The sequence below is a fragment of the Bradyrhizobium sp. RP6 genome, from assembly GCF_003837805.1.
In the GTDB taxonomy this organism is placed as follows: domain Bacteria; phylum Pseudomonadota; class Alphaproteobacteria; order Rhizobiales; family Xanthobacteraceae; genus Bradyrhizobium.
This window is the reverse complement of the sequence record NZ_RQIT01000026.1, coordinates 1-57,671: the sequence shown is the minus strand read 5'-3', so window position 1 is coordinate 57,671 and position 57,671 is coordinate 1. Positions and strand designations below refer to the sequence as shown.

The 57,671-nt window shown below is 60.3% G+C and carries 40 protein-coding genes, 1 tRNA gene and 3 pseudogenes (1 of these 44 running past the window's edge); 21 read left to right on the top strand and 23 right to left on the bottom strand.

Translation table 11 applies throughout. The features are described from left to right. On the top strand, nt 1-881 hold the 3' portion of the coding sequence (locus tag EHH60_RS31600; protein ID WP_124163250.1) for an outer membrane beta-barrel protein. Its footprint begins 862 nt before the window's first position; 881 of the gene's 1,743 nt are visible here — the last part of the coding sequence; the start codon falls outside the window, past its left edge; its stop codon occupies nt 879-881. 34 nt (nt 882-915) lie between these two features. Here the strand turns inward: EHH60_RS31600 and EHH60_RS31595 are convergent, their stop codons facing one another. The 4 genes from EHH60_RS31595 to EHH60_RS37780 form a co-directional block, all read right to left on the bottom strand. Then, on the bottom strand, nt 916-1,959 hold the full coding sequence (locus EHH60_RS31595; protein ID WP_124163249.1) for a HEPN domain-containing protein: 1,044 nt from the start codon (nt 1,957-1,959) through the stop codon (nt 916-918). 196 nt (nt 1,960-2,155) lie between these two features. Further along, nucleotides 2,156-3,607: a glutamate synthase subunit beta gene (locus EHH60_RS31590; protein WP_124163248.1), complete on the bottom strand. Its 1,452-nt coding sequence runs from the start codon at nt 3,605-3,607 to the stop codon at nt 2,156-2,158. 145 nt (nt 3,608-3,752) lie between these two features. Further along, entirely contained in the window at nt 3,753-8,486 is a 4,734-nt protein-coding gene (gltB, locus tag EHH60_RS31585; RefSeq protein ID WP_124163247.1) for a glutamate synthase large subunit, read from the bottom strand. A gap of 315 nt (nt 8,487-8,801) precedes the next feature. Further along, nucleotides 8,802-8,978, bottom strand: coding sequence for a hypothetical protein (locus tag EHH60_RS37780; protein WP_199752282.1), 177 nt, complete (start codon nt 8,976-8,978; stop codon nt 8,802-8,804). Between EHH60_RS37780 and EHH60_RS37775 the strand changes: the two genes are divergently transcribed. Next, nucleotides 8,977-9,732 carry a hypothetical protein gene (locus tag EHH60_RS37775; protein WP_199752281.1) on the top strand — a complete coding sequence of 252 codons (756 nt, stop codon included), beginning with the start codon at nt 8,977-8,979 and terminating at the stop codon, nt 9,730-9,732. The two genes, EHH60_RS37780 and EHH60_RS37775, sit on opposite strands and share 2 nt — an antisense overlap. A 95-nt stretch (nt 9,733-9,827) precedes the next feature. On the opposite strand, the gene EHH60_RS31575 is transcribed toward EHH60_RS37775, so the two are convergent. Both EHH60_RS31575 and EHH60_RS31570 read right to left on the bottom strand, forming a co-directional pair. Then, a complete protein-coding gene (locus EHH60_RS31575) occupies nt 9,828-10,598 on the bottom strand; it encodes an alpha/beta fold hydrolase (protein ID WP_124163245.1) in 771 nt (256 codons plus the stop codon). Between the two features lie 196 nt (nt 10,599-10,794). Beyond that, a complete protein-coding gene (locus EHH60_RS31570; RefSeq protein WP_199752279.1) occupies nt 10,795-11,259 on the bottom strand; it encodes an Hsp20 family protein in 465 nt (154 codons plus the stop codon). 205 nt (nt 11,260-11,464) lie between these two features. Between EHH60_RS31570 and EHH60_RS31565 the strand changes: the two genes are divergently transcribed. After that, nucleotides 11,465-12,412: an alpha/beta fold hydrolase gene (locus EHH60_RS31565; RefSeq protein ID WP_124163243.1), complete on the top strand. Its 948-nt coding sequence runs from the start codon at nt 11,465-11,467 to the stop codon at nt 12,410-12,412. A 60-nt stretch (nt 12,413-12,472) separates the two neighbouring features. Here the strand turns inward: EHH60_RS31565 and EHH60_RS31560 are convergent, their stop codons facing one another. Together EHH60_RS31560 and EHH60_RS31555 are read right to left on the bottom strand one after the other, a co-directional pair. Then, the gene (locus EHH60_RS31560; protein WP_124163242.1) at nt 12,473-15,280 is read right to left on the bottom strand and encodes a di-heme-cytochrome C peroxidase; all 2,808 of its coding nucleotides are present in this window, start codon (nt 15,278-15,280) and stop codon (nt 12,473-12,475) included. A gap of 174 nt (nt 15,281-15,454) precedes the next feature. After that, entirely contained in the window at nt 15,455-17,251 is a 1,797-nt protein-coding gene (locus EHH60_RS31555; protein ID WP_199752275.1) for an adenylate/guanylate cyclase domain-containing protein, read from the bottom strand. A 225-nt stretch (nt 17,252-17,476) separates the two neighbouring features. Here EHH60_RS31555 and EHH60_RS31550 point away from each other — a divergent pair, with 225 nt between their 5' ends. Beyond that, nucleotides 17,477-18,109: a LysE family translocator gene (locus EHH60_RS31550; protein WP_124163240.1), complete on the top strand. Its 633-nt coding sequence runs from the start codon at nt 17,477-17,479 to the stop codon at nt 18,107-18,109. 66 nt (nt 18,110-18,175) lie between these two features. Further along, nucleotides 18,176-18,586 carry a GFA family protein gene (locus EHH60_RS31545; RefSeq protein WP_124163239.1) on the top strand — a complete coding sequence of 137 codons (411 nt, stop codon included), beginning with the start codon at nt 18,176-18,178 and terminating at the stop codon, nt 18,584-18,586. A gap of 5 nt (nt 18,587-18,591) precedes the next feature. On the opposite strand, the gene EHH60_RS31540 is transcribed toward EHH60_RS31545, so the two are convergent. Next, nucleotides 18,592-19,344, bottom strand: a complete 753-nt coding sequence (locus EHH60_RS31540) for a sulfite exporter TauE/SafE family protein (protein WP_124163238.1) — start codon at nt 19,342-19,344, stop codon at nt 18,592-18,594. Between the two features lie 89 nt (nt 19,345-19,433). Here EHH60_RS31540 and EHH60_RS31535 point away from each other — a divergent pair, with 89 nt between their 5' ends. Continuing rightward, nucleotides 19,434-20,324 carry a LysR substrate-binding domain-containing protein gene (locus EHH60_RS31535; protein WP_124163237.1) on the top strand — a complete coding sequence of 297 codons (891 nt, stop codon included), beginning with the start codon at nt 19,434-19,436 and terminating at the stop codon, nt 20,322-20,324. A 292-nt stretch (nt 20,325-20,616) separates the two neighbouring features. On the opposite strand, the gene hisN is transcribed toward EHH60_RS31535, so the two are convergent. Then, complete coding sequence (gene hisN / locus EHH60_RS31530) at nt 20,617-21,399, bottom strand: histidinol-phosphatase (RefSeq protein ID WP_124163236.1); 783 nt, start codon at nt 21,397-21,399, stop codon at nt 20,617-20,619. A gap of 535 nt (nt 21,400-21,934) precedes the next feature. Next, complete coding sequence (locus EHH60_RS31525; RefSeq protein ID WP_124163235.1) at nt 21,935-22,825, bottom strand: N-formylglutamate amidohydrolase; 891 nt, start codon at nt 22,823-22,825, stop codon at nt 21,935-21,937. A gap of 350 nt (nt 22,826-23,175) precedes the next feature. Between EHH60_RS31525 and cpdR the strand changes: the two genes are divergently transcribed. The 4 genes from cpdR (at nt 23,176) to EHH60_RS31505 (ending at nt 26,425) form a co-directional block, all read left to right on the top strand. Continuing rightward, the gene (gene cpdR / locus EHH60_RS31520; protein ID WP_028179810.1) at nt 23,176-23,535 is read left to right on the top strand and encodes a cell cycle two-component system response regulator CpdR; all 360 of its coding nucleotides are present in this window, start codon (nt 23,176-23,178) and stop codon (nt 23,533-23,535) included. 72 nt (nt 23,536-23,607) lie between these two features. After that, nucleotides 23,608-23,682, top strand: a tRNA-Val gene (locus EHH60_RS31515). Between the two features lie 428 nt (nt 23,683-24,110). Beyond that, nucleotides 24,111-24,872 carry a hypothetical protein gene (locus EHH60_RS31510; RefSeq protein ID WP_124163234.1) on the top strand — a complete coding sequence of 254 codons (762 nt, stop codon included), beginning with the start codon at nt 24,111-24,113 and terminating at the stop codon, nt 24,870-24,872. 257 nt (nt 24,873-25,129) lie between these two features. Further along, nucleotides 25,130-26,425: an ABC-three component system protein gene (locus EHH60_RS31505; protein ID WP_124163233.1), complete on the top strand. Its 1,296-nt coding sequence runs from the start codon at nt 25,130-25,132 to the stop codon at nt 26,423-26,425. 17 nt (nt 26,426-26,442) lie between these two features. Here EHH60_RS31505 and EHH60_RS31500 read toward each other — a convergent pair whose 3' ends face one another. From EHH60_RS31500 to EHH60_RS31480, 4 genes are all read right to left on the bottom strand, one after another. After that, complete coding sequence (locus EHH60_RS31500; RefSeq protein WP_158626792.1) at nt 26,443-27,717, bottom strand: DUF2130 domain-containing protein; 1,275 nt, start codon at nt 27,715-27,717, stop codon at nt 26,443-26,445. Nucleotides 27,718-27,857: 140 nt separating this feature from the next. Beyond that, a complete protein-coding gene (locus tag EHH60_RS31490; RefSeq protein ID WP_245333864.1) occupies nt 27,858-29,435 on the bottom strand; it encodes an AAA family ATPase in 1,578 nt (525 codons plus the stop codon). Beyond that, nucleotides 29,432-29,836, bottom strand: a complete 405-nt coding sequence (locus EHH60_RS31485) for a hypothetical protein (RefSeq protein ID WP_124163232.1) — start codon at nt 29,834-29,836, stop codon at nt 29,432-29,434. Before EHH60_RS31485 ends, EHH60_RS31490 begins: the two co-directional genes overlap by 4 nt. A 119-nt stretch (nt 29,837-29,955) precedes the next feature. Next, nucleotides 29,956-30,816, bottom strand: coding sequence for a hypothetical protein (locus tag EHH60_RS31480; protein WP_124163231.1), 861 nt, complete (start codon nt 30,814-30,816; stop codon nt 29,956-29,958). Between the two features lie 92 nt (nt 30,817-30,908). Between EHH60_RS31480 and EHH60_RS31475 the strand changes: the two genes are divergently transcribed. Continuing rightward, nucleotides 30,909-31,142 carry a helix-turn-helix domain-containing protein gene (locus EHH60_RS31475; RefSeq protein ID WP_124163230.1) on the top strand — a complete coding sequence of 78 codons (234 nt, stop codon included), beginning with the start codon at nt 30,909-30,911 and terminating at the stop codon, nt 31,140-31,142. Nucleotides 31,143-31,152: 10 nt separating this feature from the next. Here the strand turns inward: EHH60_RS31475 and EHH60_RS38845 are convergent, their stop codons facing one another. From EHH60_RS38845 to EHH60_RS31460, 3 genes are all read right to left on the bottom strand, one after another. Next, a complete protein-coding gene (locus tag EHH60_RS38845; protein ID WP_158626791.1) occupies nt 31,153-31,593 on the bottom strand; it encodes a LuxR C-terminal-related transcriptional regulator in 441 nt (146 codons plus the stop codon). 172 nt (nt 31,594-31,765) lie between these two features. Continuing rightward, entirely contained in the window at nt 31,766-32,047 is a 282-nt protein-coding gene (locus EHH60_RS38840; protein ID WP_124163228.1) for a response regulator, read from the bottom strand. Between the two features lie 115 nt (nt 32,048-32,162). Then, nucleotides 32,163-32,717, bottom strand: a complete 555-nt coding sequence (locus tag EHH60_RS31460; RefSeq protein WP_124163227.1) for an SDR family oxidoreductase — start codon at nt 32,715-32,717, stop codon at nt 32,163-32,165. A 956-nt stretch (nt 32,718-33,673) separates the two neighbouring features. Between EHH60_RS31460 and EHH60_RS31455 the strand changes: the two genes are divergently transcribed. The 3 genes and pseudogenes from EHH60_RS31455 to EHH60_RS31445 all read left to right on the top strand — a co-directional run bounded on the left by EHH60_RS31455 (nt 33,674) and on the right by EHH60_RS31445 (nt 36,491). Continuing rightward, nucleotides 33,674-34,120, top strand: a complete 447-nt coding sequence (locus tag EHH60_RS31455; protein ID WP_199752273.1) for a DUF8220 family protein — start codon at nt 33,674-33,676, stop codon at nt 34,118-34,120. 18 nt (nt 34,121-34,138) lie between these two features. Further along, nucleotides 34,139-34,828, top strand: coding sequence for a GDSL-type esterase/lipase family protein (locus EHH60_RS31450; protein ID WP_124163226.1), 690 nt, complete (start codon nt 34,139-34,141; stop codon nt 34,826-34,828). Nucleotides 34,829-35,053: 225 nt separating this feature from the next. Further along, a pseudogene (locus EHH60_RS31445) lies at nt 35,054-36,491 on the top strand (IS1182 family transposase). Nucleotides 36,492-36,682: 191 nt separating this feature from the next. On the opposite strand, the gene EHH60_RS31440 reads toward EHH60_RS31445, so the two are convergent. Further along, a complete protein-coding gene (locus tag EHH60_RS31440; RefSeq protein WP_124163225.1) occupies nt 36,683-37,330 on the bottom strand; it encodes a tetratricopeptide repeat protein in 648 nt (215 codons plus the stop codon). Nucleotides 37,331-39,971: 2,641 nt separating this feature from the next. Here EHH60_RS31440 and EHH60_RS31425 point away from each other — a divergent pair. After that, nucleotides 39,972-40,182: pseudogene (locus tag EHH60_RS31425) on the top strand (hypothetical protein). A gap of 18 nt (nt 40,183-40,200) precedes the next feature. Here the strand turns inward: EHH60_RS31425 and EHH60_RS38200 are convergent. Continuing rightward, nucleotides 40,201-40,401 carry a hypothetical protein gene (locus EHH60_RS38200; protein ID WP_124163223.1) on the bottom strand — a complete coding sequence of 67 codons (201 nt, stop codon included), beginning with the start codon at nt 40,399-40,401 and terminating at the stop codon, nt 40,201-40,203. 370 nt (nt 40,402-40,771) lie between these two features. Between EHH60_RS38200 and EHH60_RS31415 the strand changes: the two genes are divergently transcribed. After that, the gene (locus EHH60_RS31415; RefSeq protein WP_370137847.1) at nt 40,772-40,879 is read left to right on the top strand and encodes a CsbD family protein; all 108 of its coding nucleotides are present in this window, start codon (nt 40,772-40,774) and stop codon (nt 40,877-40,879) included. Nucleotides 40,880-41,235: 356 nt separating this feature from the next. After that, complete coding sequence (locus EHH60_RS31410; protein WP_124163222.1) at nt 41,236-41,502, top strand: hypothetical protein; 267 nt, start codon at nt 41,236-41,238, stop codon at nt 41,500-41,502. A gap of 380 nt (nt 41,503-41,882) precedes the next feature. Here the strand turns inward: EHH60_RS31410 and EHH60_RS31405 are convergent, their stop codons facing one another. The 3 genes from EHH60_RS31405 to EHH60_RS31395 form a co-directional block, all read right to left on the bottom strand. Then, nucleotides 41,883-42,896 carry a hypothetical protein gene (locus tag EHH60_RS31405; RefSeq protein WP_124163221.1) on the bottom strand — a complete coding sequence of 338 codons (1,014 nt, stop codon included), beginning with the start codon at nt 42,894-42,896 and terminating at the stop codon, nt 41,883-41,885. Then, nucleotides 42,896-43,867, bottom strand: coding sequence for a DGQHR domain-containing protein (locus EHH60_RS31400; RefSeq protein WP_124163220.1), 972 nt, complete (start codon nt 43,865-43,867; stop codon nt 42,896-42,898). Before EHH60_RS31400 ends, EHH60_RS31405 begins: the two co-directional genes overlap by 1 nt. A gap of 163 nt (nt 43,868-44,030) precedes the next feature. Further along, nucleotides 44,031-45,713, bottom strand: a complete 1,683-nt coding sequence (locus EHH60_RS31395) for a recombinase family protein (protein WP_124163219.1) — start codon at nt 45,711-45,713, stop codon at nt 44,031-44,033. Nucleotides 45,714-47,915: 2,202 nt separating this feature from the next. Here EHH60_RS31395 and EHH60_RS31390 point away from each other — a divergent pair. The 4 genes and pseudogenes from EHH60_RS31390 (at nt 47,916) to EHH60_RS31360 (ending at nt 57,207) form a co-directional block, all read left to right on the top strand. Further along, nucleotides 47,916-48,224, top strand: a complete 309-nt coding sequence (locus tag EHH60_RS31390; RefSeq protein WP_124163218.1) for a hypothetical protein — start codon at nt 47,916-47,918, stop codon at nt 48,222-48,224. Nucleotides 48,225-51,676: 3,452 nt separating this feature from the next. Further along, the gene (panB, locus tag EHH60_RS31375) at nt 51,677-52,549 is read left to right on the top strand and encodes a 3-methyl-2-oxobutanoate hydroxymethyltransferase (protein ID WP_124163216.1); all 873 of its coding nucleotides are present in this window, start codon (nt 51,677-51,679) and stop codon (nt 52,547-52,549) included. Between the two features lie 13 nt (nt 52,550-52,562). Next, nucleotides 52,563-53,413, top strand: a pseudogene (panC, locus tag EHH60_RS31370) (pantoate--beta-alanine ligase). 692 nt (nt 53,414-54,105) lie between these two features. Next, nucleotides 54,106-57,207: an efflux RND transporter permease subunit gene (locus EHH60_RS31360; protein ID WP_124163214.1), complete on the top strand. Its 3,102-nt coding sequence runs from the start codon at nt 54,106-54,108 to the stop codon at nt 57,205-57,207. Nucleotides 57,208-57,671: the final 464 nt, after the last annotated feature.

Here is a 57,671-nt window from a genome sequence, read left to right as displayed (position 1 = left end):
ATGGCCGGCTCGACGTCACCCGCGACTTCAAGCTTCTCTCGCAGCTGCGCCTGCGGCTCGCCACCGACAATCCGGGCAGCCCGAACGTGCAGGCCGGCCTGCAGAAATATCCGGTCTATGCCGCCTATGGCACGACGATCGGCTTCGACCAGACCTTTAATCGCTTCCAGGTCTCCGCCGGCGCCACCATCGATCGCACCGCCTACACGGATTCGAAGCTCACCGACGGCTCGATCTTCCCCAACACCGACCGCGACTTCAACCAGTATGGCGGCGTCGGGCGCTTCTCCTATGATCTGAAGCCCGGCCTGAAGCCGTTCGTCGAAATTGAAGGCGACACCCGCGTCCACGACCAGGCCGCCGACCGCAATGGTTATTTCCGCGACTCGAACGGCGGCTACGCCAAGGTCGGCTCGTCCTTCGAGTTCTCGCGCATCCTCACCGGCGAGATCTCGGTCGGCTATTCCGCGCGCAACTATACCGACCCGCGTCTCAGCCAGCTCTCCGGCTTCCTCACCACGGGCTCCCTGATCTGGAATGCCAGCGGCCTCACCACGGTGAAGCTCTTCACCGACACGCAGATCAACGAGACCACGATCCCCGGCTCCTCCGGCGTCCTGGTGCGCACCTACGCCGCCGAAGTCGACCACGACTTCCGCCGCTGGCTCACCGCGGTCGGCAAGTTCACCTACGGCACGTACGACTACCAGAACCAGGGTCGCAACGACAAAACCTACTCACTCGAAGGCAACCTGATCTACAAGCTCAACCGCAACATCTGGGTCAAGGGCACGCTGCGCCACGACATCCTGGATTCGAACGTGGCGAGCGCGAGTTCGCAAGGCACGGTGGTGCTGCTGGGGGTGAGGCTGCAGAATTGATCCGTGCCACTTAGTTCGTATGGTTGGCTATTTGTTAACCGATCTTGGAGCCGTCCAGTCGTTCGCTAAAGATCGGATATCTCCATCCGCGTGCTATGGTTTCTTGTATGGCTGCTAGCAGCAAAGCTAGCCCAAACTCAGCGGTCTCAGATATTCTAAGCCGATGATCGTCGATCGCCTTGTCCAAAACCTCGTTTTGCATTGGGTGTGCAATCTCAAATCCACCGTGAACAATCGCGCTTCTTGTGTTGTAGAGTTCGCGAAATTCTCGACGAACAATTTTGGCTTGAGTATCGTCTAAATTGAATAGCAAAATTATCCGTTGAACCAGCGATGAGAAATTCTCGCCTGCTCTTGTTTGAAACAGACTCTCAAAAGCGTAAAAGAGCCAGATGACGATCATTGGGTCCGTGTCTATTTTGGATATGTGCAGCAGAGCGAAAAGGGCCCTCTCCATAGGATTTTGGGGGATCTGTCGAATGTCGGAACGAACAGAATCGTACCAGCGGACTGTTTGGGCTAGCGGCAATGTTCTAATTTGTTGCCACTCCTTTTCTAGCGTCCCCACAACGGCGATATCAAAATAAAAACCCGATAGCGGAATGTCTCTCTCGAAGCTGCCTCCAACAAGCTGGCCGCGATAGAAATCACAGCAGCCAGGTGCAGAGACGTTGAGGATCGCGAAGAAATCGTACAGGTAGGATTCTATTACGCTGGTGGCGAGATTTTTCGCAGCCTCTTCGGAGACTTCGTCTCCTTGCATCTCCGTGGTGATTTCGATCTCGGTGCTCCGCTCAGGGAAGCCTTCAAGAATCGAACGCAATTCCGCTTTGCTGGCTGCTCCTTTCTGTAAACGCTTCATTACGTTGTAATGCTTCTCTTGCTTCCGCAGGATTGGCATCCAATTGGCTTCGATCCTGACCGTGCAGTTCTGCACTTTCATTGTTCGCGCACTCAGCAGGCTAAGTGCCGATTGCCACACGCGGATATGTTCTGGTTCTAGCTTTTCCCAACCCTCATCGGTTGTCGAACGTCCGTAGCTTCCAATCCGGAATGTGTGCTTGGATGTGAGCGGCATCGAATGATCGTCGCGGTTAGCAGCTGGCCTGGGTAAATACGGCACAAATGTGCATCGTGAACCGCCTCGCGTCTAGTTGTGCGGCGTGACCATTCCGCCTGGCCGAGCGTACGAAGCACGACGGCCACGGCCTTAAAAAAATCGCCCGCTTTCGCGGGCGATGACATCGTTCGTAAATCTAGCAGCGGAGCGAGAACTACCGCGGCAGATCCGTCTTCCCCATCAGGAACGTGTCGATCGACCTTGCGCATAGCCGGCCCTCGCGGATCGCCCACACCACCAGCGACTGGCCGCGGCGCATGTCGCCGGCGGTGAACACGTTCGGGCGCGAGGTCTGGTAATCCAGCGTGTTGGCCTTGACGTTGCCGCGCGGGTCGAGGTCGACCGCGAGCAGCTTGAGCAGGCCTTCGTGCACGGGATGGACGAAGCCCATCGCGAGCAGGACGAGGTCGGCGTCGAGCTCGAACTCGGTGCCGGGAAGCGGCTTGAACTTGTCGTCGACGCGCACGCAGTGCAGCTTCTTGACCTTGCCGTTCTCGCCGGAGAACTTCTGGGTCAGCACGGCATATTCGCGGATTGCGCCTTCGGCCTGGCTCGAGGATGTCCGCATCTTCAGCGGCCAGTTCGGCCAGGTCAGACCCTTGTTCTCGCGCTCGGGGGGCGCGGGCATGATCTCGAGCTGGGTCACCGACAGCGCGCCCTGGCGCAGCGAGGTGCCGATGCAGTCGCTTCCCGTGTCGCCGCCGCCGATGACGACCACGTGCTTGCCGCCGGCCAGGATCTCCTGGACGCCGCCGAGCGGCTCCTCGGAGACGCGGCGGTTCTGCTGCGGCAGGAAATCCATGGCGTAGTGGATGCCGGCGAGGTCGCGGCCGGGGATCGGCAGGTCGCGCGGGGCTTCCGCGCCGCCGGTCAGCGCCACCGCGTCGTACTGGTTGAGCATCTCGCGCGGATCGACATTGCCCTCGGCGCCGACATGGCTGTTGTAGTGGAACGTGACGCCTTCGGCTTCCATCTGCGCCACACGGCGGTCGATGATGCCCTTCTCCATCTTGAAGTCGGGGATGCCGTAACGCAGCAGTCCGCCGGCCTTGGCGTACTTCTCGTAGACATGGACGTCGTGGCCGGCGCGCGCCAGCTGCTGCGCGCAGGCCATGCCGGCCGGGCCGGAGCCGATCACCGCGACCTTCTTGCCGGTCTTGTGGGCGGCGATCTCCGGCTTCAGCCAGCCATTGTCCCAGGCGCGGTCGACGATCGCGCATTCGATGGTCTTGATGGTGACGGGGTTGTCGTCGATGTTGAGCGTGCAGGACGCCTCACACGGCGCCGGGCAGATGCGGCCCGTGAACTCCGGGAAATTGTTGGTCGAGTGCAGATTGCGCGAGGCCTCTTCCCAATTGTCCTGATAGACGAGGTCGTTCCAGTCCGGGATCTGGTTGTTGACCGGGCAGCCGGGCGTGCCGGGCGCCACCGAGCCGGTGCCGTGGCAATAGGGGATGCCGCAATTCATGCAGCGCGCGGCCTGGTCGCGCAGCTCCTTCTCGGAGAGCGGAACGACGAATTCCTTGTAATGCTTCACGCGCTCGGCGACCGGGGTGTACTTGCGGTCGTGCCGTTCGATTTCCAGAAAACCCGTGATCTTGCCCATTAAACCCGAAGTCCCTGCCGCTTAAGTTCGTCTTGTTGTTTGCTCACCGTCATTGCGAGGAGCGAAGCGACGGAGCAATCCAGTCTTTTTCCGTGGAGAGATTCTGGATTGCTTCGCTTCGCTAGCAATGACGAGGTGTAATGCCTTACGCCCCGATCGCGATTTTCGGCTCGGCGTCCGCGTTGGCGGCCATCTCGCGCAGCGCGCGCCGGTACTCGACCGGCATCACCTTGCGGAATTTGGGCAGCCATTCCTTCCATTTGGCGAGGATGTCGGCGGCGCGCTTGGAGCCGGTCGCCTTGGCATGGCGCGAGATCAGGACGTGCAGGCGCTCGACATCGGAGGCGAGCAGGTTCCTGAACACGTCGACCCGGCCGTGCGCCTCGAGATCACCGGAATGGTGATAGGTGCCGGCGTTGATCAGCTCCTCCGACAGCACCGGCTCGAGCTCGACCATGCTGAGGTTGCACAGCTTGTCGAAGTCGCCAGCCTCGTCCAGCACATAGGCGATGCCGCCGGACATGCCGGCCGCGAAGTTGCGCCCGGTCTTGCCGAGCACGACCACGATGCCGCCGGTCATGTATTCGCAGCAATGATCGCCGGCGCCTTCGACCACCGCGACGGCGCCGGAATTGCGCACGGCAAAACGTTCGCCGGCGATGCCGCGGAAGTAGCATTCGCCCTCGATCGCGCCGTACATCACGGTGTTGCCGACGATGATGCTCTCTTCCGGCACGATCGCGGAGTTCTTCGGCGGCTTGACGATGATCTTGCCGCCCGAGAGGCCCTTGCCGACATAGTCGTTGCCTTCACCCTCGAGCTCGAAGGTGACGCCGTGGGCGAGCCACGCGCCGAAGGCCTGCCCGGCGGTGCCCTTGAGGCTGACATGGATCGTGTCGTGCGGCAGGCCGGCATGGCCGTAGATCTTGGCCACCGCGCCCGACAGCATGGCGCCGGCGGAGCGGTTGGTGCTGTTGATCGCGGCCTCGATCTTCACCGGCGCGCCGCGGTCGAGCGCGGGCTGCGCCCGCTCGATCAGCGTGCGGTCGAGCACCGCCTCCAGATGATGGTTCTGGCGCTCGGAATGATAGATCTTCTGGCCCTTCTCTTCCTTCTGCTTGAGGAAGAGCTTGGAGAAATCGAGGCCCTTGGCCTTCCAGTGCGCGACCAGCTTGGTCTGGTCGAGCAGCTGCACCTGGCCGACCATCTCGTTGAAGGTGCGGAAGCCGAGGCTCGCCATGATCTCGCGGACTTCCTCGGCAACGAAGAAGAAGTAGTTGATCACGTGCTCGGGCTGGCCGGTGAAGCGCTTGCGCAGGACGGGGTCCTGCGTCGCGACGCCGACCGGGCAGGTGTTGAGATGGCACTTGCGCATCATGATGCAGCCGGCCGCGATCAAGGGCGCAGTGGCAAAGCCGAACTCGTCGGCGCCGAGCAGCGCGCCGATCACGACGTCACGGCCGGTACGGAAGCCGCCGTCCACCTGAACCACGATGCGGCTGCGCAGCCGTTCGCGCACCAGCGTCTGATGGGTTTCGGCGAGGCCGATCTCCCACGGCGAGCCAGCGTGCTTGATCGAGGTCAGCGGCGAAGCACCCGTGCCGCCCTCGAAGCCCGCGATGGTGACATGGTCGGCGCGCGCCTTGGCAACGCCCGCGGCCACCGTGCCGACGCCGATCTCGGAGACGAGCTTGACCGAAACGTCGCCCGTCGGGTTGACGTTCTTGAGGTCGTAGATGAGCTGCGCCAGATCCTCGATCGAGTAGATGTCGTGGTGCGGCGGCGGCGAGATCAGGCCGACGCCCGGCGTCGAGTGCCGGACCTTTGCGATGGTCGCGTCGACCTTGTGGCCGGGCAGCTGGCCGCCTTCGCCGGGCTTGGCGCCTTGCGCCATCTTGATCTGCATCATGTCGGAGTTGACGAGATACTCCGTGGTGACGCCGAAGCGGCCCGAGGCGACCTGCTTGATCGCCGAGCGCATGGAATCGCCGTTCGGCATCGGCTTGAAGCGGTCGGCTTCCTCGCCGCCTTCGCCGGTGTTCGACTTGCCGCCGATCCGGTTCATGGCGATCGCGAGCGTGGTGTGAGCCTCGCGCGAGATCGAGCCGAAACTCATCGCGCCCGTGGCGAAGCGCCTGACGATATCCTTGGCCGGCTCGACCTGGTCGAGCGGGATGGGCTTGCGCTTCTCCTCCTCCGCGCTCTTGATCCGGAACAGGCCTCGCAGCGTCAGCAGGCGCTCGGACTGCTCGTTCAGGATCTTGGCGAAGGCGCGGTAGCGCTCCTGCGAATTGCCGCGCGCGGCGTGCTGGAGCAGCGACACAGACTCGGCGGTCCAGGCATGGTCCTCGCCGCGGCTGCGATAGGCATATTCGCCGCCGACGTCGAGCGCGGTCTTGTAGACCTGCGCCTCGCCGAACGCATCGGCATGGCGGCGCACGGCTTCTTCCGCGATCTCGGCCAAGCCGACGCCCTCGACCCGGGTATGCGTGCCCGCGAAGAACTTCGACACGAAGTCGGCCTTGAGGCCGACCGCGTCGAAGATCTGCGCGCCGCAATAGGACTGGTAGGTCGAGATGCCCATCTTGGACATCACCTTGAGCAGGCCCTTGCCGATCGACTTGATGTAGCGCTTGACGATCTCGTAGTCGTCGAGCGAGCCGGGCAGCCGGTCCTTCATCGCGATGATGGTCTCGAACGCCAGATAAGGATTGATCGCTTCGGCGCCGTAGCCGGCGAGGCAGGCGAAGTGATGCACTTCGCGCGGCTCGCCGGATTCGACGACGAGACCGACCGAGGTGCGCAGTCCGACGCGGATCAGATGATGATGCACGGCGGCGCAGGCCAGCAGTGCCGGGATCGGCACCCGGTCGGTGCCGACCATGCGGTCGGACAGGATGATGATGTTGACGCCCTCGCGCACCGCGCTTTCGGCGCGCGCGCAGAGTTCGTCGAGCACTTGGTCCATGCCGGCCGCGCCGAGCCCGGCATGGAAGGTGGTGTCGAGCGTGCGCGACTTGAAATGAGACTCCGCCACGTCCGAGATCGAGCGGATCTTTTCCAGATCCGCATCGGTCAGGATCGGCTGGCGCACCTCGAGGCGCTTGGTCGTGGCCATGCCCTGGAGGTCGAATAGGTTCGGCCGCGGTCCGATGATGGAGACGAGGCTCATCACCAGCTCCTCGCGGATCGGGTCGATCGGCGGGTTGGTGACCTGCGCGAAGTTCTGCTTGAAGTAGGTGAACAGCGGCTTGGCCCTGTCCGACAGCGCCGAGATCGGCGTGTCGTTGCCCATCGATCCCGCGGCTTCCTCGCCCGTGGCCGCCATCGGCGTCATCAGGATGGTGATGTCTTCCTGGCTGTAGCCGAACGCCTGCTGGCGATCGAGCAGCGACAGGTTGGAGCGCACGCCGGTGGTCGCAACCTTCGGCAGCTCCTCCAGCACGATCTGGGTCCGCTCCAGCCACTCCTTGTAGGGATGGCTCTTGGCGAGCTCGGCCTTGATCTCGTCGTCCGGGATCAGGCGTCCCTGTTCGAGGTCGACCAGCAGCATCTTGCCCGGCTGCAGGCGCCACTTGGTGATGATCTGGTCCTCGGGGATGGTCAGCACGCCCATCTCGGACGCCATCACGATGCGGTCGTCCTTGGTGACGAGATAGCGCGCGGGCCTGAGGCCGTTGCGGTCGAGCGTGGCGCCGATCTGGCGGCCGTCGGTGAAGGCGATCGCGGCGGGGCCGTCCCACGGCTCCATCAGCGCGGCATGATATTCGTAGAAGGCGCGGCGCTTCTCATCCATCAAGGGATTGCCGGCCCACGCCTCCGGAATCATCATCATCACGGCGTGTGGCAGCGAGTAGCCGCCCTGCACCAGGAATTCGAGCGCGTTGTCGAAGCAGGCGGTGTCGGACTGGCCCTCATAGGAGATCGGCCAGAGCCGGTTGATGTCCTTGCCGTAGAGCTCGGAGCTGACCGAAGCCTGGCGCGCCGCCATCCAGTTGGTGTTGCCGCGCAGCGTGTTGATCTCGCCGTTATGCGCGATCATGCGGTAGGGATGCGCCAGCGACCAGGCCGGGAAGGTATTGGTCGAGAAGCGCTGGTGGACGAGGGCCAGCGCGCTCTCGAAGTCCTTCTCGTGCAGGTCGGGATAGTACTTGCCGAGCTGGTCGGCGAGGAACATGCCCTTGTAGATCACGGTGCGGCAGGACATCGAGCAAGGATAATAGCCCGCAAGGCCGCGGTCGCGGCGCTGGTAGATCGCCTGCGAGATCGACTTGCGCAGGATGTAGAGCCGGCGCTCGAATTCGTCCTCGGTCTTGGCGGTGCCGTTGCGGCCGATGAACACCTGCATGCAGGCGGGCTCGGTCGGCTTCACGGTGACGCCGAGCGAGGAATTGTCGGTCGGCACGTCGCGCCAGCCGAGCAGGGTCAGGCCCTCTTCCCTGATCTGGTCGGCGATGATGCTCTTGATGACATTGCGCCAGGCGGTGTCGCGCGGCATGAACAGCGCGCCGATGGCGTATTCGCCGGGACCCGGCAGCGCAAAGCCGAGCTCCTTGGCCTTGCGGCTGAAGAAGGCGTGCGGGATCTGCACCAGGATGCCGGCGCCGTCACCGGCGCGCGGGTCGGCACCGACGGCGCCGCGATGCTCGAGATTGCAGAGGATGCTCAGCGCGTCCGAGACGATCTCGTGCGACTTCTTGCCCTTGATGTTGGCGATGAAGCCGACACCGCAGGAATCCTTCTCCAGGCTCGGATCGTAGAGGCCCTCGGCTTTGGGACGCGAATTGTGTTCCTGAATCGGGTCAGTCGTTTTCGAGGCGACCGTCGCCGACAGCTCTTCTGCCACGATGTTTGCGCGCTCGAATTGCGACCCGTTCATTGCTCTGTCCTCTCCATGCGGCAAGCTGCCTCACCGCCACCTTCGGCGCACCTTGGGCGTCCCGCGGCACCCGCTTCTGGGCCACCGCTCGTCCGCTGCGAGCCGCATTTTCTTAAATTCAGGCCTAGGCGCTCTTCGTCCCCGAGAACGGCTTTGCCTGGTACCTTGCCGACGCTCGAGAGCATCGGTTTTCGCTGCAATCCCTGTGCCGGAACCGCAAGCAAAATTGAGACAGTCTTCCTGTCCTAACCATCACCTTGCCAAATTTTTGTCTAGCACACAAGCGTGCGGAAGTCCCGATTCCCGATATGTCAATCAATCGCTTTCCAAAAGTTGCGCGGCCCCGGTTTTGAAGCAAACGCGCCGCGATCCGGCCCCGCGCGCGCCGAAATCCGCAACGAAGCTTCGGATCAACCCTTCGGAAGGCGCGCCACGCCGCGAGAAGCGAAAGAGGGCGGCCATCGGGGGGTCTGACAGGAGCGTCTCGACCATGAAATTTTTCACAGGATGTGTGGCCGCCGCAGCGCTGGTGCTGGCCGCAAGCGCGGGCCATGCCCAGGTTCCCGCCAGCGGTATCGCGAGAGGGGCTGTGATCGCGGTGTCGGATTTCGACGCCCCCTACGCGCCGGAGGCTGTCCCGCCGTCCCCGCGTTACGGTTACGGCTATGGCTACGAGGAACGCAGTCCGGCGCTGGTGTTGTTGCCATCAACCGAGGTCTACGCGGTGCTGCGCGAAAACGGCTTCTTACCGCTCGGCATCCCGCGCCTGCGCGGCAGCGTCTACACCATCGCGGTGATCGACCGCCGCGGCGACGATGGCCGGCTGGTGATCGACGCCCGCGACGGCCGGATCATCCGCTTCATGCCCGCCGCTGACGCCTACGGCATGGCGCCCGCCTATGACGAACGCGCGGTCGCGCCTTACGGTCCGCAAAGCGCGCTGCCGCCGCCGACCGCGATCCGCAGCGGCCCGCCGCGCCCGCCGGCTCCGATCCCGCATGTGGCAAGCCGCGCCGTGCCGCTGCCCAAGGCCGCCCCGCGGCGCGCCGAGACGCCGGTCGCTGCCGCGAAGCCGGCCGCGCCGGTAGCGCAGCAGGCTCAAGCACCGCAGGCCCAGCCTTCGCAGCAAGCGGCCGCCGTGCAGGCCAAGCCCGCCGAGGCCGCTGCGCCCACAATTGGTCAGGCCAACCCCGCGGCGACGATTCTGCCGACGCAGGAGATGCCGGCCGTGCAGGGGCTGGATTAGGGCGACGCGAGTTTGACGCGGTGGCGCGAGCCACGCCAATGGTCTCAAAAAGCGCCCGAAAATCTCGGGCGCTTTGGCAGTACGGCGATCGCCGCTCAGCTTCGCGGATACCCCGCCGCCTCCAGGATCAGATTCGCGACTTCCTTCGGATGCGACACCAGCGAGAGATGGCCGGCATCGAGCTCGATCGTGGTGGCGTTCATGCGCTTGGCGAGGAAGCGCTCGAAATCGGGGTTGATGGTGTAATCGTTCTTCGACACCGCGTACCAGCTCGGCTTGGCGTGCCACGCCGCTTCCGTGGTGCGGCCGGCGAAGATCGAGGCCGCCGTGGGCCATTGCACCGCATAGAGCTCCCTGGCCTGCTCCGGTTTCACGCCATTGGCGAAGTATTTCAGGAAGGCGTCTTCCGAGAGCTTGGTGTAGCCGTCGCGCTCGACGATGCCCGCGCGCGCGGGCCCGGTCGGAAACTGCTTCGACAGCGCCACGAAATCCTCGTTCGCATCGGGCGCGCGGGCGGCGACGTAGACGAGCCCGGTGACCTTCGGGTCGGTGCCGACCTGGCTGATCACGGTGCCACCCCAGGAATGCGCGACCAGCACGGTCGGCCCGTCCTGGTCGGCCAGCGCACGCTTGGTCGCCTCGATGGAGTCCGCAAGCGACGACAGCGGATTCTGTACGGCGGTGACATGCAGGCCTGCAGCCTGCAGGATCGGGATCACCTCCGACCAGCTCGAGCCGTCGGCCCAGGCGCCGTGCACCAGCACGACGTTCTTCGCCTTCACCGTTTGCGGTGTCTGCGCATGAGCAAGGCCGAGGGGAGCCGCCAAAAGGCTCGCGGCAACGAGAAGGCTGCGCCAGAGTGACATGATCTTTTTCTCCGTCTTGTCTTGTCTTGGGTTCGGTTCTTGGGTTCGGTTCTTGGGTTCGGTTCTTGGGGTCGGTGCCCAAAGGACGGAGGGAGAGACGGCGGCGTTACTCCCCTTCACCGCTCTGTGATGCAATGCACAACGAAAAAGCGCCCCGGGGCACCGGGGCGCTTTTGTAACTTGGAGTTCGCTTGGCTTAGGCGGCTTGCGCGGCCGAGCCCTCGATCACCTGCGCCTTGGCGCCGGCGTTGATCGCGATCTGGCGCGGCTTCTTGGCCTCGGGAATCTCGCGTACGAGGTCGACGTGAAGCAGCCCGTTCTCGAGCGAAGCGTCCTTCACCTGCACGAAGTCGGCAAGCTGGAAGGCACGCTCGAAGGCGCGCGCGGCGATGCCGCGGTAGAGCACTTCAGACTTCGAGTTCTCGTTGGCGACTTTCTCGCCCTTGATCGTCAGCGTGTTTTCCTTCGCGACGATGGAGAGCTCATCCTTGGAGAAGCCGGAGACCGCAACGGTGATGCGGTAGGCGTTCTCGCCGGTGCGCTCGATGTTGTAGGGGGGATAACCGGGGCTGCCGTCCGAACCGGCCTGGTCGAGCAGGTTGAAGAGGCGGTCGAAGCCGACGGTGGAACGATAAAACGGGGTGAGATCATAGGTACGCATGGTCAAGTCCTCCATTGAGCGACTGTTAGGTAACCCGCCCGCCAATCGGGCCGGGCTCATCTCTGTGTGCAGCCTGATGTTCCGGTTCCGAAACACTGGTAGCGGCCTGCACGAAAATGATATGGGTGGAACGAGACGGCGTTCAAGAGGGCGGCATTTGCGCCTTTTCGGCGCTTTAGCCCCTTGATTGCAGTACTTCCCGCCTATGACGCTGGTCTCGATCCCGTCCAATCCGGTTCCCGAAAACGTCGTCAGCGGCACCATCAGGACCCCCGATGGCGCCGAGTTGCGCTTTGCGCGGTGGGCGCCGCCGGCAAACCGCAAGGGCACCGTCTGCGTCTTCACCGGACGCGGCGAGCAGATCGAGAAATATTTCGAGACCGTGCGCGACCTGCGCGACCGCGGCTTTGCGGTGGCGATGATCGACTGGCGCGGGCAGGGCCATTCCTCGCGCCGCCTGCGCGATCCGCGCAAGGGCTATGTGCGCGACTTCTCCGATTTCGAAATCGACGTCGAGACCTTCGTGCAGCAGGTGGTGCTGCCGGATTGCCCGCCGCCGTTCTTCGCGCTCGCCCACTCGATGGGCGGTACGGTGATGCTGCGGGTGGCGCATGCCGGCAAGCGCTGGTTCGACCGCATGGTGCTGTCGGCCCCGATGATCGACCTGCCGGGACGCACCACCTCGTTCCCGGTGCGTGCGCTGCTCAAGACGATGCGCCTGCTCGGGCAGGGCGGCCGCTACGTTCCCGGCGGTAGCGACCGCCTCACCGGGCTCGATCCCTTCATCAACAATCCCCTGACCAGCGATCCCGTGCGCTATGCGCGCAATGCCGCGATCCTGGAGGAGGATCCGACGCTCGGACTGGCGTCACCGACGGTCGCCTGGGCCGATACCGCCTTCCGTGCGATGCACACCTTCAAGCGCGTGAACTACCCCTCCCAGATCCGCCAGCCGATCCTGATGCTGGCGGCCTCCAATGACAGCGTGGTCTCGACCGCGGCGATCGAGGAGTTCGCCTATCACCTGCGCGCCGGCTCCCATCTCGTGATCGCCGGCGCCAAGCACGAGATCCTGCAGGAGCAGGACCGCTACCGCTCCCAGTTCTGGGCGGCCTTCGACGCCTTCGTCCCGGGCACGCCGCTGTTCAAGTGAGCGCTTGAGCGAGGGATCGTGCCACAAGCTCGGCCATGACGAGGGCGAACTCCAGTCGCCCTAGAGCGTCTTCAGATACTCGATCAGGTCGTAGCGCTCCTGCTCCTTGAGCACGCGGCCGATGGTGCCGTCCTTGCCGGGGCCTGGCGTACCGTCGAACGAGTGGCCGGCATTGCTGTTGCCGAACAGTTCGGTGCCATCAGACGCCCGCGTCGAGAAGCGCGACTGCCCGGTCTTGCAGCTCTCGCCGTCGGCGACCGCGAAGCCGACCTGCTTCGGATCGTAGTCGCGGCCACCACCCATGCAGAACGATTTGGGGCGCTCGGCCGCGGGGCTCAGCATCCAGTAGAGCGAAGGGACAGATCCGTTGTGCAGGTAAGGCGCGGTGGCCCAGACGCCATCGAGCGGTCGCGCGCGATACCAGGGCCCCGGCTCGGTCTTGTCGGGCGGCTGCGGACCGGGATTGGGGCAGTTCTTGCGCTTGCCCCACCAGGCTTGCTGAACCTTCGGGTCGATCTTGGCATCGTCCATTGCCTTGCGGGCGACGATGTCGACGAGCACCATCAGGCCAAGCGAATATGGCATGTCGGTCGAAGAAATATCCGGCAGATTGCAATTCCACCAGGCATTGAGGTTCTGGGTGGGATCAAGCTTGAGAAAGCCCGGCACCTGAACCGTGCGCGTCGCCAGCACCCCGGCCTGAGCAGGGTCGGTGCCCATGCCTTTGGCGCTCTTCTGGACCTCGTTCAGGAATTTCTCCTCGCCGATGGTTTCCCACCGTGACGAGGACCAGATGCTTTGGGCCGGAAACTCACTGTCGAATACGGGATCGTTGACCGGACCCAGATGGCATTCGACGCAGAGCTCCGAGTAGAGCTTGCGGCCACGTTTGACGCGGTCGCCATCGATCTTCCAGGCATCATCGCCGAAAATGTCCGACGGCCATTTCGGCGACGTCAGTCCGGAGAGCTGCTTTTTCGGATACGGCGCCGATCCCTTCAGCAGATCCTCGATCCAGTTCAGATTCTTGATGTCCATCGAGGAGCGGAACAGCCTGTCCTTGGGCGTATTGTCGGACAGATTGAGCAGCGCGGTCACGCCCAGCGCTTCGCCGGCGTTGCGGATCAGAGGCTGTTCGATCGAAGCGTCATATTGCGCGTATTTGAGCCAGGGTACCGTCCAGATCGGGGGGAAGCTGACCGGCGCGTCCTTGGCGTGCAGATTCTTTTCGAAGCCGCTGAGGCCGCTAAGCGTCATGTCCTGCGAGAAGACCTGGTTGCCGATGCGGTTGAGCGCATCGAGGCGGCCATAACCTTCCTCGGTGTCCTGCTGCTTCTCTTCCCGCTTCGTCTTCTCGTTGAACCTCGTCTTGCCGCCGATGGTCTTCGCGTAGGTCTTCTCCCAGTCGACCAGGAACGTGCCGATCGCACTCAGGTTCTGCTTCAGTGCGTCGCGGTCCGCATCGCTGGCGGAAGGGCCGAGCACGCGGTCGGCGAAGCGCGTGAAGCGCCCCGGCACGTAGAGCGTGTAGGCGATCGACAGGCCGGTCGTGACCTCGAGCTTCCTCAGATCGGTCATCGCGGGACCGCCGTCGAAGCGGATGTCGATGCCCTTGTAGTGGATCTGGCCGGTGTGGCAGGCGGCGCAGGTCAGGCCGATCCGGTCCTCGCCGATCTGGCCGGTCGCAGGATCGGCTACGCCGGTCATGCGTGCGAAGCCGACGGGCAGGCCGTCGACGTTTTCGGCCTGGGGACCCCAGTTCACCGGCGGATTCCAGAGCCGCGCCGGCACCGGGTTCGTCTTGTCGTAAACGTTGGCATAGCCGAACCGGCGGAGCGTGGCGTTGTCGGTGTTGATCGTCTGCGGGCTCGGGATGAAGCCGAAGCGCTGAAGGTGGTCGCCGTCATGCAGCATCCCGGGCTTTGCGAAGAAATGAAGCCGCGGCTGCTCGAGCGCCATGAACCAGCGATAAGGCACCGGGAAAGTCGCGGTGCCCTGGCTGGCGTGATGAAACCAGTGCCGGTCCTCCAGCGCCCAGTTCTGCTCAAGCCAGTATGCAGCCCTGGGTTCGACGAGCTGCGGCAGTGGCGGCGCCACGAGATCGCCGAGGATGCCGGGAAGCATCGGCTGGAATTGATCGGGAAAGCGCAATGCGACGACGCCAAAGACGAGGAGCGCGGCGACGAGGCCGCCAGCGGCGCGCAAGATCAGCGACGGCGGTTTGACCGGCTGGGCGACAATCCTCTGGGTGATCCTGTCCGGGAATCTGCGCTCGTAGAACAATGTCCTCACCTCGGCCACGCTGAGATAGCGGTCGTCGCCCCGACCCTTGCCCATGATCTTGAGCAGGATCGGCCATTCGAACTTCATCAGGATCGGGTAGTACCAGCGCGCTTGCTTGCCGGCGCGCTTGAGATTGTCTTTCATGAAGGTCTGGATTTGAGAGGCGTTGAGGCCGGTCTCGGTGCCGCCGTCGGGGTCGGCATAGGTGCCGCCGAAACTGGCGAGCCGTGCAATCTCGTCCTCGTTGACGCGACCGTCGACCCCGAGGATGCGCGAGCCGGCACCGAGCTTGTCGAGCGGGCCGCCGCGCAGCGTGTTGAGCTGCGCGCCCCAGAAGATGCTTTGCAGGATGTGACAGGCACCGTTGGCGATCAGTGCGACGCCGCGGACCTGGATGCGGGCCGAGGTCTTCTTCAGCCCGGTCTCGCCGCTTGCATTGGCGATAGTCTGCGACAGGGTCCGGAGTGGGACGGTGCCGCCGTCGACAAAACCTTCGCCGACGAGGCCGCGCAGGAAGGGGCAGGGATTGTTCGGCGAGACCTGGATCGAGGGGTCGAAGGGCGGCTTCGAAGCGCGGTCATGCATGGCCCAAATCCTGAAAACGGCGAGTCTAAAAAAGCAGGCGCGCTGTTAGAGCGCGGAAAGTCCTAACAAACCGACAGGAGGGTATATACTACTTCAGCGTGCAACGAAGTGTGGCTGACTTCACTGTCCTGCCAAAAAAAGCCGGTGTCGGACGGCACTGGCACGGGCAGTTTCTCAGGATTCGGCGGCGCGTTTGACGCCGCCCTGAACCAGGGCGAGCTTGCCCAGCGGCACGCCGGCCTTCAGTAGCCCGTCGCGATAATGGGCGATGTCCTCGGGCCGCTTCCAGTGGAAGTTGCGCAAGTGCCTCTCGACGTTCAGCGCTGGATAGTTTGCCATCAGCACGCGGGCGGCTTCGCTCGCCTCGTCGCTTCGCCCCAGTTGCGCCAATGCCGCGGCGCGGATCGCCAGCGCCTGCATGTGATTCGGGTTGATGTAGAGCTGCTCGCGGGCCCATGACAGCGTCGCGTCATATTGGCGCAGAAGATAATGACTGAACGCGTTCAGCGCCGACCATTGATAGCGCGGGTCGCTGTTGTCGCGTTGCGCGGCCATCGAGAACAGCTCGATCGCCTCGCGGTGCTCGCCGATCATGAAATGACAGATGCCGAGCACGCCGCGCGCGCCATTGTCGTAGGGGTTGAGCGCGACCGCGCGCTTGGCGGCGTCCATCGCCGCCTCATGATGTCCCTCCATCGCATGGGCCCAGGACAGGATCGAGAACGCAAAGGAGGAGCGCGGGTCGAGCCGGACGCTGGTTTCGGCGAGGTTCATTGCCTCGGTCCACATGTCGCGCGTGCCCTTGACCCAGCCGAACTGAATGCTCTGGATCTGGATCGTGGCGAGATAGGCGTGTGCGATCGACAGTTTGGGATCGAGCCGGATGGCCTCACGGAACAGGTCGACGGCGGCGGCCAAGTCCTCCTTGGTCTGCCGGTAATAGTGCGACAGCCCCTTAAGGAAACGGTCCCAGGCGGACACGTCAGTCGAGATCCGCGCCGGTGCCGAGGCCTCGGCACGGACGATCTCGGTGGCGACCGCGGCAGACAGGTTGGTCGTGATCTCGTCCTGCATCGCGAAGAGGTCGCCGATGTCGCGGTCGTAGCGGCCGGTCCAGAGCTGCTCGCCGGTCTCCGGCGCAATCAGCTCGGCCGTGACGCGGATCTTGGCGCCGGCGCGGCGCACGGAGCCCTGGATCAAATAGGTGGCGTCGATCTCGCGTGCGATCAGGCGGGTGCTCGTGTTCTTGCCCTTGAAGGCGAAGGTCGAGTTGCGGCTCAGCACGCGATAGAAGGATTGCAGCGACAGCGCGTGGATCAGGTCCTCGGTGAGGCCATCGGAGAAATATTCATCCTGGGCGTCGCTGAGATTGGCAAAGGGCAGCACGCCGACGATCGCGGTGCGGTACTGCTGCGAGAGGGCGGAGGCTTCCCGGAGCTCGGGGGCAAGCGCCGGCGCGCCCTCGGGCGTCCAGGTCCAGACCCCGACCGCATCCTTGATGTTCTTGAAGCGATGGTTGCCGGCATCGGTCAGCGGCACCGAGAGATGCTTGCTCGCCTCTTTGTAGGCCTTGGCCGAGATCGCGAAGCCGCCGGGGCTCGCCACGGATTCCAGACGGACGGCGATGTTGACATCGTCACCGAAGACCTCGTCCTCGTCGGCGATGACATCGCCCATGTGGATGCCGAGCCGGAACTGCATGGCGCGGTCAGCGGGCAGATGCTGGTTGCGCTCCGCCATCACCGTCTGCATCGCGATCGCCGCCTCGGTGGCGCCGACAATCGAGGCGAACTCGAGCAGGAAGCCGTCGCCGGTGTTCTTCACGACGCGGCCGCCATGATTGAGGATGATGGGGTGGATTGCCGCGCGATGGGCCTTGAAGGCGGCATGGGTGCCGGCCTCGTCGCTTCCCATCATGCGCGAATAGCCGGCGACATCGGCGCAGACGATGGCAGCCAGACGTCTTTCCATATCCGCGAAGCTCCAAGGGAGAGGGGACCGGCCACGGCGTGGCAGTCGCCTCGAGTCCCGCATTTCAAGAACCCTGCCTTTATAAAGCAGATGAGGCCAAGCGAAAGCATGATCCGCATTGCAAATTCGAGGTAAATCCTAGGCAATCGCGGCGGTGGACGGGGACGGGCGAACCGACTAAGCGGAACCGGGACCGCCCGGACGGGGCGGCGGGAGGCAGCTTGCATGCTGGGCATTCACGAGATCGGGCTTTTCATCCTGTCGGGTGTGCTGCTCAACATCACGCCGGGGCCGGATTCGGTCTATGTGATCGGCCGCAGCATGCAAATGGGCTGGCGGGGCGGCGCCGCTGCCGCCTTGGGCATCAGTTGCGGCTGTTTTGTCCATGTCGCGGGCGCGGCGATCGGTCTTTCGGCGCTGCTGATGGCCTCGTCCACCGCCTTCTCGATCCTGAAGCTGCTGGGCGCGGCCTATCTCGTCGTAACCGGGCTCCAGATGCTGTTGTCGCGCCCGGTGCCGGCGTCGGCGATCGACGAGCCGGTGCGGAGCTCATTGCGGCGGGTCTTCCTCCAGGGCGTCTTCACCAATGCGCTCAATCCCAAGGTCGCGCTGTTCTTCCTGGCCTTCCTGCCGCAATTCGTCGCAGCCGATGCGCCGTACAAGCCGCTCGCCTTCCTGACGCTCGGCCTGATCTTCATTTTTACGGGGACGCTGTGGTGCCTGGTGCTCGCCGCGTTCGCGGCCAGGGCCGCGCACCGGCTGAGGCAATCCGAGGGTGCCATCGCCTGGGTCAATCGCGCGCTTGGCGGCCTCTTCATCTATCTCGGCATCCGCGTCGCCATGCTGGAGACGCGGTAACTCGCTCGAACGAAGGACTGGTGCAGCGGGCGCTTCGCCCTATGAAAGCTGTGCAGGGAGGTTTCGATGATCCGTGGAAGCTGTCTGTGCGGCGCTGTGCGGTTCGAGATCGATCAGGTGCGTTGGCTGACCCATTGCCATTGTGCCAATTGCCGCAAGCTGACCGGCGCGGCATTCGCCACCTACGCCCATGTCGATGCCGACAAGTTTCGCTTTGTTTCAGGCGAGAACCTGACCGTGGCCTACGAATCCTCGCCGGGAAGTTTCCGCCATCGGTGCAGGACCTGCGGCTGCCCGACGCCCGGCAAGGCGAGCTATCTCCCGACCGTCAGCATTCCCGCTGGCCTGCTCGATGACGATCCGGAAGTTCGGCCTCGCCTCCACGTTTTCACCTCGTCGCGCGTACCGTGGTGGACAATCCAGGACGATCTGCCTCAACACGAAAAATGGGTGCCGGGCTATGGGCCGAAATCGTAAGGCGCTTAACCGAATTCCTTCGCCAGCGCGCTTCCGGCGAGATAGAGGCCGAGCAAAATCATCGCGATCAGGAACCAGCGGCGAAACGCTTCCGCCGGCATCCGCGCCCGCACCGATTGGCCGATGAACATGCCGGCAAAGGCCATGGCGAGGCCCACGGCGCCCGGTACGGCATTGGCGGGCGTCAGCAAGCCGACCGCGGTCAGGTTGAAGGCGAGCGCGAGCGTCGCCGTCGTGAAGAACACGCCGAGCGCCTGCACCAGCTCGTCCTTTTCCATGCCGATCGCCTGCATGAACGGCATCGAGGGGATCACCTGCACGCCGGTCGAGGCCGAGATCACGCCGGTGACGATTCCGACCATGCCGCCGACCCATTTCTCGTTCTCGGGTGCGACGCGAAACTGGAACTTGTTCAGGCCGATCACGGCGTAGGTGACGAGCAGGGCGCCGAGCACGATCGTGCCGTACCGCGCATGCGGGCCGGTCAGCGCGCCGGCATTGAGCCAGCATCCGATCACGGTGCCGATCATCAGCGGCCACAGCCGCCTCAGGATGTCGCGCAGATAAGGGCCGACGAAGGTCTGCCAGATGTTGGTGATGATGGCGGGCACGATGACGATGGCGATGGCGCGGCTCGGCGCCATGCTCACGGCGAGCAGGCCCATGGACACCGTCGGCAGGCCAAGCCCGACCACGCCCTTGACGAATCCGGCAAGCAGGAAGACGGCGGCGACGAGAATGAGAAGCGGGTCGATCATCCCCGCACATTGACCGATGCCGCGATCGGGCACAATCTGGAGGTTACGGAGAGAGCCTTCGTCTGGGGCGAAGGCTGAGGAGACACGGCATGCGCTTCGACCTCGTCGACCTCCAGCTCTTCATCGCGGTCGCCGACCAGCGCAGCATCACACGCGGTGCCGAGCGGTCACACCTGGCGCTGGCCTCCGCCAGCGCACGCATCAAGGGGCTCGAGGATGCGCTCGGCGTCGCGCTGCTCAAGCGCGGCCGCCGCGGCATCGAATTGACCGCGGCCGGCGAGCGCCTGCTCGATCATGCGCGGCTCGTCATCCACCAGATCGACGCCATGCGCGGCGATCTTGCCGGCTTTGCCAGCGGTTTGCGCGCCAGCGTGCATTTCCTCGCCAACACCTCGGGGCTCTCGGAGCATCTGCCGAAGGCGCTCGCCGGCTTCCTGCGCGCGCATCACGACGTCGCCGTCGACATCGAGGAGCGCGAGAGCACCGACATTGCGGCGGCGATCACGACGGGCGCCGCCGATCTCGGTTTTGCCGCCGAGCACGCGCTGCCTGACCATATCGAGCGCTTCGTGTTCAGCGAGGATCGCCTGACGCTGGTGACCTCCCGCCGCGGCCCGTTCGCCGGCCGGCGCCAGATCGATTTTCAGGAGGCCGCGGCCTGCGACTTCGTCGGCCTGACCAGCGCCACAGCGCTCCAGATGCACATCTCGAAGCACGCGGCGCGACTCGGCATGCGCCCGCATTTCCGCGCGCGCCTGCGCGATTTCGATGCGATCTGCCAGATGGTTGCCGCCGATGTCGGCGTTGCCCTGGTGCCGGAAGCCGCCGCCCGCCGCTGCGCCAAGCTGATGCCGCTCGCCATGGTCCGCCTGCGCGACGCCTGGGCCAACCGCCGCCTCGTGATCTGCGCGCGAAGCTTCAAGGCGCTACCAAAGCCGGCCAAGATGCTGGTGGAGCATCTCAGGGCAGAGGCGGTGTGAGGAGGGCCGCGCTCTGGTGTGAGCCCACGCTGCAGCAGCGAGCCCAACTGCGCTCCCTCCCCCCTTGCGGGGGAGGGCGGGGGAGAGGGGTACCCAGCAAAAGGTCTCTCTGTCGCTAAGAAGGTGATCGATGGAGTCCCCGTGTGAACCCCTCTCCCTAGCCCTCCCCCGCAAGGAGGGGAGGGAACGCACCTGTCGCGTTGTGAGAGAACGGCTCTTGACCTCCAGGGTAAGTGGCCTACTTCGCTGTCTCCGCCCCCGCGTCGGTGATGCAAGCCCTCCGCTCGCGTTGTTACTGGTTCAAGAGCCTCAAGGCCTCTTCGTGAACCCGCGCGTCGCCGGCCGCGATGATGCGGCCGCCGCCCTGGGCCGGCTTGCCTTCCCACGTGGTGACCACGCCGCCGGCGCCGGTCACGATCGGGATCAGCGCCGCGATGTCGTAGGGCTTCAGCTCGGTCTCGACCACGAGATCGACGTGGCCGGCCGCCAGCATGCAATAGGAGTAACAATCGCCGCCATAGCGCGACAGCCGCGCGCCCTGCTCGATGCGGCCGAAGATGGCGCGGTCGCTCTCGTTCATCAGCAGGGGACTGGTGGTGTAGGTCGTGGCTTCCGACAGCGAGGCGCAGCGGCGGACCTGGAGCCGGCGCTCGCCGGAGGGGCCCCTGTAATTGGCCGAGCCGTTGTCGCCGGAAAAGCGCTCGCCGATGAAGGGCTGGTGCATCATGCCGTAGACCGGCGCGCCCTTGTGGAGCAGCGCAATCAGCGTGCCCCAGATCGGAAAGCCGCCGATGAAGGATTTGGTGCCGTCAATGGGGTCGAGCACCCAGACATACTCGGCATCGTCCTGCTCATTGCCGAATTCCTCGCCGACGATGCCGTGCTGAGGGAAATTTGCCCTGATCAGGCGCCGCATCACCGCCTCCGCGGCGCGGTCGGCCTCCGTCACGGGGTCGAAATCCTTGGTCTTGCTCTTGTCGTCGACCGACAGCGAGGTGCGGAAGAACGGCAGGATGGTTTCGCCGGAGGCGGTGGCGAGCCGACCGATGAAGGCGGAGAAGTCGATCACCGTCACGGGAATCCTCGAAGCGAAGGTTGGCTGAAGCTCGCCTCCTGCCTAGCCCAATTCGTCCCCCGGGTGCAGCGCTGTCTTGATTTGCTCCCTGGTATTTTGGATGCCGAGGCGTGCTGCCTCATCCCAGTCATCTGCTGGCCAAATATCGATCATGGAGTTGAAAACTACGTTCCGGAGTTGCCTCGTTCGTATGCAAATGACTATCAACCCATTGAATTTCCTTATCAAAGAAACTGAATCTGGGTTTCTCTGGAAGCAACCGAGCCATGTGCGAATTGCATGGGAAATGGCTCAAAAGGCCTTGCGCTTTGTGCGGCGCGGTCGCATATTGTTGCGGTGCGGTAGCGCTTGGCGTTACCGCTGCCCTCCTTGGGCGTTTCCTCCCTAGACTTGGGCCGCTTCTTCATCAGAAGCGGCCCTTTTTTCTTTGCGCCTCTTTTTTCTTCGCCCCTCTTTTTGTTTCGGGTGCGCAGCGAAGCGAAGACGCGTTCGCGCCAATCGCAGACAACATGATTGTAAGTCGAAGAGCCGGCGCCTATTCCGCCGCAGCCTGGAACGGGCCGAGATCGGCGAACGGAATCGTGGTGGCCAGCACGTCGGCGAGAACGCCGAAATCGGAGGCTACTTGCGCAAAGCGTGCACTCCGCTCGCGCCGCCGCTCATCCATGTAGATCGCGCGATTGAGCTCGAGCTGTACCGCGTGCAGGCCGCTTGCGGGATTGCCGTAGTGTTCGGTGATGAAGCCGCCGGCATAGGGCTTGTTGCGGCCGATCGAATAGCCGAGGCCCGTCATGGTCTCCTCGACGCGATCGGGAAGCAGCGGCGTGCAGCTCGTGCCGTAGCGGTCGCCGATCACGACGTCGGGTCGGCGCGGCTCGTCCCTGCTGACGCCGACCGAGGGCATCGAGTGGCAGTCGACCAGCACCACGGTGCCGAACATCTGGTGCACCTTGTTGATCAGCCGGCGCAGCGCGCGATGGTAGGGCTTGTACAGCGCCTCGATCCGCCCCAGCGCATCGTCGACCAGGATGCGGTCGCGGTAGATCTCCTGGCCGTCGCCAACCACGCGCGGAATGGTGCCGAGGCCGCCGGCGACCCGCATCGAGCGGGTATTGGCAAAGCTCGGCAGCCGCCCGCTGAACATGCGGGGGTCGAGCTCATAGGGCTCGCGATTGACGTCGACGTAGGAGCGGGGAAAGTTGACCCGCACCGTCGGAAAGCCACGATCGCTCAAATGGCCGATCAGCTCGTCCATGAACGAATCTTCCGACCGCCGCAACGTCGGCAGGTCGATCCGCGACGCCGCCAGGAATTCGTCCGGATAGGTCGAGCCCGAATGGGGCGAGTTGAAGATGACAGGCGCGCGCCATTCGGCGGGCTCGAAGATCTCGAAGGCTGGCGACATGTCGCCGTCAAACCGGGTCATCTTCTCAAGCTTCGTCCTTACTCGGGCTTCGCCCCCTCGGCGCCTCACGATCCGGGATCGCTCCGGATCGAATGATTCGGCCGGTCGAACGGCTCTTATGTGTCCGTCATTGTCCGGAATCGCAACCATTCTGCCAAGCGAAAAGATGTGATGGACGCTGGGACATGTCTTAACCGTGCGGGCATCGTGGCGGGGACCAGTCGGTCCGGCTCGATTGATTTGGAGCCCGTTCCGGTTCACAAGTGCCGGCAGCGCAGCCGGCCCAAGGTAAAGATTTTCACCCCAAATTTACCCTCTGTCGGGCTTAGTGACCTCTGCTGATATCCTCTGGGGATTCGACGTTTCCTGCCATGGCAAAAATCCTGCTCGCCGAAGACGACAACGACATGCGCCGTTTCCTGGTCAAGGCGCTGGAAAATGCCGGTTTCCAGGTTTCGTCCCATGACAACGGCATGGCCGCCTATCAGCGGCTGCGGGAAGAGCCGTTCGAGATGCTGCTCACCGACATCGTGATGCCGGAGATGGATGGCATCGAGCTCGCCCGCCGGGCCTCGGAACTCGACCCCGACATCAAGATCATGTTCATCACCGGCTTTGCCGCGGTCGCCCTGAACTCGGATTCGGACGCCCCCAAGAACGCCAAGGTGCTGTCCAAGCCCGTGCACCTGCGCGAATTGGTCAGCGAAGTGAACAAGATGCTGGCGGCCTAAATCGGCCCCCTTCCGTCCTTGCGCCGGGTCCCCTGAGCCGTTATAGGGACCCCACCGATGAAATGACCTCTAGGGCACGTAGCTCAGCGGGAGAGCACTACCTTGACATGGTAGGGGTCACAGGTTCGATCCCTGTCGTGCCCACCATCCTCTTCAATGACTTAGGCGCCCCGCGCCCGAGGCCTGAAGGGGTGGTTTCCACGAAATTTCCACGAAGGCCCATTTCCGCGCGGGCCGCCCCGTCCAGATGAGGCTGGCTGCCCCAATGCGGGTGCTCGGTTTCCAGGCCCCTGGAGACGGATGCCGAAGCATAGCCTCGCTTCCCCCACGTTACTCCGAAGGTAACGCAGAAGACCGCGTGCTCTTTCTCTGTCATCTTCTCCGTCATTCCTTCGGCCTGAGCCATCACTTCTCTATCTCGCATCGAGCGCGCTAGATCGTATCGACTGGAGAGAGAGCGCGACAACAGTGTCACGCGAAGCGCCTCTGTCGTCAACAGCACATTTCTTTTGTTAAGCCAGTGCGCTGGCTTATACTAATGGGCCCTCACGCATCTCGATTCGGCGCCTCCGCGTATGTCACCATCTCCCGGAAGAATAGCCAGCGAGTGGCTCGCTTACATTCGGCCGCATGTCCGCCCCTACGAGGCGCTCGGCCGAGGCGATCGGCGCGACTACATCGCCAAGCTGTCGAAGCGGGTGAAGCTGAGCGATAACACACTTCGGCGTTTTATCTGGGCTGCCCAGTATCTGGATGCCGAGGGCATCACCAAACTGCCGTCTGGCGTTCGGATGCCCGTGGCTGCCGTCGAGCGCGTCGCTCGCATTGCAGCCCGCCAACCCGAGAAACGACAGCAATTGCTCAAGGACGTTGCCGAGGGCAGGCTCACCATCGTTGAACTCAGGGAGCTTCTCAAGAAGAGCACCAGGGCTGCTCGTAAGCGCCAGCGCATTGCAAACCCAGAAGAGCCGCTGGAGAATCGGGCGTTGGCGGCACTTAAGGCGCGAGGCGTTCTCAAACAATCCGATGCAGTGTTTGCTACGTTTCACGGTCTGGAGCATTGGCCGTACTTCGATTCCCAGGCGAATCCTGTTGTGGTTATTCTTCTTTCGCAGGACCGACGCATCGTCGCTATGAATGATCGACCGCTCGGCGGGACGACTGCCTCGTTCGCGAGGAAACGAAGGGAGTTCTTGCGCAACATCCTCGCCGGTACAGCCCTTTATGACCTGGTCCTCGTCTTCGCCTCGATATGGCACGATGACGTCGGGAAATTGATAGGGGCGATGCGGCCAGAGATGCGGCAGCGCGTTATTCTATTAGGGTCGGAAGCATAGGGACACAACAACGGCGCAAGTTCTTTCCCTCACTACTCTCGTAACCTCGACGTCCGGCGGAGTAGACGTCGGTGGGATCTCCAACATGACAAAAGCGCACCCACTATTTTCCAATTGATTGCCGAAGCGATATTGAGCCAAGATTACAACCATTACGCTGTTGCTGTGATTCCCCTCTGTTGCCCGGCGGGCCGTACTGGAGCCCAGAACCGCGTCAGATTGCCGTCACGTAAGCCCATTTGGAACAAGGTCACTGGATGCGTCGCGATTATCGCCTCTACGAACTAAGCGAGGGTGAGTTTGAAGAGCTCGTCGTCAAGATTTGCATCAACTGGCTGGGTGAAGGTGTCACGCCATTCGCGCCCGGTCGCGACGGCGGTCGTGATGGCAAGTTCAACGGCAAGGCCGAATGCTTTCCCAGCGCCAACATGCCCCTTGAGGGTCAGGTTGTCCTCCAGGCCAAGCACGTAGCCGTATTCGACAAATCATGCTCGGATAAGGATTTTGAGCGCCTCCTGAAAAAGGAGCACGCAAAAATTAAGCGGCTCGCAAAGAAGGGCCTATGTGACCACTACCTAGTGTTCACCAACCGCCGCTATACTGGAGGTGCCGACGAGAAGTTAATCGCCAGCCTGATGGCACTCGGCGTCAAGCGTGCTCACATCATCGGGGTTGAGCGTCTCAACGCCGCACTGGATGATATGCAGCATATCCGGGAATGGCTTCCGAACCGGAAAGATCCCATCCCGTTCCGCTTCGAACCGGACGATCTCATCGAAGTGATTGGCGCGGTCCACGACTACGCAGATGGGTCAGCGCTGAGCGCGGTCAACAGCGCCAGAGACTTTGAAAAGCTCAAGCTGCGAGAGGAGAAGAACAAAATCAATGGATTGTCAGACGAGTACTACAACCAGATCATCGTCAGCAACTCTTTCCCTCACTTTGCGCGGATCGACCATTTCCTGAAGAATCCCCGCAATACTCAGGTTGCCGCCCTTTATCACGACAGCGCCGACGAACTAAAGCAAAAGATACTGGCCGCCCGTGCCGAGTTTGCAACGTTCGATAATGTTTTTGCCTTTTTGATCGAGGAGATCCAAAAGAGGCGCGCTGCACTGAAGGGCAGGAGGCGTATGATAAGCGTCATGCTCCACTATATGTACGCCAACTGCGACATCGGCTCGAAGAAACTTCCATCAACCACGCAAACCGGCAAGACCTCTAGCCAGGGAGAAGGGACGAGTTACAAAAAGCTGGTCTGTGCCCTGTTCGATCTAGCTCTGCTGAAGGTGTATGAGGACGTAGGCTTCTTCCATTTTGTCTACCACGACGGAATCTTCGAAGCTCTGGACGACCGAAAGAAGCTGGCGCTGTTAGAGGTTGTGCGTGAACAGACGAGTACCAAGAAGATGCAATACATAATGACGCTAATTGCTTCAGACCTGCCGCGTATCGAAGAGAAGTCACCCCCCACGTTTGCGCCGGACGAAATTATACTTCGCCTTCACGACGACGGAGCCGACGGTCGCCTCTTCAAGATGGCAGAATTCTAACCTCTGAGGGGGCCAATCTACTCCGCCGCCTCGCCCTTCACCTCAATCATCAGCACATCAAGACTCTCGATCTCCTGCATCGCGCGGCCGGCGATTCCCTGGAGGTCGCCATAGAGACCGGCCGTGGAGTCGAGCACCCCACGGAGCTGTTCCTCGCGCTTGGCCCAGAGCCGCATCATCGTCTTGCGCTCGCGGTCGAGGTCGGCCTGCATGTCGGTGAACTTCTCGACGATCGCATCGATCCGGTGACGGAAGCGCGGACCGGTCAGATAGCCGTACATCATCTCCATCTTGGTCTGCTGGCCTTCCTGGGACTGACGGCTGCCGGCGAGGTCGATCAGCCCGTGCCGGAGTACGATCGCCAGCGGAACGGCGAACCGGGGCTCTGCGACCCAGACATTGTCGAGCAGACCGAAGGTTTCGATATCGTTCGGCAACGCGCTGGAGACAATAAGGGCGACCTCCGCTTTAGCAGCGCGCTGGTCGCTTCTGAGCTTGGTCAGCCAGTCGTCGCTCCAACGTTTGGTTCGCTTGGATTCCCACAGGATCGTGCCGCAAGTCTGCCCACCGGGACCGAACACGCGATGGAGGACGTCGCCACCAAAATCGCCCTTCGGCACCGGCTCGATGAGATCGCGCGGAAACTGATTGCGGAGCAGGGATTCCAGTTCGAGCTCCAGGGCTTCGCCTTGCAACTGCTGTGAGCCCTGTTCAGCACGGCGGCGGAGTTCTTCGATCTGCCGGTTCATGCCGGCGATCTGGGCTTCCTTCTCCGCGACTTTCGCCTTGAAGCCGTCCTCGGCCTCCAGCTTGGCCTTGTCGCGCACAGCGGCGAGTGCCTGCTGGACCTTCGTCTCGATCGTGAGCTCGACTTCGCGCCTGGCATCGTCGAGCTCGCGCTCCTTGCGGAGCATGTCCGCCTGGATCTTCTGGGCTGCGGCCAACTTCTCGTTGTTCGCTGCGAGTATTTGCTGCAAATCCGCCAATTGCCGGTCGCGTTCGCCGAGTTCATCGGCGATCGCCAGCCGTGCTCGCTTTGCTTCCATTTCGACGATATTGGACCGCTCCGCCTTCAGCTTTGCGGCGACCTGTTCGTCGACGGCCTCGCGAGCTTTCGCGATTTCTTCGCTGGCCTGCTTGAGCAGCGCTTCGCGCCGGCCAAAGTCCGCTTCCTTGGCGGCAAGCTGCTGGTCGAACTTGCGGCGCGTCTCCGCAATCAGGGGCGCCGCGAGCGATTCTGTCAGCTTGATTTCAGTGCGGCAGCTCGGGCAGACGATCTGGGGATCGGTCACGGTATTGGTCCTCGGATGATTGTCCGCGATAGTACCGGGCGAGGGTGCGCCGTTTAAGCCCTGCGCGCGGGTTATCCCGCGCAATTGCGGCGGCCGCGGCAGCGGCGGCCGTGTCTTTCCGTTGTTCTGTTCCACCATGATCAGTTCCTCAATGCTCGGACGTCGCGTTCGCGCAGGATGGCCTCGACGATGCGGCGCAGGCGCCGCACCGAGCCGCCGGCCCAGTGCTTCGCGACAGCTTCGCGCTCAACGCCGTCGAGCGGTGTCATCCAGCTCTGGTCGAGGCCGCGCTCCTTGGCGAGGTCAACGATCACGGCCGGCAGCAGCGCGTCCAAGTCATTCGCGGTCGGCTTGGGAAAGGTCACGATGCGGAAACGGTCTCTGATTGGACTTGGCAACGGCTCGAGGCGGTTGGCAGTGGCGATGTACGACACCTGCGACAGATCAAGATTGGTCTGGAGCGCGGGGTCGGGGTAGCGGACGCTCGTTTCCGGTTCGAGAAAGCCGAGCAGGCAGTCCCATAGCCGGCCGTAGTCGGACCTCGTCGCCGCTTTCTCCAATTCATCGAGGAGGACCAGCACATTTGCCGTTTTGCCTTGCGCGATGGCGAGAAAAGGATGGCAAGGCTCGCTAGAGTACCAGCGCCGGTCGGTCCCCCCGAACACCGCGCCGTCGGAACGACTGGCTTCGGTCCGCCAAACGTGGAGACCCAGCACCTCACCGAGCCGGCGGGCAAATCGGCTCTTACCGCCGCCGGGCTCGCCAACAATCAGAAGCGGGCGCAAACGGACCGTGGTGCGCCCAACAAGATCCGCCAGCGCGAAATCGATGACGTCGATGGCGTACGGGAACTCGAACTGCAGAACGCTGCGCGCCTCGTGGAGCGGCGGCACCTCAACGAGCGGCAAAGCAGTGTTAATGACGTTCTTCAGCGGGCCAAGGATTTCCTTGAGTTTGATGTTCTTCAACTCGGCCTCGGACAGACGCGCAACGACGAGATGACGGTCGGGAATGAGTTCAGGGTCCGGGACGGCTTCTTGCTTGACGGTTTCGGTCCGGTCCTCGGCTTCCCGCTTTTTCCGGCTGTCCTCCTCCTCCTTGAGTTGGAGCCGTAACGTGGCCTTGGCCGCGGTGATGCGGTGCTCGGCCAAGCGGTGCCCGACCAGGGAGGCGTTAATCGCAGCAGAGAACTTCTTCGGCAGAAAATGCGTGCAGGCCGGCAGCGCAGCCCAGCCATAGGTAAACCGTTCGAGATCGCAGCGAACCTTCTGTTCGACGTGCAGCGAATTCACCTGAAAGGCCTTGACCAGCGCCTTGGCGACCCTGCGGTGCTGCTGGAAGTGTTCGTCATCACGCGGCGTTGGCAAGCTCACGAGCCGGACGCTATCAGCAAGGCTCCTGAGAGCTGGCTCACTATGGGCTGCAGCGCGGCGATCGAGTTCAGTCGCCAGTGCCATTGCGGCCTCCAACGACCTGCTGGTGGCCCAAGCGACATTGTGTGGCAGTCCCGGGCAAAGCTCGTTGACTTCCGCGATAAGCCGTTCCTCAATGTGTTCGGCGCCATTGACGGCGAGCAGGGCATAGCGCAGAAGCCGCGGCAGGCCTTTGAGCCGCTCGTCCCAATCGGCCGAATCGGCGGCGGCGCCGGTCGTGACCGCGTCCTCCGCGGTTGGCAGATCCTGGTGATCGGCGCCGTCATCACCGCCATCGGTACTCAAGCGTCGCCCTCCTCATCGGAGAGAGCTTGCTTGACGGCCACTTCTGTCTGAGCAAACCAGCGCGGATCCCTCGTACGACCGAGATGGTGGGTGAGCCAAAGGGTCGAGAGCTCGATCTTCAGGGGGTGATCGAATTCGGCATTGCTAAGGATGTGCGACAAGACGAGGGCCGCCGTGGCGTCATCCTTGAGCGCGCAATGCAGAAGAGCCGACATGACGATATCGACTTGAAGATCGACGTCTCCTAGCGGCGTCAGCGACAGTGCCGCGGCGACGGCGGCAGCCGGATCGCCCTTGAGGGCGGCCGGGACGTTGTCGGTGACGCGGAGGACGGCTAGGCTTTCGAGAGTGGCGCCGAGATCAAGGCGTTCGGCCGCGCTGAACGCGTCGGGCGGCAGCATGCGCCACCACGCAAGCGGGTTTGAGTCATCCGAGGCGTATGGCCAGGGATTGCTGCGGCCGGCGATGGTGGAGTTTAGTTCGCGGACTTGACGCATGTGTGCAGCTTCTCCTATTGCCCTCACCGCGCGTTGGATGACACCGCGGGCGCTATCCACTGTCCGGGCCCGAGCGGGCGCGCCTGAAGAACGCTGGTCAGCCAATCGTGCTGTTCGATGGGAGTCTCAGGTTCGGGTGCCGGCTTAACTACCTTGGGCTTCCGCGCTGCGTTCAGCTTGCTAATGGCGGGCTCGAGGATTGCGCCGAGGCGCGTGTGCATCTCCTGCCGCAGCGCGGCGGTCATGGTCTCGATGCGCTCGACCACCGCGACGCCGAAGTGCGCGTTCAATTCATCGCGCACGAGCTTGATGTCACGCGAGAACCCCGAACCGCCGTAGTAGTCGATGACCGCGGTCGTCACTCGATCGACGTCATGTCCGAGCTTCTTGAGATGCGAGGCCAGCACGAGGCGGGTCGCGCGCAGATCCCTCTCGATCGGTTTGCGCTTGTTCCAAGCCGTTTCGCCATTGCCCCTTTTCACGTCGTAAGCGCCGGCCCAGCCGCGTTCGGAATCGATGACAATCAGGTCGAGCTTCGCCATCCTGATGACAGGCGAGTCCGACTTCAGTTGGATCTTCGCCAGGGCTGCGTTGGAGTTCTGGGAGGTCAGAAGATCGTTGGCCGCCACGGTGATCGGCACATGGATTTCGCTCAGAACTTCGAAACGACCGCTGGTGGCGAGCGTGTCTGCGAGCGTCGTCTGGATCAGAAGACCGTGGCGGCGCACGCAAGAAGAAATGACGGCGAACGATTGGGAGAGTTCGTCGCCGATAATCGGGTCGATCGAGAAGTTGGCTTCAAGGGCCGTTGCGACGACCTGCTTGGCCGCGCGGACGGCGTCCTCATTGGTTTTCAGCAATTCGGTGAGTGGATCGATAGGCACGTTGTTCTCCTCTGTATCGGGAGAACTTTTCTCATGGCCGGGACCAAATGTCAGTTGATCTGACAAATTAACCTTAATAGAATCTTTCCGACATGATTTCCGTAGAACAGATTCGCGCAGCGCGTAGCTGGTTAGGGATTTCGCAGCAGGAGCTTGCGGACGCTGCCGGCGTAGAGGTGAAGACTATTCACCGGATCGAGACAGGCTTTCGCGGAGCCACGGAACGAACCCTGGAAAGAATCCGACGGGCTTTCGAAGCGAGGGGCCTCGAGTTCATTTTCGACGGAAGCAAGCCGGTCGGTTTGCGAACCCGAAGCGCGCGCTAACGTAAGACTATCATCGCCGAGACTTCGCGGCCGCTTTTGGCGCGAGGCGGCCATCGCGCCAACGGAAGCGGGTTTCGACAGTTTCGCGAGCTTTACCTTGACTTCGATCCGCGTGTGTCGACACGACCGAATTCGTGCTCGACGAATATGCCTGTGGCTGCAATGAGCCATCCGGCGCTGCACGATGCAGATTGCAGTAGGCGGGCAGTAAGCCCTCATCCGAAACGCGTTGGGCAGCGTGGTCGTGGCTGGTTGCCAAGATGTCGTCGGGGCGGATCGCTCTTCCGTTCTGCGCCTGTCCGATTTTGTCCGCAATGCGAACCAGATCCGCGATGGACTGTGCCCCCATTTTGGTCATGATCCGGCCACTGTGAACACGGGCAGTATGCGTACAGATCCCTAGCCGGCCAGCTATGTGCTTGGGTCCAAGTCCTGCCGAGAGCAGCGCCATGGTCTCTCTTTCGCGGGGCGATAGCGACGCAAAGCCTCGCACGCAGTTCGTCCTGGATCTGCTCTTGCCGGTGCCGCGTGAGATCGCGTTCGATGCCGCGTCTGACCGCGTCGACAAGCTGTTCAATCTGGAACGGCTTGATGAGATAGTCGATGGCGCCATTCTTCATCGCCTAGACGCAGGTCCTTGCCTCGTCCTGAGCCGTCAGAAACAACAATGGTGTCTTGCGTCCAATCCTTGTCTGGTGGGATTGAAGATCGAGACCGCCGATGCCAGGCAACCGCACATCCAATATGATGCAGTGAAGTGGATTGGTCTCGCTTCTCATCAAGAAATCCTCGGCTGAATTGAATACCTCGACCGTCAGGCCAGCCGCGACGAGGCAATCCAGCGCCTTCGCTCGCGAGGAGCTGTCGCTGTCGATAACTGCTACTAGCGGTCGGTCAATGATCATCGGCTATATCGTCGGCACTCTTGATGGAGGACGGCATCGTTCCGCATCTCGGTGTACTTTCATCACGATAAGGTCGGGTATCGAGCTACGGAGCGGCTGCGCGAGATCGTTTCGATTACCATTTGCCGACATGTGCGCCGCCGTCGACGCGCAGGATCTCTCGCGTGATGCGGCGAGCCTCGATCACAATCTCCTGAATGCTCGAAATGCTTCCCATCGGGGACGGTCTGCGAAGAAAGTCCCAATCGGGTTTGCCCGCGAGGGCTGCAGTGATGCTGACAATGCTGCCGCCTGACGTTTGTGCCATGATCTGTATCTGTCTGATCGCGACTTGGGTCATGTAGATGAAGCCGTTGAGATTGGTGGAGAGCAGCTGCTTCAAATCATCACCCGGGTAGTCGGTGAACGGGTTGACCACGAAGATCTCAGCATTGTTCACCAACGCATCTATCGAGCTGAACTTGCCAACAGCTGTCTCGGCAACCCTGGTGGCTGTCGAGGCATGCCGACGTCCCCATCCACCAGGGCCAAGCTCGGAGAGGAGGGATCGCGTCACTCTGCGCGAGGTCGCGACGACGTTGTAACCTCGTTCAATGAATGTCCGTACCGCACTTAAGCCGATCCCCTGCAAGCCGCCGGTGACAATCACGGTCTTTGATCCTTGAGTCACGCTAGGTCTCCTTGCTCTAGCCGGGCAGTGGCGATGATTAGTTTCTTATCGCCGTGGAACTCGATCGCTGAATGTGCTGTGCCGCTTGGGGGCAGCTCGCTTGAAACGCGACCTCACAGCTTGCCAATTCGGAAGTCGGGTTCGCGAAGTTACATGCGCGCGAAGACGTGACTTCGCTTTGCTCTCGTTGGCCCAACGCACGCCGGGATAATGAGCGAGCAGAGTAGCTGGATGTACCCCACGAACGAGAACGCATTCGGTTCGGCCACTACGCCGGTTGAGGTAGAAGCCGCACACCTGCACGTCGTCAAGCGGCAATGACGGAAGAGGCGCGAGCTAAGGCAGCGCTGCTTGAGATCGCCGAAGAGTATCGCGCGCGGGCCGAACACCAAGAGCGGGAGCTCCCTGAGAGGAGCAAAAGCTAGTGAACGTCGCCTTATGGCCCATCTGCGAAGTTGCACCGCATCTGACGGAGGTCCCCTCATCACGCCACAGCGGACCAGATTTGCTCAACCGCAGTTCTTCGCATTTTGACCCAACCCGGACATCAGGGGCTGCGCAGCCTCTACCGAGGGGGCCCACGATCAACGAAATATGCCCCCGGATACGCCTTTGGACTCATCTCGGGCTGACGGTTATTTCACCGGCTCACCCATTCAAAATTCCGAGTTGCGGGCGCATATTGTAGCGATAGGGCGCCGCGAGGTGACTTAATGAAACGCCGCGATTTTGTCGCTCTTCTCAGCGCTGCGGTAGTCGCCTTGCCCCTCGCAGCCCACGCGCAGCAACCAGCGGTGCCGCGGGTCGGCTACGTCTGGAGCGGCGCTCGCGGGACGGACGTGTACTACCAGACCGGATTCCGTCAAGGACTAGAGGTCTTCGCATTTTGACCCGTTGCGGACTTTTGGATATCGGTACTAGAGAACCCTATCATCGTGGATTCCGGGGAGCAGAGCTTGAAGAACATTCAGATCATCGATCCCGCCGTCAACGCGACGTTCAGCTTGTTTCAAGCGACTGATGATGAGTTTGCTGCCATCTTTCCTGGGGCGGGCCAAGACTTAGAGTTGATCGAGGACTTTACCGAACGCGTAGGGGAAGAGCAGGCTTTGCGAATATTGTCGCCCGTATGGGAGCGCCCTATCTTGAAGCGCGATGCGCAAGGTATCCACGGGACGCTGTACTACGAGTACGCGGACCGGAAGCAATATCTTCCGGCATCCAGGAGAGAGGTCGACTGGCCCGATTCCTACGTTAATCTCGCGCAGCGCAAGCCGTCCGAGCGAATGAGCCGCGCGAACTGCCATCGGCGGGCGCCACGATACACAACAGAACCGACAGTCCCTTTGTGCCGGTCTCTCACTGAGCGCTGCCAGCTCAGGCACGCGAAACGATCACGTTGATCGCAACGAGGCAGCACGATGAAATCAAGACTTGGAAGGTTCATTACGCCATTTATCGCCACGCTCGCTCTTCGCGCGATAGTCATTGTCGCCACGGTTTGTACTGTACTGACGTGGGCCACGATCCACAGCGTTCGCGCCGAAGAAAGGGTGATCAAGATCACGGTGCTCGGGGATTCTCTCATCGAAAATAAAGGTGTTCCCGTTGCCCATCGTTTCCCGGACAAACTTGAATTTGCACTGAAAGCCAGAGGTCAATCAGTCGCCGTAACCAATGCCGGCTGGGCTGGTGACACAGCCGCAAAAGGTCTCGCCAGATTGGACCGAGTGATCACCGACCAACCCGATGCGGTCATTGTGGTGCTCGGTGCGAATGACATGGTCTGGGGAATCGATCCAAATGCTACTCGTGCCGCGCTGGCGGAAATTTTACGTAAACTCGAAGCGCGGCGGATTGCCGTGCTTCTTTGCGGCGTGCGGACGCAATCAAAATTTGGAGAAGAATACAAGAATGCTTTTGCGGCGATGTTTTCTGGTCTTGCCAGCGAGCACAACGTGCTGTTCTACCCAGCTTTCGATGATGCGTTTGTCGATGATGCCCAACTCAAAGCGCTCGATGGTCTACACCCGACCCCGGCCGGAATCGAGGCGGTCGTAACGCGCATCCTACCACAAGTCGAGGCCCTGATCGCGAGCGCGCGCCGCTAGGGACCGTTGAGACTCACGATTGGCATGAAGAAGGCTGCTACGTCGTTAGCGCGGGCAATTCCGACAATGGCCCTCAGCCGAATTGCCTATGAACGGCCGCAAAGGCCCCTTTCGAAGGAAAGCCGGACCTGACGAGCTGAGTGGTCGAAACCGCCGCTTGTGACCCTGGCTGTGTGAAAAGTCTCGGCCTGCTATAGTTCTCCTGCTGAATCGGTGGGGGACATGATGCCGGGCTTTGTTGCGGGGATGGACCGGGGGCAAGCGACGCTGTTGCCGGAATGCCTCGACGACTGGGTCGACGACAGCCATCCTGTTCGCGTGATCGATGCGTTCGTCGAGATGCTGGATCTGCGCGCTCTTGGCTTCACCAGCGTCAATCCGGCCGACACCGGTCGTCCGGCTTATCACCCCTCGATCCATCTGAAGCTCTACATCTACGGCTATCTCAACCGCGTGCATTCGAGCCGGCGGCTCGAGCGCGAGGCGGGCCGCAACGTGGAGGTCATGTGGCTCTTGGGCCGGCTGGCGCCGGACTTCAAGACGATCGCCGATTTCAAGGACAATGGGCCGGCGATCAAAAAAGTCTGCGCGCGCTTCGTCGAGGTGTGCCGCGAGATGGGATTGCTCGCGAAGGCCAGCGTCGCGATCGATGGCAGCAAGTTCAAGGCAGTGAATAACCGCGACAAGAACTTCACGCAGGCGAAAGTCGAGCGCCGGCGGAAGCAGTTGGAGGAGAGCGTGGCACGCTATCTGGCACGACTCGACTCCGCAGACCGGCAGGATCCGTCGGAAGTCGTCACGCTGAAGAAGATGCGTTACAAAGAGAAACTCGAGAAGTTGAAATCCGAAATGGCGAAGCTGGCGGCTATCGAGAAGCAGGTTCTGGCCGCGCCCGATAAGCAGGTTTCGTTCACCGATCCCGACAGCCGCTCGATGGCGACCAGCGGGGCGCGGCTCCGGCGTCGTCGGCTACAATGTGCAGACGGCGGTCGACACTGAGAACCATCTGATCGTCGCGCACGAGGTTACGAATGTGGGCTCGGATCGCTCGCAACTTGCGAATACGGCGCAGGCGGCCAAAGAAGCGTTGAAGGTCGAGAAACTTGAGGCCGTCGCCGATCGCGGTTACTTCAACGGCGAGGAGATCAAGGCGTGCGAGGACGCCGGCGTCACCGTGACGTTGCCGAAGCCGATGACATCTGGTGCCAAAGCGGAAGGCCGTTTCGGCAAGCAGGATTTTGTTTATCTGGCTGAGGAGGATGTTTATCGCTGCCCGGCCGGGGAGCAACTCACCTATCGAATGACGACCGTGGAAAACGGCCAGAACATGCGCCGGTATTGGACAAATGCGTGCCGAGCCTGTCCGCTCAAGGCGAAATGCACGAAAGGCTCGGAGCGGCGGATCACCCGCTGGGAGCACGAGCAGGTGGTCGAGGCTGTGCAGGAGCGGCTCGACAAGAACCCCGAGGCGATGCGCACGCGGCGCGAGACGGTCGAGCATCCGTTTGGCACACTGAAGATGCGCATGGGCGCGACGCACTTCTTGTGCAAGACGCTGCCCAAGGTTGCGACCGAGATGGCGCTCTGCGTGCTCGGCTACAACATGACGCGCGTGCTGAATATCGTCGGCGTCAAGCCGCTGCTGGCGGCGATCGCGGCCTGAGACGGCCCCACTGCAGGCTCTGCACAGCCTGAGAGCCGGTCAGGTTTACCTGATGATGAACCAGCTTGCCTCCCAGACCCGAAATCGGAAAAATATGCTCGAAACCGTCACCTTGCAGCGCATCCAGCCTGGAGCGGCTCGCCGATACCCCATCCGCCGCGTTATCACACGGCCAAGACCCAGAGCCGACATCACTCCTTCGGCACTCCGGCCAAGTGAAACCCTTTTACGGCGCGCTTGGCACCTGCGAGAAACGCCGGATTGTCGCTTACTGAAAAGCTTTTGAAGCGTTTGATAGCAAACGTCGGATTTAGCGCAAGCCCCGCTTGCACGGCAGCCCACGCCTCCTCCTGCTTACCGAGAAGCGCGAGCGCAGCAGCCAGCCCAAAATGCGAGGTGGGATGATTACGGTTGGTCTCGATGCTGCGACGGAACCAGCTGAGTGCTTCGTCGTCCGCGCTAACCTGCAACTTGGCGAAGCCTACCATCATTGACCATTGGAAGCTCAGGATATCGCGAGGAGAGAGACGAAATGCTTCACTGATATGAGTCTCGGTCTCTGCTCCGCGCCCCATAAAATACTTGGCCCAGCCGATCAGCGCGTGCGCCTCAGCTATGTTTCGATCCAGCGCCAATGCTCGTTCGCACTCAGCAAGGCCCTGAGCGGCTCGGCAACTACACATGAGCACGCCGCCCAAAGCTAAATGGGCAAACGCATGATTAGGCGCGAGGGACAGCACCCTTCCCAGCGCGGCCTCGGCCGCCACAAGATGCGCGGTTCGTTCGTCGGTAAAGAAGCTACTTCCAACCACAAGATCGACAAACGCAATGCCCACCATCGCTTCGATATTTCCAGGATCGAGGAATAGCGCCCGTTCAAAAAAAAGCCCGCGCTTGTTCCATATGTTCAGGCGTCCACCCCTTGTTCCACGAAGCTTTACCTTGGAAGCACAGATCCATTGAACCGCGATGCACAGATCGTTCTGACCGCTGGGCCTCGAATTCTGTCAGCTGAGCATTTAGCGCATTGGGGCGGAGGATTTCGTAGGATCTAACCCCAAAAATGATGTACCTTCGAGGTCGCGGTGTTGAAATCTCAATGCCTGAGAACTCGCAATAGCGCTCTGGTCACTTGCCGCCGTCTGCGTGGTGGCGTTCAGTGTGGCCGCAATCGTGTCTCCTCACTGATCGAACAAGAGACCGTCTGCCTCCCGCCGGGGTCGAGGAGCCAGCGCCGCTGGGCGCCGCAGCAGGTGGTGATTGTTCGACGCCAACTTCGCCGCAACGCCCGGCCCCAGTGGCGGCAGTGGCCGCAGCCTCCACTGCGCCGAGGCGGGCGACGACGCAGCGGTGTGTGGTCGGCCTCGGCCTTAAGCTTGAATTGAGCGATGGGCCAATTGCTCGCCTAGTAAACGCACTGTCTGACCCAGTAGCCACCGCTCACCCGTATCCACTGACATGGCTCGGCGGGGCTCTTTGATGATCGGCCACCCGTGAATATCGATGTTTGTTGGCGCGGTGATCCGCGCCAAAAGACAGCATTCGCTTCGGAGGAATGGAAGACCAGAGCTCCGGCGAAGCAGGTAGCGGCTACACAGCACAGCAGGAAACGGCTCATTTGTCTGATCCCGGTGAGACGTTGAACCCTTGCGAATGCTACGCGAGCCGCCGGGTTTTATCCACACCCGGGCAAACAAGAGCAGCTAGGTTTCGCAGTACCGTCAGCGAAAGTTGCCGAATTCCTTGAGCGGGCTGAGCACTACGCAGCGCTAAAAAAAGCAGCTGAAACACTTGCCGACCCGCCGCATTTACGAACAAATGGAAGCAGCTACCGCATTCCCGCCCAGAGCCAGTTGCATCTGAATTTCCGTTTTTAGGGGGTTTTTGATCCATGTGCCCAACTCAATGTGAGTACATTGCTGCGTTGATCAAGCTGCACGACCAACATATTGAAACTCTTCGCGTCAGCCCCGCGATTGAGAAGGAATATGCGGAGATGCTTCTGTTGAGGGAAAGGATAAGAACGGCACTCGATAGGAAAGACCACGTCCTCGCCCCGGAATTGATCGGCTCTAGGAACCGGCCCATTTCTCGAGCATAGGAGGCCGACATGATCGAGACTGCACCGACGCAAGTTATACTTGCATGCTCGAAATGCGGAGAAGCGTACAGCGCAGTTCAAGCCCAATCGTCTGTGAACAGGACAAAATCGTTTCAACTGTTTAGTCTGCGCAGCCGTGGTCCTCAGCTGGATGGGTGACTACGACCATAGCGACTGAAAGCCGCTTCCGACGCGGCCCGAGAGAGCGATCTGATCCCCGAGAGAGGAGCGAACTTCACTGGGCCGCAGAGTTGTTACCATTTTTTCCCAATCCTAAATCATTGTTTACAATCTGCTGTCATCCTTGTTCGCATGCTGAAAGGTATTGTGATCTGCTTTTTCGCCTTCGTATTTTCAAGCCCTGGACGGCTACCTGATGCCGGTCGGCATCGCGACGCGGTTGTTACAATGCTGATCGAGATCGACGACAGTTGGAGCCGCTAGCGCTTTCGCTCCAATGGGACAGCCAGGGCACATAGAACTCATCGTCTCGCCTGCGATACGTCGCGCGATGATTGCGATCAACGACCAGAAAGCGTTTCGCGCTTTACGGTCCAAATGGGAGCGTCTGGAAGTGCGAGCGCGATGGTGTCTCGCCGCGCACACTCTGGAAGCTGCTCGCGAATCTCCTGATGGAGGACGAACCGCAGACAACCGTTACGACGGCTTCACTCACCACAGTCCGTATGCGCCTGAGCAAGGTTGGCCTAAATGTCTTGAAAGCGAACTTAGTCAGGAAGGCATGACGCTGGCGCTAATGCTCGATCTTCCTTCGGAGCTACCATCACGGCGCGTCAATCGGGCGACGGCCGTTGCAGCGTCTCCGCTCATCCCATGGCGCTCGCATCCAGACATTGCGCCGTTAAGGAACTGGTTACTAGTCACTGTCACCTTTGCTGTATTAGGCCGCGATATGCGGCAGTGCATTCCGAGAACGGTTTAATACTTCGACACGCCCGGTTGGCGGTTTCTTGAAGGAGAGGCCCAATGTTTAAGGGCTTCACGGTGGCAGTTGTGGCGTTGATTAGCACAGCGCAGCTGGATCGATACCTAACCAACGGTCGGTACACCGACGCGGCTATAGCTATGCTGCGGCAAATTGGGCGCTCGTTTGGTTTTTGAATATTATTGGACGCGGAGGCGCGTGATGGACATCTCATGGGCTGATCTCGATAGCGATGAGCAGCGCACCATTGCGATATTGGGAGCCGGACTTTCCATTGAACTGTGCGACCCTCTTGCCCTCCTGACGCTAAGGCGGCTCGGTCTGGTCATAGGGTCGCATTTGACCGCCGCTGGACACAATCTGCGAAGAGATGCCGTTGTGAAGAGTGCCGCGGGCTAAGCGTTGCGGGTGTTCATTGAGACTAGGATCGGGGATGCCAAGCGCAATCGAACTTATTGTAGACGCTTACGTTCGCCTCAATGACAGGAGAGCTCTCGACGATCTGCGCATACAGCGCCGGAAGCTGGCCCGACCTGAAGGCACGCACCGACTTTGACTGCCGGACAACCATTCAGCAGATCGAGGAAGATATCCTCGTGATCGAGGCTGGGCTGGCGCAGCTGGATGGTGCGGCGACGAGCTAAGCCGCCGACCTGCTCGACCTAGATCATCCGCTCCTTGGTGACCCGCAAGCTGCGAACGTAATAGCCCTGTCTTTGAACGGCTGACTTGATCTCGTCGCTGACTTTGAGAACTCGTTTTCTGCTCTTGCGCCAATTATTTGCAGAGTAAGCGCCGGGTATCGCGGCCCCTGTGCTTAGAACGAGCAAGTCCCGCTTGCCATTGCGATAGACATCAAACACTTTCCGCCCCCGCTGATTGTATCGAAGTAAACACGAAGTATGTTTCAGTCATTCTGCTCGGTCAGCTTACTACCTCGAATGGCCGTGCGGGTTGCAAATGTGCAACGCCCCGCGACTTCTGCTTCACCAGCAAAGATGCGGTGGAACGTCCTTTGCGCCTGACCGCTCGCCTCGGGATTGCACACCCTCAGTGCCACGGCGCTACAAAAGTAGCCACCGAGGACGAACATTCGTGGGTCAAGTCTATTGCCGCATAAGAGGTCCACTCAGCCGATTGGCTTTGCTCACCAGCACTATTCGGAACGTTGCACTTTCTGGTGCGTTGGGTGTCATCCAGATCTAAGGAGCGCGTTATGGATCGCGCGAGCATGTGAAAGGTGCTGCTGATAAGGCCAAGGGCAGCATTAAGGAAGGCGCCGGTAAGCTAAGCGGCGATAAGGACCTGCAAATGGAAGGCAAGGCACAATGCCGCAGGTGACGTTAAGGATGCGGCGAGAGACGCAGCAGACGCCATGAAGAAGTGAGTTCCGCTCATTATCTAGGTTTAGCGCTCGCCGCTCCTTCCGGGGGGCTTTTGTTTGTGCTTCTAGAAAGAAAGCGCGCGCAAATGCAGCGGCCATCAGAACCTGAGCACATCATCCAACAACTGGCCGTTGCGGCACCTTCACCTCGTTCCAAGGCTTCGTTCTGAGGACGTGGCCTTTCGGAACTCTTGCAGTCCGCAATGAGTTACAGAGCCGCCGACAGGAGGAGCATGAGCGGTCGCGTGCGCGGTAGCACGTGACGGTTGCTTGATCGCGCCGGCCGGCAGCACTTGAACAGAGAGAGGCGACAATGAAGGCAAGACTTCTTCTTGCTGGCGCATTAATCATCGGATGCGCCGCCCCGGCACTGGCCGATGAGTACTATGTCGTGCAGGGTCCGAACCGCCAATGCACCGTTACCACCACACGTCCGGCGGACAAGGAGGTCGTAACACAGATCGGTCCGCTGGCTTTCAAGAGCCGCGTGGAAGCCGAAGATCGCATCAAGCAGACCAAAGTCTGCGAGGAAGGGACGGTTGGCAGTAGCGGCAGCACGACTGTCATCAAAGAGAAATAGTCGAGGGCATCATTCCTGAACGTCTTTGGCTATTCGAGAAAAGTCGCGCCCATCCTGTCGGCGCGACTTTTTGTTTGCCATGCCGGCATTCGACCAGTGGATTTCTGGCGCGTGCCTCTGCGGCGACGATGATTGCTGAAGTTAGCGAACTGGCCGGGTGTCCGCGGCGACGGTGGCATGCCCCAAGTGCATCAGCGCTATCATCTCTCCCACCTTCGATGTTGCGCGTCGCGGGCGCGGGATAGTCCGGGAAGTCGCCGGCTCGGCTGCAAGTTGCCGATGTGGACACCGACCACGCCGGTAGGGCGCGAGGATGGCGGCTTGGTTAATTACCCTTGAGTGCAGCTCCTTGCTCTCAATGAGAGGCCGAAGCCCTTGGATCAGGCAAAAGGCCACTTAGGCTCGTTATACAAAGAAAATTGGCGGTTAAGAAATGTGCTGCGGGCATTTTGCCATCTAATGTCAAGACGCCTTCGCGCTATCACTTCGGAATGAAGTGTATGGCAGAGAGCATCGAGCACGATTGTCGTTTCAAGAAGAATTTTTGACGACAGGTTTAGGTCATCGACGACGGTCGAAGATTTTGAGATCGAGGAGATTGCGTCTTCTAGTCGTCCTAAGCTTGCGTCGAAGCTAGTGGGCGGATCAACCTTGACTGCTGCGAACGCCTTTATCTTGCCTGCGACGCGACCAGCGGAATAGCCTTCACCCGGCCTGTAGTTCACCGCATTCCTTAGGTCCGACGGCCATGCGCTTCCGAGAAAATCAAAAGCGGTCAAAAGCGCAAGGTAAAGGCGATCTTCGTCATCGCCGGAAATCGTGAGTTTTGCTAGTTTAGCGATTTCTTCGGCGACTAACTGCCAAACGAGATTGTGTACCCTGGTCTGGCTGGATTTCGTCAGCTTCACATCGGCATAGGCTAACGTGTTGGATGGCGAGCACTCCATGACAAACGCGCCTGCTCCGGGTGAGGGGGATGCCATCGCAGATAACGTATGAAGCGACTGAACTTGTGGCTTTTCCAAAAATACCGCGGTTCGCCCGAGCATGCGCGTTAGGCTAAGAGCGAGAAAAAACGCCCAATAGTAGAAAGTTACGCATACCCAACCGGTGCTAAACCAACGCCCTGAACCCAATTGGTTTCGCAGCGTAACCGAATGTTCCGCAGCGTGATCTAGGTAGAACGCTACTTCCGAATGAAGGGCAGCGGCTATCTCGACATGGGAAGCTGAAAGGAGGAACTCTCGGCGCGAGGTTGCAGCCGTAACGAAGGCTCCGGTTGATAGCCATTCCCGCACCGTCGTCGGTCTAGTTTTTAGTACTACCGTTCTCTCGGGCACAACCATCAGCGCTTGCTGCCGAAGGCTCTGCCAAGCAGGGCCTTGAGGAAGCATTAAAGCATCTCGTTGCTAATAGGCGTCTTAGCTCTCAACGTAGATTGCATCAGCTCTGTCATCGCCTTCTTGTCAAGGAGCGACTGCCCGCCCGAGCCCCGATAGCTCAAACGCGCAAGCGGTCTTATGATTTTGCGAATGGCTTCTGGCTTCGCGCTTTTCGAGGTGGAAATCGCGGTCTGAATGACTTGATCGAAGATGTTGAAAATCGCTTCGAAGAAAGTTGACCGGGTCAGGAGAGAGCTATCCTCCAGTTCCGCATCGAATGCGTTTAGATAATTTCGGATGAGCTTGTACCGCTGGTCGTCTCCTGTCTCGGACATCACACCTCCGGTTAAACTCGACCCGATTGCACGATTGAAGGTGACGCGGGAGATTTTTCCGGTCGCGCTCTTGGCAGGACTAAGCCGTCCAGCAAGTGGACTTTCAGCATCCCGATTTAGACGGTCAAAGATGCTTCTAAGGATTTGCTCTTTGTCGGACTCCAACTGAGCGATGTGCTTAATATCAAGCAGCAGCGCCGCTGGCACACCTCGCTGTGTTGTATTGATGTCCACAAATAGTTTTGCTTCCTCGGCGGGCGAAAGGTCCGAATAGATAGCAACAGGCACACGGTGCCGAACCCGACACTTGTGATAACCCCAAAGCCGGTGCTGTCCATCAAGAACTAAGAAAGCCTTCTTGATTGGCTCGAACGAAATAGATTTCGTTCGGCGCATGTATCGAAAAGCTGCACCCGTTTGGGCAGACAAAACGATGTTGCTTGGAATTGATCCGGAGCCATCGGCGAGATACTTAGCAATATCGTCGGCTCGTGCTTCATTGAGGGACCGCTGAAATCCAGTTAGCGGGTCGTCATCCCTTCTCGCGACAAAACAGCTAGGAAAAAGGTCGTCTACCGGAATGGTTGCAAAATAAAATCGATGCTTATTTTGATTGAGCAAAAGTCCGGGATAAGATTTGCGTGTCATTCAAGCCCCACAGCCAACCCCCGAGATCATACATCTCCTCTGGCCGGTGAATAGAAGTGATGCAACTTATCCGCGATCTTGTTCAGGGTGCTATGCAGCAGAAGAGTTCCAAAAGCACTCGGGACCATCGTTAAGCAATTGAAGTAACTTGCTCAACCGAAGGCTAGGCCACGGAAACCATAAACTCAGCGGAAAGGTGTCGGGGGGAACGTAGGTAGCGCTCCCCCGCTACCACCTTTCCCCACACTCCCTTGACTCTGTTTGGATAGGCCTTTTCTCCGAGCGGGGCGTTTAGCCGGCCTGCTATCTCGACGGCTAAACCACCTGGGCGTTCCGGTTCGCGGAACACGGTGACCGTCTCGACCAAGTCTCTAATGGCTTCTGCGGCCTCTCCGTCGCCCGCACTGACACCTTTACCCAGTGCTTCTTCAAGCCGACCGAGTTGCTCCTCATATCGTTTGAGGATGGCCGGATGCAGCGCAATTTCGATCGGAGCGGGTGGTTCGCTTTGTAACTCCTCAGATATCCGCTTTCGTTCGGCATCTAAGGCAGTCGATCGCGGCCCGAGCACGGACGGATCGCCATGTCCCTTTGCGATCGCATCCACCAGTCGTTCGATTTCTCGACTCAACTGCCCTAGCTGCTGCTCAAGGCGGTGCCGCTTTGCCTGTGATGTAGCTAGGAGGCGCTTCCGCTCCTCCAGATACGTTCGTACGTATTCCGAAAAAACCGTCGGTGCACGCAGTTCGGCCCTGAGCCCGCTGAGGACCGCACTTTCGACCGCGTCTAAATAAAAGGTCTTGGCATCAGAACATGTGGCGCTCTCTTTCGCCGCAGAGCAGCGAATACGAATGCGGCCTGACTTGTGGCGTCCATTAGTTGCCATACCCGAACCGCATGAGCCGCACCGGAGCAGTCCGGATAGCATCCGACGAGGCCGACGTTGGTGGCTGGGGTGGATGTGACCGCGCTCTTCCTTGCGTTGCTGAGCAGCCGTGAATAGCTCTGGATTGACAATTGCAAGATGCGGCACTTCAGCCACCTGCCAGCCACTCTTCGGATTTGGTCGTGACAGGCGTTTTCCCGAGTCGGGGTCCTTCACCATCCTGACTTTGTTCCAGACAAGGCGCCCCACATAAAGTTCGTTTGGCAGAATGCCGGCGCGCCTCTCATGATTGCCATTGATTGTTGACGCATTCCAGCCTCGCCCCCGCGGAGGTGGTACGCCCTCGTTGTTGAGATCATGCGCGATTTCCCGAGGCGTACGACCGTCCACGTATTCCTGAAAGATGCGCCGGATCACTTGTGCCTCGGCCTCGACAACCACTCGTTCACCACTTCTTCCAGGTACCGCTGCGTATCCGTACGTCAGGCCCCCGCCAGCCAAACCTTGCTTGACCCGCCCCGCTTGGCCGCGACGCACTTTGTGCGCATTGTCCTCGCGATAAAGTTGTCCGACCAAGCCGCGAAGGCCCACCAGCACGGTGTTAACGACGCCCTCGTGGACCGCCCGGATCTCGATCCCGAGAAATGACAGCCGCTTATGAATGCCAGCCAGATCTTCCATGTCGCGAGAGAGGCGATCGAGCGCTTCGACGATCACCACGTCAAAGGATCTCTCCCGCGCTTGGTCCAACATCCGTAGAAGGCCTTCGCGGCCCATGACAGACCCGCCCGAACGAGCCCGATCTTCATGGGTACTGACAACAATTAATCCTTCGCGCTCGGCATAGCTCTGACAAAGTGAAAGCTGATCCTCAATCGATCGCTCGTTCTGAAGATCGGTTGAGAATCGAGCATAGATCGTCGCTCTTTTCCCCGCTTCGCTCGATGAGCTGTCTTTCATGATCTTCCCTCGCGGCCACACGGGCAAGTACTCGCGCGAGGCGTAAGATCGCCCTATCTGGATTCGCCTGCAAGGAAAATTTGCGATCGGCTTCCCGCACGATCGAACCTCTAGGCAATCGCGCAGCTCAACGAGGTGCACGCACCTACGCTGGCGTCAGTCGACAAGACGACGTGGGGGGAACTGATCATCTCGAGCATCCTGCTCGGATGATGACTAAGTGCAACGGCCGCTATGAACTCGTCGTGAAATTGGATGCCTAGGCGAAGAAAAGGACAAGGAGCGAACGGCTTTGCGTGCATGGAATTGATACTGCTGGGAAGCGCACAACCTCTCCCATCTAGCGAATACCGAAGTGGAAACTCCGGGCCTGGCCAAAGGACTCTATTCCAGCTGTCGAATTCGCCACCAGTTCGGCCTGATTGGAGCCGTTAGCTAGACCGTGGGCGAGGAGGCGGTGGATGGTTCAATCGTCCTTAGGCAGGTCTACCCAGCGAGCGGAAATAGCCTTCGCGGTTCTCGCAACCATCAGACAGACTGCTATGGCTCGACCTATGGCCTGGATATTGCATCTTTGACGAAATCGATGCGCTTCGCTGGCGCACGACCCTCGTGCGCATGTTGCTGCGACTCCTGATGGCTAACGTCGTGTGACGGGGAGCCTACCCATCAAATCTGTCAGCTGCCATGTGGAACCGGTTTCGAAGATCCATTTAGAAAGACTCTCATACGGCATTGGCGCAACCGCAATAAGCATATGGCCAGGTACGATCGTCTGCCGAATTTTGTCTCAGATGAAGGACGCGCATACGTAGCGAATTCTGCGAAATGCCTTCAGGTTCTGACATTTTGATATTCCCGTGAGATGGCCGGTGTTTTCACGCGCGCTCCAATGATGCGGGGTCGGGAATCAGATGCGTTGCTACGGTGCACAAGCCAGAAGCTCATAATTGCTCCCTCGCGATAAGCGGCTTCAGGATTGGGCGCGGGGGGCAGGAGTGGTCGGCACAACGCTTCAGTTTCTCCCATGTAAGACAGCTCAACCTACCAAATCTGGCAGGTGCCTTGCGGGACGTCTCGACGATAGAAGGCAGGGCGCCCTCGGGGCAGCCGCCCCAAGGGTGCGAGGCGGCAGCGTTGCAGTACCGCGACGCTGGCGAGCGAAGTTAGTGGCGCACGTGATAGGGACAGCGCTTTCCAAGGGCCTCTCCGACGAGCGCCGAGTCACACGTCATTTAACTCCGCTGGCAGCGCGGAGTTGGTAGTTTCAGAGCTTTGAACAGCGCGGACGCCCGGCCCGCGCTGCCTCCCCTCTAATTCTAGACCTTCTGGGCCTCGGAATACTTCGACACACTAACGGGTGAGCCATGCCCGATCCTGCTCGTCGATTGCAGTTAGCCAGAACCTTGAGATGCTTTCGCGATCTGCTGCATAGCGGACGGACACGTTCCTTGGCAAGCGTCAGCATGAGTCGAGGCGGCTGCCCATGCCGGAGCGCCGCTGAGATCGCTTTTGTCACCATGGACGGTTTCTCTGATCTCGATCAGCGACGTCTTTTGCGCCCTCTTAGATCCGATAGGTCATAGCTTCCTTGACCTCGCTTAAGCTGCAGAGGAGGCCCAATGCTGGTGCGCCAAACGCCGCCCATTGCGGTTCGGCAGGCGAGGAATCTTTGCCGCGCGTACTAGATATCGCAGATGAGTCGAGATTTTTGGCGAGAGCGAAGAGGCAAACGCGCAAATCAGATGGTCTACCTGAGCATTGCGCAGCTACAAGGTCCTTTCCGATCGTCCTCGCCGAACAGATCATGGCAGGTCGCTCGACGACGGCGGCAGCACTTCTCTTCCGCGCGTATTTTCGCAGCCGATCCCGCACATTCACGCTTTCCAATGTTGCGAGTTGTTCCGCCGTGTCTCGGCGAAGCAAAATGGTGGCATGCCGTTGACGAACCGGCAGACGCGAATTTCAAAGCTATGCTGAGCACAGATAACATCAACGCTGATCGCCTCGCAGCCTCACAGGTTGAGGCCGCGCGAATTCTCGGGGTCCATCGCGAAGGATCCTGCGGGAATTCGGAGCCACGCGCTGACTGAAAGGCGCGACTGCATTGCGGCACGCATAGCCCGTCATGGCGTTGCTCGTGTGGTTTCATCTTTGGGAACGGGAACCCGTTTGGTCGCTCGCGAGAGAAGGAATTGACCGATGCTTAGTGAAAGAAAAGCATGCAGACGCTTGCGCCTCTCTAAAAAATCAAAGGCTCTGCCTGACATCGAGCTGTTCGCCGCGAACTTCATCGCGCAACTGCGCTCCATAAACAGCAGGAAGCCTGCCGCAGACGCTAGCCCGAGGGACAAACGCCTCGAAGCGAACGCTCGCCGCCGGAAGCCGTGGTTGCCACACCTTGGTCTCTCGCAAAGCAAGGGGCGCGTAGAGGCGCTGGGCAACGAGAAGCTCGCCAGAATGGCGAACAGCGCCGGGAGCTATATCGGCCCGACAAAGGCCGCGGCGTAGTGAGGGAGCTCCAGTGCTTATCCGCAGAGACGCTCTGGATAACGGCGTTACGGAGCGGCCGATACCGCCGAACCCGGCGCGAAGCGTGCTGCCTTCATGCAAGGTGGTTCAACGTGGTGTGCTTGCCCATTTGCGCCGCCGTGCTGTGCATGACTACCAATGCTGGTAGGTCACCCGAGGCCGCTCTCTCGCTAAAGTCCCACTGTACCCTGAGGCGGCGGGCCTCACGGGAAAGCCGGGCGGGTTAGCCTTGTGATCCCCGAGGCTGACTAGCGTTCCGGCGAAGCGGATGCGGCAGATAGCGCATTTATCCACCTCCCCGGTGGACATCGGCGCCGAGTCGCATCCGCGCTGCTTTCTCTCGAACTCGCTAATTGCGTCTAGTTTTCGCGCATTACTGGGAGATAGGCTGATCGAGCTCATTAAGCATTTTGACGAATCGGAGCCCAATCGTCCTCCCCACGCGAACCCAGCGTGGAGCACGAGCCGGTAAGCGGCGCGACGTATTCAAATTCGAGAGCAACTGATGCGCAATCCGAATGGCCAATCCTGCATGGTCGAAGAGCCCACGAGCCAGGGGGCGTGAGGTCATACGGCCGATCAGTCATCAAACGTGCAGTGGATTGGCTGAGTGTCAATCCGGCGCGTAGTCTCAATGCGGGTGCCGCTGATCGCAAGCGCGCCGAATGACTGTTATCTGAGGCGTAAACGGCGATATCGCTGCCAACGGCAAGCGGCCCGCCCACATGGGTCGCCTTTCGTTTTGTAAATTGTGCAGGTCTGTCAGCTTTCGGTAAGCCAGCCCCGATAAAGAATCGTTGGGTTTAACGGGGGCGTGGCGGGGACAGCGCATGAGCTGAAGGACCACCATGTGCCGAGTCACGCTTCCGTTAAGCTCATTGCACTGCGGATGCGGCAGGATAGTGCCTCATGATGCCCCAGGCGCCGAGCGCGCCCGCAATGCTTCCAACTCGCGGGTTAGTTCTCCTTCTGCCGATTTTGCTCGTTCTGCAAGCAATCAGCTTCTTGCGCCGCTTGAAGCTCAGTTTGGAGCAGTTAGCTGGGTGGCAGGGAAAGCGCTCCCCCTGTGTATGCGTCGGGGAAAAGCGCTGATTGAAGTTCTGCTAAGTTCAACTGGCAGTGCGGGCGGGGTAGGGACAGCGTCTGCTCCAGCGCAACCAAGCGGCGCCGAGTCGCGCCCGCACTGCTTCCGATCAATCTTCGCCAACACTCAGGAAGGGAAAGGAGATTGCCTGGCTAAATCCAGTCCGCTGTTGTCTTGATGCAATTGTGTCTGCCGTGTGTGGCGACGACGATGCCGACAGCGTCGTCCGATTCTTCAACGCGGTGCTCCCCGTCGCGGCTTTCAAGGTCTCGGATAATCTTCTCAATGGACTGATTCTATCGCGCTTCGTCTGGACTTACTCTGCCAACATTCTTGCGCCTCTCATGTGCGTTTGGCCTGTCATTGTTTTTTATGCACGGTTTTCTAGGAACGCCCACGTGTCGGGTCATGCTGGTGTCTCCAATTGGTTCAAGGTAAAGACCCAGCTTAAAGAATCGCCGATGAGATGGGACCGATCTATTTTGGTAGGTGCCCTTCGTTGCTTCTCGAAGATATAACTAGGTCGCCCTTGAGAATTTGAGCCTCATGGGAGCAAAGGTGGCCAGCCCCAGTCTTTGTGACCGGGTTGGCCACCAGCGCTTGCGACACCATGCCCATAGGGCAGCTACAGGGCAAAAATGCACATATTCGAGCAGCATATCACGTCCCTGCGGTCGCAAGCGCTTGCGGTGCTTGTAGCCAATCAGGTCCGTGCCGCCGATAAGTCTCTGGGACTATCAGATCGCAAGCTCGCCACATTGAACATGGATGAAGTTCAGGCAATGCTAGCCATACTCGATTGCATAAAACCCGACCTGCGGCCGAAGGAAGCACGGCAGATCGCTGCGCGCATACGCGCGCTTTTAGAGGGGGCGCATGGGTGTCAGCCGGTTCGGGTAGCATGTCTGTGAGACCACTAGTGTGAGCTTTCGGTAAGTGGTCCAACCTCTCGTGAACGAGGAAGCTGAACTTGGCGAAGCTTTAGCCCGCTCGTGGAGGATCGATAGGCACCCATAAGGACGCGGCTCTGACGCCGAAAGATCGGGAAGCCATGGTGCCGAGGGGGGTCGTAGTGGCCTGACAAAGGCCAGCCGCGCTGCAATTCAATAGCTCGGCCAAGACCGTCACCAAGTGGGTCAAGCGTTCCGCAGGGGCAGGCGTCGATGGAGCGTGATCGCTCTACAAGGCTCTTTCAACGCCAAGCTCTGCCTGCCACACGCGCCGAATTCGGAGTGCGACGGCCGCGCCACGCCGATTGCGCGGCTTGACCCGGCCGAGCCGGTGCGGCGCTATGGACGTGAACGTCCCGGTGAGCTGACACGTCGCTATCAAAAAGATGGGCAAGTCCAACCGTGTAGACCATCGATCAATGGTGGTCGGACTCGAAAGAGCAGCCTCCGGGTACGCGGCGAAGAACCTGGCCGGGATTATGTTGACGTCTGAACGAGGATGCCTCCCGAAATACGTTCAGCGAGGCGAAGCGAGTGGCAGGGCTGCGCCGCGGCCCTCCTCAAGGCGGCGACGCCACAAGCATCGGCGTCAAGGTCAGCAGGTCACGACCGACAACGGACCCTGCTACGAACCTCTGCTTCCCGCAAAGCGTGCGAACGCCTGGGCCTCGAGCAAATCGGCACCAAGCTTCATAGGGGCTCTTTAGCGATCGAGATCTGCTGCTGCGCTGGCTTGGAAACACGATCTTAGTCACGCCGCAGTATTGCGTCACCTCGGCGGACCTCAAGGAATTCTACACTGCACATCGTCGATCCAGCCGATGAGCTGCTCTAGACCGGACCGGATAGGTCGCCGACCGCGGCAGCCGGTCGGCGAATCGGCGGAGGCCGACCCACGCCCGCATACCCAACAGACAACCCAAGTAAGTCTCCCGGCGATGATGGCGCAACCAAAGGGATTTTCATCCATCCGCGGGCCATTTTTGAGCCGTCGATTTCTTTTTCTCTTCCGCAAGTTGACAATTTTCCTCCACGCTCCGTAAGGAAGTACCGTGTGTGCGGAAGGCTGAACGTTCTTCAAATGAGAACAGTATACGCTGCTAAGCATTTCTCAGCGTAGGCGCTCGCGTTGCTGTGCTCTCAACGCTGCTGTTGCGCGGATCTGCCAATCCCGTGACCAACTCATTGTTTGCTGTTCTCCTTCTTGGATGAGCAGCAAATTAGTTGAGTTGAAGCGGAAGAGGTTCACTTGCGTTTCGCAGCAACCAGACTACTGATCGCCCGGCATATTCGATCATTTCGAACGGTGTGGGTAGCTATGACTTCCAAATCGTCGGCGAGTTAAGCGGAGTTCAAGCTTTGCCACATTCGCACCGCAAAATCGAACTGAGGTCCAAATGAGCCACGTTTCCGAGCAGCCGATCGATCGCATCACAATTCCCATGCTGCAGCAGTGGAAGCAGGACGCTCGGCGTCTCGTCATGACGACTGCCTACGACGCGGTTGCGGCGCGTATCGCGGATCCGTCCGTCGACATCATTCTCGTCGGCGACAGTGTGGGTAACGTTTGCCTTGGATTCGAAAATACGCTTCCAGTGAGCGTTGCGATGATGAACCATCATCTGGAAGCCGTGGTACGCAGCAAGCCTCGTGCTTTACTTGTCGCCGATATGCCATTTCTTAGCTTCCACGTCAGCGTCGAGGAAACCATACGCAATGCCGGCGGATTCCTGCAGCGAGGCGCAGCTGCGGTGAAACTCGAGGGCGGTGGCAAGAGAATCGAGATGGTACGGGCCCTCGTCGATTGCGAGATTCCTGTGATGGGTCATCTCGGTCTTATGCCCCAGAGCGTCAACGTCATGGGGGGCTTTAAAGTGCAGGGTCGGACAGCGGATGAAGCGTTGCGTTTGCTCGATGACGCTCACCGTCTGCAGGAGGCCGGCTGTTTCGCTTTGGTATTGGAGGGCATTCCGGCCGAGCTTGCTGCTCGAGTAACCAAATCCTTGACAATACCGACGATCGGGATCGGCGCCGGCCCGGACTGTTCAGGCCAGGTACTCGTGTTTCACGACGTGCTGGGCCTCACTGGAGGTCATCGCCCCAAATTCGTTCGCGCCTATGCAGAAGGCTTTCAGCAGTTGCATGATGCGCTTTCGCGCTGGGCCGCGGATGTCCGCGGTGGTGCATTCCCGGGACCGCAAGAGTCCTATAGGCTTCCCGAAGGCGTCGAAGAAGCAATTACCAACTGGGCGCCCTCCAACCCAACTTGATATAGAGCTCCACATGCAAACAATCACGAGGGTCGCTGAACTTCGCCGTACTCTCGCAAAATCCCGCGGTGCCGATCAACGGGTCGGATTGGTGCCGACAATGGGCTATCTCCACGATGGCCACTTGGCGCTGATCGCGGCGAGCCAGGCGCAATGCGACGTCACCGTCGTCAGCATCTTCGTCAACCCCACTCAGTTCGGACCAAACGAGGATCTCAGTAGCTATCCGCGCGACTTTTTACGTGATGAGGGACTGTGCCGTGATGGCGGTGTTGCGATCCTCTTCGCGCCGGATACACAGGAGGTCTATACGAGCCATTTCGAAACCTTCGTTGAACCGGGCGACCTCGCCAAACCTCTGTGCGGAGTCTTCAGGCCTGGACATTTTCGCGGTGTCGCGACCGTCGTATGCAAGTTGTTCAACATGGTGCAGCCCGATGTCGCGTTTTTTGGGCAGAAGGATTTTCAGCAATGCGCAGTCGTGCGTCGCATGGTAATTGATCTCAATCTCCCGATCGAGATGGTCACTGTACGAACCGTTCGCGAACAGGATGGGCTCGCAATGAGCAGTCGCAACCGCTATCTGAGCAAAGAAGAGCGTCAGCGGGCCCTTGCGATCAATCGTGGACTATCCGCGGCGCTCGACGAATTTCGCTCGGGAGAGCGCAACGTAGAAAAGCGATTGCGGTCGCCAAGGGGCATTTAGAGGCGGTTGACAGACTGCAGTATCTTGAACTTGTCGACGGTGACACGCTCAAAACTGCCGATAGTCCACTGCGGCGCCCCGCGGCGCTTTGTGCGGCAGCCTACGTTGGCTCAACGCGGCTGATCGACAACGTCCTACTGGGGTTGCCAACTCGGTAGCGCAATGCGTGGCTAAACGGTTCGCAGCATATTGAGCGGCAAGAAATGCTCAAAGCATCTCCGAAAGGCGCGTCGAGCTGGTAGCGGAGGGCCGACTCCGAGGCGATCTTGTTCAGCGACTTAGCGAAGCGATAGGTAGCAGGTGCGTACGGAATATTGTGGGACCTAAACTTTGTGTCCGGCAACATCACGAGTTTTGCTCTACGGCGATCAGCGATCAATTCGACAAACCTTGGTATAGTGCTTTACAGCCCAGACTATATCACCCATTTACCTTTGTAGAGTTGAGCACCCGTCAGGTCGTCTGTACTTTCGACGTCGAACCTCGATCATTTGGTCTGCGGGTCAGTGCGAAACCTGAGCTGCTGCCTCGCTATAATTCGTTGAGTGCCAATCAGGTGTTGCGACGAGTCTTGAGTCCGGACCTTCGGCCGATTGCACTTAAGAAGACGAGGGGCTTTATAGCAGGTGCCCATCACTTAGATGGGGATCAGCCATCAGAGCGCATTCACTCGAGCGACGAACATGGAAGCGAAGGATAGGGCGTCCGCATCCGCGAGCACGTGAGATCTTAGAGTAGCCGATAGCGCGTCCCTCATACCGGGGGCTCTAGCACAGCCGCAGCATTGGTGATCATTGCCGCTTTATAAGTTGCGGCGAATTTGCATCCCACTCTTGAAACATGAGTCGATATGGCATTTACCGAGCTTTTCATCAAACGTCCGGTATTATCTATCGTCGTCAGTTCCTTGATCTTGCTGATCGGCTTGCGCGCGGCCACCGTACTGCCGATCCGGCAATATCCCAAGCTATCTAATACGGTCGTCAATATTACGACTTCCTATCCTGGCGCTTCGGCCGACATGATCCAGGGGTTCATCACCTCTCCCCTGGAGCAGGCAGTCGCGTCCGCCGAGGGCGTTGACTACATTAGTTCCTCGTCTGTGCTTGGTGCTTCGACCATCAAAGTCTACATCAAGCTCAATTTCGATCCCAACGAAGCGCTCACGGAGGTGCTCTCCAAGGTCAACTCAGTCAAATACCTGATCCCGAAGGAATCAAACGATCCAGTCGTCACGAAGTCGACGGGTCAGAAGACTGCTGTCATGTACATCGCCTTCTCCAGCGAGGAACTGGCGGCAAGTGCGATCTCCGACTATCTCTCACGCGTCGTGCAACCGGTTATTTCAACGGTCGACGGCGTTGCTGCGGCAGACATTCTGGGCGGCCAGAGTTTTGCGATGCGGCTATGGCTCGATACTGCGAAAATGGCTGGGCACGGCGTGTCGCCGGCTGAAGTTTCGGCTGCAATCGCCGCTAACAACTTCCAGGCCGCGGCGGGCCAGATCAAGGGCCATTTCACTATCTCCGATGTCACGGCAAATACGGATCTGCGGAGTGTTGAAGATTTCAAGCGCATGATCGTGAAGGCCAATGACGGTGGCTTTGTGCGCATGGAGGACATTGCGGTAGTGGAGCTTGCCGCGCAGACTGCTGACATTAGTGTCGCGATGAACGGCGAGCACGCGGTCTTTGTCGGCGTGCAGGCGAGCCCGCAAGGAAATCCTCTAAACATAGCGCGAGGCGTTCGAGGGCTGTTTCCGGAAATCGAGCGTAACCTGCCGCCGTCACTGAGGATGAAAGTAGCCTACGACTCCACCAAATTTATTCAATCATCGATCGATGAAGTTGAGAAGACGCTCATTGAGGCCGTCGTGGTCGTTGTGCTAGTGATCTTCCTGTTCCTGGCCTCGCTGCGCTCGGTCATCATTCCTATTATCACTATTCCGTTGTCGCTCGTTGGTGTCTGCAGCATGATGCTGTTGCTGGGGTTTTCATTCAATCTCTTGACCCTCCTTGCAATGGTTCTCGCTATCGGTCTCGTAGTCGACGACGCGATTGTGGTGGTGGAGAACATTCACCGCCATTTAGAAGAAGGTGCAACGCCCCGAAAGGCTGCCACAGCGGGAGCGCGCGAGATCGTCGGCCCCGTTGTTTCCATGACGATTACTTTGGCTGCGGTATATGCCCCAATCGGATTTCTGGGCGGCCTCACCGGTGCGCTGTTCCGCGAGTTCGCGTTTACGCTAGCGGGAGCGGTGATCGTCTCGGGCGTGATCGCTTTGACGCTATCGCCGATGATGTGCTCGCTCCTCCTGAAGCGCGCCGAGGGGGGACGGTTTGCAAGATTTGTGAACCGTGGGTTCGGCGCCATGACACAGTGGTATGGCCGCAAGCTCGACCGCTCGCTTGACTATCGACCGGTTACGGGCCTGTTTGCGCTAACCATGCTTGGCCTCGTCGGCTTTCTCTATATGCACACTTCCAAAGAACTCGCCCCCGAGGAGGATCAAGGGATCGTATTCGCTTTAACGAAGGCGCCGAAATACGCCAATATCGACTACCTCGACTATTACGGCACCAAGCTCGAAAACGCGTTCCAGAAATTTCCAGAGACTGACTTGAGCTTCGTGCTCAATGGCGTTAGCGGCCAGCAGAGTGGCCTAGCCGGCATGTTGCTCAAGCCGTGGGACGAGCGCAAGCGATCATCGATTGTACTGAAGTCCCTTGTCCAGGCCGAGCTGTCAAAAATCGAAGGCATCAACGCGTTTGCCTTTAGCTTGCCTCCGCTTCCGGGCGGTTCGGACGGGCTACCAGTGCAGATGGTGATCAATTCGACCCTTGGCTTCCAATCCATCTACGAGCAGATGTCAAAGCTGAAGGATGCCGCGCGTAAGAGCGGCCTGTTCATGGTGAGCGACTCCGACCTCGAGTTCAACCAGCCGGTGGTACGAATCAAGGTTGATCGATCTAAGGCTAACGAGCTTGGCATCACCATGCAGACTATAGGCAATGCGCTTGCCACCTTGCTTGGGGGAAACTATGTCAACCGCTTCAATTTGCAGGGCCGCTCTTACCAGGTGATCCCGCAGGTTCCCCGAGGGGAACGCCTGGTGCCGCAGGCAATCGGGAGCTATTACGTAAAGACCGCGACCGGCTCAATGCTTCCGCTGTCTACCGTGGTCTCCGTCGAGACCGCCACCGATCCGAACGCGCTCACCCACTACAACCAGCTCAACTGCGCGACTTTTCAGGCCGTGCCGATGCCCGGCGTCACGATCGAACAGGCTGTGGATTTCCTGGAAGCCCAGGCGAAGAAACTGCCCGCAGGCTTCAGCCACGACTTCCTGGCCGACGCGCGCCAGTATGTGCAAGAGGGTAATCAACTCGCCATTACATTTGCATTTGCACTCATCATCATATTCTTGGTGCTTTCGGCGCAGTTCGAAAGTCTGCGCGATCCGCTCATCATCATGATCAGCGTGCCGATGGCAATGGTCGGCGCGTTGATTCCGCCATTCTTCGGCTGGGCGACCATGAACATCTACACCCAGATTGGACTGTTGACCCTTGTTGGGTTGATTTCTAAGCACGGCATCCTAATGGTTGAGTTCGCCAATGAGCTGCAGCTCAAGGAGAGATTTGACCGTCGCTCGGCTATAGAGTTGGCGGCACGCGTCCGATTGCGCCCAATCTTGATGACCACGGCGGCGATGGTCACGGGCTTCATACCCTTGTTGACTGCAACGGGAGCTGGCGCGGCGAGCCGCTTCTCGATCGGGCTCGTCCTCGCCGCCGGCATGTCTGTGGGCACTCTGATCACGCTATTCGTGCTTCCAGCGCTCTATGTCGCGATCGCGTCCGATCACCGTGGCGACGCGAGCGCCGACTGCGCGAACCTCGCCGAGCTCGACCTCACCGGCGCTGCTGATGCCGAGATGGCCAGGCAATGACACATCAAATCAATCCGGGTTTGCTCCGTGGGGCGCGCGAAGGAGCCTAGGACCGCTTCACGTTTCCTGGCGCATCGAGATCTTCGCGCACTTGGTGCCGAGCTGGGCGCCTCATCTGGTCTGAGAAGAACACGTCGGTGGTCCGCTGCTGGCTGCTCAGGCGAAGCGGCGCCGCAAATTCACGGCTTCGGAACCAAGCTCGACCTCGGGGAGGGGGCAAAACACAATGGTGCTCTCTTGATAAAAAGGTAGACTTACCAATCATCGCGAAGGGCTCGGCCTGCCATTCGGACCGTTGGTGGGGATCCTCTAATCCGTGATGCAGGCTTCCTTTTCGGATAACGTACAGAGTCTTTCGCACTTTCAGGATTGACGGCTTCTTCTAGAATGAAGGAGCTTTGAATGAACGATGGGAATGCCATGGGTCAGGTGATCCAAATTGATGAGGCCCGGATTCGAGATCA

Coding starts and splice junctions, on each gene's coding strand:
- EHH60_RS31360 (WP_124163214.1), top strand. CDS start 54,106: ATGGCATTTACCGAGCTTTTCATCAAACGTCCGGTATTATCTATCGTC.
- cpdR (WP_028179810.1), top strand. CDS start 23,176: ATGGCAAAAATCCTGCTCGCCGAAGACGACAACGACATGCGCCGTTTC.
- EHH60_RS31525 (WP_124163235.1), bottom strand. CDS start 22,825: ATGACCCGGTTTGACGGCGACATGTCGCCAGCCTTCGAGATCTTCGAG.
- EHH60_RS31550 (WP_124163240.1), top strand. CDS start 17,477: ATGCTGGGCATTCACGAGATCGGGCTTTTCATCCTGTCGGGTGTGCTG.
- EHH60_RS31575 (WP_124163245.1), bottom strand. CDS start 10,598: ATGTCACTCTGGCGCAGCCTTCTCGTTGCCGCGAGCCTTTTGGCGGCT.
- EHH60_RS31395 (WP_124163219.1), bottom strand. CDS start 45,713: ATGAAAGACAGCTCATCGAGCGAAGCGGGGAAAAGAGCGACGATCTAT.
- EHH60_RS31410 (WP_124163222.1), top strand. CDS start 41,236: ATGAAGGCAAGACTTCTTCTTGCTGGCGCATTAATCATCGGATGCGCC.
- EHH60_RS31475 (WP_124163230.1), top strand. CDS start 30,909: ATGATTTCCGTAGAACAGATTCGCGCAGCGCGTAGCTGGTTAGGGATT.
- EHH60_RS37780 (WP_199752282.1), bottom strand. CDS start 8,978: ATGGTCGAGACGCTCCTGTCAGACCCCCCGATGGCCGCCCTCTTTCGC.
- EHH60_RS37775 (WP_199752281.1), top strand. CDS start 8,977: ATGAAATTTTTCACAGGATGTGTGGCCGCCGCAGCGCTGGTGCTGGCC.
- EHH60_RS38845 (WP_158626791.1), bottom strand. CDS start 31,593: ATGGCGCTGCTCTCGGCAGGACTTGGACCCAAGCACATAGCTGGCCGG.
- panB (WP_124163216.1), top strand. CDS start 51,677: ATGAGCCACGTTTCCGAGCAGCCGATCGATCGCATCACAATTCCCATG.
- EHH60_RS31510 (WP_124163234.1), top strand. CDS start 24,111: ATGTCACCATCTCCCGGAAGAATAGCCAGCGAGTGGCTCGCTTACATT.
- EHH60_RS31560 (WP_124163242.1), bottom strand. CDS start 15,280: ATGCATGACCGCGCTTCGAAGCCGCCCTTCGACCCCTCGATCCAGGTC.
- EHH60_RS31485 (WP_124163232.1), bottom strand. CDS start 29,836: ATGCTGCCGCCCGACGCGTTCAGCGCGGCCGAACGCCTTGATCTCGGC.
- EHH60_RS31595 (WP_124163249.1), bottom strand. CDS start 1,959: ATGCCGCTCACATCCAAGCACACATTCCGGATTGGAAGCTACGGACGT.
- EHH60_RS31450 (WP_124163226.1), top strand. CDS start 34,139: ATGAAATCAAGACTTGGAAGGTTCATTACGCCATTTATCGCCACGCTC.
- EHH60_RS31590 (WP_124163248.1), bottom strand. CDS start 3,607: ATGGGCAAGATCACGGGTTTTCTGGAAATCGAACGGCACGACCGCAAG.
- gltB (WP_124163247.1), bottom strand. CDS start 8,486: ATGAACGGGTCGCAATTCGAGCGCGCAAACATCGTGGCAGAAGAGCTG.
- EHH60_RS38840 (WP_124163228.1), bottom strand. CDS start 32,047: ATGATCATTGACCGACCGCTAGTAGCAGTTATCGACAGCGACAGCTCC.
- EHH60_RS31505 (WP_124163233.1), top strand. CDS start 25,130: ATGCGTCGCGATTATCGCCTCTACGAACTAAGCGAGGGTGAGTTTGAA.
- EHH60_RS31440 (WP_124163225.1), bottom strand. CDS start 37,330: ATGGTGGGCATTGCGTTTGTCGATCTTGTGGTTGGAAGTAGCTTCTTT.
- EHH60_RS31545 (WP_124163239.1), top strand. CDS start 18,176: ATGATCCGTGGAAGCTGTCTGTGCGGCGCTGTGCGGTTCGAGATCGAT.
- EHH60_RS31570 (WP_199752279.1), bottom strand. CDS start 11,259: ATGCGTACCTATGATCTCACCCCGTTTTATCGTTCCACCGTCGGCTTC.
- EHH60_RS31390 (WP_124163218.1), top strand. CDS start 47,916: ATGCTTAGTGAAAGAAAAGCATGCAGACGCTTGCGCCTCTCTAAAAAA.
- EHH60_RS31540 (WP_124163238.1), bottom strand. CDS start 19,344: ATGATCGACCCGCTTCTCATTCTCGTCGCCGCCGTCTTCCTGCTTGCC.
- EHH60_RS31400 (WP_124163220.1), bottom strand. CDS start 43,867: ATGACACGCAAATCTTATCCCGGACTTTTGCTCAATCAAAATAAGCAT.
- EHH60_RS31535 (WP_124163237.1), top strand. CDS start 19,434: ATGCGCTTCGACCTCGTCGACCTCCAGCTCTTCATCGCGGTCGCCGAC.
- EHH60_RS31565 (WP_124163243.1), top strand. CDS start 11,465: ATGACGCTGGTCTCGATCCCGTCCAATCCGGTTCCCGAAAACGTCGTC.
- EHH60_RS31405 (WP_124163221.1), bottom strand. CDS start 42,896: ATGCTTCCTCAAGGCCCTGCTTGGCAGAGCCTTCGGCAGCAAGCGCTG.
- EHH60_RS31555 (WP_199752275.1), bottom strand. CDS start 17,251: ATGGAAAGACGTCTGGCTGCCATCGTCTGCGCCGATGTCGCCGGCTAT.